Below are 47,956 nucleotides of genomic sequence, written 5' to 3'. Positions count from 1 at the left end.
CCCAGGACAACCGGGGCGGGGTGGCGTTGCAACAGGGCGACTATAGGGTCATCGCTCAAATGGGCATGGGCATGATGGCCCAGCTGTACGCGGAAATAACATAGACAAAAACCAATGATCTTCCAGATTGAAATTTGTTTCGTTTACTAGGCGGCTAACACCTTTTTTAAACTTTGGGAAATTAGGCGGTGCTACGCCTTACCAAGACTGAAAGGATAATCTGATTATTGATTAGTTCATTGAAATGTCAAGGGGGTGGGTCAACCTACCATATAGCGCAAGACGCTGCCCTGAAATATTTCCGGGCCCACATTCTTTTAATGACCGTAACATGGCGGGATGTTTATAGTATCGATAGGCCATATAAAGTGCGTTTATTCTAGTTCCCGTAAAGCAGTGAGATTTCGTGGGGTTGTTTATAACGTATATATAAGCCTGTAATAGGGATCCTGAGCCATCTGTTTCCACATGGTCATAAAGTGAACTGTCCCCAAGGCGATTTAAAAATTCTGCATGTGCCGTTAGGTGTTCGATATGGGTCATGGTATAATGGGTGCCGCTACCGTCTGAAGGTAGATAGTCACCGTCTATTGAATCTTTCCCGCGGCGAATCTCTTCGGGAATCGCTCCATTGGGTAAAATTCCCCATAGACTTACTTTTGCATCCATTTTCCAGTCTGCCGATGTTTTCAGTCGTCCGATTTGGTAACGGTTATGCGATTCAAAGGCTTCTTTTGGAGATAGTTTTTTTGGGAAAGGACTTACTTCCTCCAACCGCCAGTCGGGATGGTCCATTACATAAAAAGAAAGGAGTGCCGCGGCAAATGAACCCGCCACGCCCCAATTATTTTTTCTGGTTCTACTGGCCCATGCTACTTTAGGATACATAATATCGCGCAACCAAATTTGGTATTTCAGCTTGTTTTTGGCAGTCCAGCCCTCCCAACCTTCCAGAAGATCGGCAGCATATATATAGGGTGTTCCTCCTCGTGCCAGATTAAGAATGCCTTGTGCTCCCCATTGAAAATCTTTATGTTCCTCATTGCGGTATCCATAGGTTTCGGTAAGGTTCAAGATGAGTTCCTTGGCCTTGACGGCATATTTGTCGTCACCTGTCAGATGCCAGGCGATAGCTGTACCATAGGCCAATTTGCCTCCTGTTGAGCTCAGTTGAACCGGGTCTTGTGAACTACGCCCAGTAATAATGACTTCTCTAGATAGTTGGGGCCAGGCCAATGAGGCCTGCATCAGACTATCAATAAAGCCAAGGAAAAGGGTAACGTTGGTATGGTAAGGCTCAATGCCCTCGTGGGCTTTGTGCCCAATATCGGATAATTCTTTGACAGAGACTAGAAATCCTTTTGGAACGGTGCTTTTTTCCTTTTTCAGATTTATCCCAGAATCATCAAAGGAGAAAAGAAGGTTAGGAACGAATAGTATTAACAGAAGATATTTCATGCCATGTTTCCAATTAGCTAGGTGGGTAGCATAGCAATATTTTAGTGGCAACATCAGATTTAAAAGTAACCTCATTAATGGCGGCGGATAAGAAAATCTCATCTCCTTGCTTATAATCAAATGTCTTCCCGTTACAGACGATAACACCTTTGCCAGAATATATGACCGCAACATAGAAACTTCCATTTGCATTGATGGTATATTCCCCGTTTAAATCAAGCTCCTTAAGTCCGAAACAATCGGTATGAGTTTCATTAAAAATCGATTTTAAGGTATAGGAAGCCGAACTATCGATAAGCTGCGGTTCAACTTTCCAACGTTTTAAGGCCTCTTCGTATGAGCAACAATCATAGTGAAAGCAGTCCAACATTTTTTCTTCCCCAACCCCTTGATGAATCAATTCATCTGAGATTGATAATCCTTTAGGGGTAACTTTTTCAACTCTCATGGTGTAATCTGTTGGCTCTTGTACTTCCATTAAAAAACAACCACTACCAATGGCATGCGGTACTCCACCATAAACCATAAAGGCATCGCCTGGCTTTACTTCTATTTTATGTAGACAACCCAGCATGCCTTCGATATCTTGACTTTTAAAATGTTTGCTCCAAATTTCTGGAGTAACACCCGGTCTAAAACCCATGTAGACCACACTCTTTTTGCCATTGATTTCTCGATTGTTCAATACATACCAAGATTCCGTTTTACCAAAATTCGAATTGAGTATGGTACTTGCATATTCCTTATCGGGGTGTACCTGTATGGTCAAGCGTTCGTTCGAATCTAGCATTTTAATTAAAACCCCGGTCGTTCCGAATTTATCAGCTAATTTTTTTCCTAAATAAAGTTCTTTATTGGAGTCAACCAATTCCTTCAAAGATTTCACCCCATCGGGAGTATCCAATAATGAGAGTCCTTCGTTTTTTGGCCGACCTTTTCCTCTGGCCGTAACAGTAGACATGATCCATTCTTCCGGCATATTGCCATCAAGCCCAGGCGCATGCATTTTCCATTGATCAATTAAAGCACCCCCACCGTAAGTACGCCAGACTCTGTTTGAACGCTGCTTTAATGGTATATAGGCATACTTGTCGAAGTCCTTGCTCATTATTCTAGCGTATTAGTTTAAAAACACCACGATTTTTTAAAAGAAAGTAAAGATAGAAAACAAAAGTTCTATTGGACCGTATTTTAAAAAGTCCATCTACTTTTAGCCCATTCCATATCATCTGAATAAAGAAACACCAATGAACATTTGCACTGCCAATACATGAAAACGAAATATATTGGTCATCTATTAATTTTTCGATACCTATTAATATTCGGGATAAACTAAATTTTTAAAATGAAAGAAAAATAGGGGTGGTCATCATATACATTTACTTGTTTTTGATTCTGCTGAAATTCTTCCCCGAATGGTTTTAATAATCTAAGGAAACAAAATGGCCGAAACCAATTTTTGAACTGAAGAAATTATCGCAAGTACTGGGGAGATGAAGCTGTCTTTTGTTCAACCTGTTGGGATAGCATTTGCCACCTAGTAGTGGCCCACGGAATGTTGTACCTTTTGGTACCAATAAATATTGAAGGAAGAAATAGGTTTTTATACATCTAACAATGAACTGATTTTGAAAAATAGGGATTTCAGGAATTATTCGATGTAATAGAGAGATAATTTTAGCTTAGATACTGTTAAAAAAAAATATACTATTTTTAAACGGCCCATATCGAATATAATGTAATACTAAATCTACCGAGGCGATTTAACAATGAAAAAAATTAGTGATTTTGAACGACTACAATGGGAAATAGGTACTTGATAGTTTTTTCATTTTTTTTGATATTTAACACTACCATTAGTTTTGCTTATGACCTAAAGGATAAATTAATAGATGTTGGGGTCGCCCGAATCGATATAACTCCAGAAAAACCGGTGCGCTTGGCAGGGTATTCCGGGAGGGACATTCCTTTCGAAAAAGTTCATCACAAATTATGGGCCAAGGCTATGGCCTTCGGTAGCGAAAAAGAAGGGTTTTCAATATTGCTTACGGTTGATTTATTAGGCATACCCGGTGAAATTACTGAAAAGGTGAGATTTGAATTAGGGAATGCAATAACACTTGATCCTGAAAATTTGACCATTTGCGCTTCCCACACCCATAGTGGACCTCAAATTGGGAATATTGTTTCCCATTTCAACAAGCCCCTTGGCCCAGACGAACTAGCAGAAATAGCGGTATATGCCATTGATTTAACGGATAAGTTGAAGAAAGTTGCATTGATGGCCATTCAACATATTAAACCAGCCTATGTTTCATGGGGGCAAGGAACGGTGGGCTTTGCTGTAAACCGTAGAACTTCAATAAACCCTAAAGGCGTTGTAGACCATTCTCTTCCCATTTTAAAAATAAGTGATCCCAATGGAGCCGTACGCGCCGTACTCTTTAATTACGCCTGCCATGCGGTTACCCTAGGTCCAAAAAATAATGTGGTTCATGGTGATTGGGCCGGTGAGGCCCAGCTTCAGATTGAAGGGAATTTTCCTGGGGCAATTGCCATGGTTTCCATTGGTTGTGGTGCAGATCAAAATTCTGATCCACGTATGAACTCGAAGAATCCTAAAATGGATTTGGAAAATGCCAAAAACCAAGGAAAAGAAATTGCTGATGAAGTAAATAGACTAATAGCCGGCAAATTACTGAAGCCATTAAGTAAGGCCCCAAAGGTGAAAATGAGGTCTGTCGATTTGACTTTTGCAGATATTCCGGATCCGAAGAAATTGGCAGAAGATGCAAAAGAGATTGGTAGAACAAGCAATTATTCACTGTTGTTGCTCAGTCGGATGGCACGAAGCGAGGCCATTCCTATGGGAATTTCCTATCCAATACAGGTATGGAACTTCGGCAAAGATCTGGCAATGATTTTTCTTGCGGGAGAGGTAGTCGTTGATTATTCCTTACGGCTTAAAAAAGAGCTGGGAGTTGACCGAATTTGGATGAATAGCTATGCGAATGATATGCCTTGTTATATTCCTTCCCTAAGAGTTTTGAACGAGGGCGGCTACGAAGCGGACGGGGCTATGATAGGATACGAAAAACCTGCTCGTTTAACAGAAGATGTAGAAGAAATAATCATGGAGGGAATCTATAGTATTTTACCTAAAGCGTATAAGTAGCTTCAAATTTGTATGGCGGTCAAAAAATTATTTGTTGTTTCTTTTCTTTTCTTTATTGCCAAGGTCGGTTTTACCCAACAACCTCGTGCTTCGTCGTCGTTGGAGGATAAAAGCCTATCTGCCATTTTTTTGGCCTCCGTGTCCAAAGTGAATATTACCCCGGAAAGTCCTCAATGGTTACTAGGATATGGCCCGCGAAAATCATCGGGAATTCATGATAGCATTTACCATCGTATTGTCGCTATGGATGATGGTATAAATAAGTTTGTTTTAGTGTCATCGGATATATGCGTTCTTTCGCCTGCCGAGTATGATCGAATCGCAACCAAAATTGAAAATAAATATGGAGTTGGACCGCTTAATTTTTGGTGGACAGTTACCCATACACATTCTGCTCCAGAAGTGGGTCCTCCTGGTCTTCCAGCTGTTTTTATGGGTGACCGCTATCAACATGAGGCTAATTCTGCATATACAACACAGGTAGCGGAAAAGCTTTTAAAAGGAATTTCACAGGCACTCGAAAACTTGGAACCTGCACGTTTAGGTGTAGGCTGGGGTTTTTCACGGGCTAATATCAATCGTCGGGCTATTAATGTTGACGGTAAAGCTTCTCTTGGTATGAACCCCGATGGAGCTGTTGATCGTCGTATTGGTCTGCTACGTCTTGATAGGGAAGATGGCGGTACGTTAGCGCTGATTTCGAACTATGCTATTCACGGAACTGTTTTAGGAGGGGAAAACTTGAAGATTAGTGGTGATGCCCCGGGAATTGTCTCAGAATATGTCGAAAAAAAAATTGGGGCACCGGTGTTGTTTATTAACGGTGCCGCAGGCAATATAGCACCCATATACAGCACCTATCCAACTCCTGAATCGGGTCATTTAAAACAATTTCGAGTACTCTTGGGTGATAAAATTCTGGAAGCGAACCAAAACATTTTGTCTACAACCAATGTGGTGAGGTTAAATTCTGGGGCTACAGTCGTTGAAACCCCAAGGAAAATTGGTCTTGGATGGCCATCGGATTTAGTGAACTATACCCGAACTACCACTAATGGAAAGAAAATGGTACGGCTTCCAGTTCGTTTTTTAAAAATCAACGATGATGTGGCTATATGGAGTGCCCCGCTGGAACTATTCAATGAAATTTCAACCGAAATACGCAATCGTTCCCCTTTTCCGTTTACGTTTTATTTTGGGTACACCAACGGTTGGCTTGGCTATTTACCAACAGCCTCCGCTTGGGAGCATGGAGGCTACGAAGTTGAAACTGTTTGTCCCTTTACACCTATTGCCGCCAAGAATCTTACGGAGGCAGTTTTAGGGTATTTGGAAGGAGAAGCGGGAAAAGGCTATTAATTGATTTTACATGCGAATAGTCGTCTATTAAAAATGTTCTCAAGATTGCTAAAGCCTTTTTAGGGTTGGTTAAGTATAGAGAAACGCTGAAATTAAATTAAAATAAAAAATAAATATGAGTTTACGAGGTGCACGTATGTATTGTTTTCGTGTTTTGTTATATACTTTACCGGCAATCGTAGCAAGCTGCTATAATGGTCCTAATTTACCCTATAGTGAATCGGCCGAGAAGGCACTCTCAACATTAGAGCTGGTGCCAGGTTTTGAGATTGAATTGGTCGTGTCGGAACCGTTGATTTCAGATCCTGTAGATATGATTATAGATGAAAACGGGCTGATGTATGTGGTAGAAATGCATGGTTACCCATTGGACAAGGGTGGTACAGGTAAGATCAAGCTATTGACTGACGAGAATGGTGATGGAAAAATCGATAATAGCACTGTCTTTGTTGATGGGCTGATGCTTCCCACTGGTATCATGCGTTGGAAAAAAGGGGTCCTCGTAACCGATGCGCCAAATGTACTTTACCTAGAAGACACCAACGATGACGGCAAAGCTGATATCAGAGATACTCTACTGACCGGTTTTGCTTTGTCAAATCCGCAACACAACCTCAATAATCCGTTATATGGGCTCGATAATTGGATTTACTTGGCCCATGAAGCCTCTGTTGCTACGCAATCCTACAAAGAGGAGTTCGGTGATGAAGGGGAAGATATTTTCTACCCTGAACAATCGAAAGGTTCGCGTCTACCCAAAAATGCCAACGGACGAAACGTACGTTTTAGACCTGATGCACGAGCATTGGAAATGACTGCTGCCGCCACGCAATTCGGTCATACGTTTGACGCCTGGGGCCATCATCTTTTGCTAAACAATTCGAATCACATCTATCAAGAATTGATAGCCGCACGGTACTTGAACCGTAACCCTGATCTTCTTGTGACCAAAGTTACCAAAACCCTTTCCGATCACGGTCAACCTGCCGATGTATTTCCTATTACCAAAAATCCACAACATCAATTGCTGACTTCCGTTGGAGTTTTTACTTCTGCTACGGGTCTTGAAATATACCAAGGTGAGCTGTTTCCAACAGCGTTCAACAACGCGACATTTGTCGCTGAGCCGGTAAGCAATCTTGTTCATGTCGATAAGTTGTCTGAAGATGGGGTTAGCTATACTGCATCTCGAATTTATCAACAAAAGGAATTTTTAGCCTCCACCGATTCTTGGTTCCGCCCTGTCAACATCTATACCGGTCCAGATGGCGCACTTTATGTGCTTGATTATTACAGGAAATTCATTGAGCATCCTGAATGGATGGCAGAAGCGGTGGTGCAATCGGGAGAGCTTTATGACGGAATTGAAAAGGGTCGTATTTATCGCATTACTCCCACGGGGGCAAAACCAGTTGATCAACCTGAAAATTTACTTTTGGGAAATGCTTCTATCGAGCAACTTGTAGATGCATTGGCTAGTCCGAATAGTTGGAGGCGTCGAAATGCACAGCGTCTTTTAGTAGACCGAAAAGACAAAGATGCTTTTCCCTTATTAAAGCAAATGGCCATAAATATGGAACGTCCTTTAGGTCGTCTGCATGCTTTATGGACTTTACAGGGGCTAGGGCAACTTTCAATTGAAATGATAAAACAGGCGCTAACGGATGAAGTTCCTGGAATTCGGGAAAATGCTATTCGGTTGGCCGAATTGCATCTTGATGATGCTTCGCTGACCGATGCTTTATTAGGTTTAGAGAACGATGAGAATATCAAAGTGAGGTATCAATTGTTGCTTACATTGGGGTTTGTTGATACTCCATCGGTTGCAGCGGCGAGAGAAAAAATGTTATTTAAGGATGTTCGAGATGAGTGGGTTCAACTTGCCGCACTTTCTGCGACTTCCCTGCGGGAGAATAATTTGTTGGAAGCAGTTCTCGATCAATTTCAAGAAGATATCCCGGCATATGCTTCGCTTGTGCAACGTTTGAGTGCTATGATAGGTAAGAACGGACAGGCTTCGGAGGTAAAGCAACTCTTGAAAAGAGCTACCAACATTGGTTCAAAAGAAGCATATGCTTGGCAGACCCCGTTATTAAAAGGTCTTGTTGAGGGAATGAAAAGCAGGGAAATGTCGACTACCGAGTATATATCGGAACAAAATGCATTGTTGAAGGCCTTTTTTCAACACCCATCGACAGCCATTAGAAATGCCTCGCTACAGCTGTTACAGGAAATTGGCTTGCCAGAGGGGAGAGAAACTAAAACGGCCATGGTGCGGGCAAAAAAAATAGCGCAAAACCATAAATTAAAAGCAGAACGTAGGGGCGAGGCCCTAAAATTTCTTGCACTTGGAAATCCTGGGGAAGATATAAAATTGTTGAAAGAATTAATTGTTCCAGATGAACCATTGTCTGTTCAACTTGCGGCATTACAAACACTAAGCGCCATACCCGACCAAACCGTTAGCCACTATGTCTTGGAACATTGGCAGGTAATGACGCCCGATGTTCGTAGCACCGCCCTACGCACATTCTTGAACGACTCAAATAGAATTGGATTGCTCTTAGACGCTATCCAAACAGGACAAATACAGAAAACTAATATTGATCGGGCACTGGCCGTAAGTCTTATGACGAGCCGAGATCAAGCACATAAAGACCTTGCGCGGCGCCTGTTTTCCGAGGACGGAGACAATCAGAGGCAGAAAATCGTAAAGCAGTATGCGGCATCCCTAGAGTTTACTGGATCGGTCGAAGAAGGAAAGCAGGTCTTTCAGCAGAATTGTGCTATCTGCCATCAAATTGGAGGTGCACTAGGAACCAATTATGGCCCTGACCTTGCCACCATAAGAAATCGGCTACCGGCATCCATACTTAATGATATTTTAGATCCGGGCCAATCGATTGCTGATGGGTTTGATTTATGGACGGTGACGCTCAATGACGCTGAATCGATACAGGGAATTGTTTCGGCTGAAACTCCTACCGCTATTACACTTCGCAAAACCGGTGGGCAAGAAACAACGATTTCCCGTGAAGACATTGCCTCCTTGCAATCGCTAGGCATGTCGGCCATGCCGATCGGATTGGAAAATAGTATTGATCAAGAACAAATGGCAAATCTTTTGGCCTACATTAAACAAGTAAAATAAATAGTACATCGGCATAAAGTAATTGTAGAGCTCTAAAAATAGTATATTGAAGATTATGAATTTCATTAAAATCAAAATCATGAAAGTAGAAACTGGTCTGAACAATTCTTTAAAAAAGCCCAAAAATTCCTGTTGCTTTAGTGTTTTGCTGACCGCTTTTTTTCTGTTGATTTCTTTCCAGGCTATGAGTGTCAACTTTGATCAAAATGATTTGCTGGTCCGGCCCGAATCTGATGGTTCACTCCGGCTGAGTGCAGAAAAAGGAAGGGCTATAGGACCAGATATTAAATATATGCCCGAATGGAAAGCTTTTGGTTGGTTTACAGCTAAAGATCGAGTAGAATGGGATGTGCTTATAAAAGAAAGTGGGGAATACGATGTTTTTTTGGAATGGTCTGTTTCAAACAAAGAGGCCGGGAAGCCTTTCGTTCTGGTAACACGTGATAAGCAGCTGAAAAATAAGGTAGGTAAAACCGGTTCATGGGAAACCTTTAAGAGTGCAAAAATTGGAAGCATCCGTTTATCTAAAGGTAAGCAGATGATGACTTTTAAATCAGATTCTGCGTTTTCGGAAGGAGCATTGTTAGATTTAAGGGAAGTGAAATTAGTACCCTCTGCGACCAAAGCTTTACCGATAAAGTAATCAACAGATACACAATACCTTTTGGGCTATGGAGAGCGAAAATCTAAAGGTGTTTACGCTAGTATTTTCCACCGAATCGTGACGATGGATGACAGTGCAAAACTATACTTTGTCATTCCGAGGGATGTTTGTTTGTTTCCTTCATGGAATGATAACAGGGTTACATGTATACCTCCTAAAAAGTTTAGGATTGGGCCACTTGATGGGCGGTGGAGTATGGCTTATAGTTTTAAGGCGTCTCAACTTGGTGAGTTGGGCATGTGTAGGCCAATCGATGTAGTATGAAATAGATTCGAAATTTACTGCGAGGGTAGTTATGAAATTGAGCAAGGTTCTTTCTGTATATCATCGGCGGCAATTGAGTTTAAACAGGTAGTTTGGAGATGTCTTGACTTGCTTGTTTGGGGCATGGTTGGGTTTTTGTCTCTTTGACGATTATTGTGACCCTTTTCTATACCGGACAAACCTTTGGTATTTGGATTATTATTATTATGCTCTGGGTGTATATGGCCTGTCTTGCCTTCTCGATCAATGCGGAAATTTGGGTGCTTATTGGCGAAATATTCCCGACAAGTATTCGTATGTCAGTGAAATTGGGATGTCCGCCGGGCTTTATACCTTCGCCGGTATGTGTTTACTGGCAACGCTGTTCTTTTATGAATATTTGCCAGAGACTAAAGGGAAGAGTCTTGAGGAAATCGAGAAGTGTTGGAAAAACAATGGGATGACAGGATCTCGAAAGTTATAATCTTGACCGTTCAACAAATTCAAGTGTCTATTCATGCTTTAGTAGTAGGGCCATAGGTATGGAGTCTATAAAAACGCTAAATTCAGTTAGAAAGCGTAAAATCTGTAGGAGAAAAAAGGTTATCCCTTTGGGTTTTAAATGCACTAAATTCCATCTAAATCTTAGGCCGGTGTTGGAATTTAACTGTTGTCAATCAACTAAAATACTTTTATTCATCCAATCAAATAGTGGGCGCATCCATTGGTCGGTAGGTAAGCTCAAAACAAAACCATGATTACCTTTTGGGTAAAGATGCATTTCTGCAGATACGTTGTTTCGAACCAATTCTTGATAAAAACGTATACTATTTTCAACAGATACTACATTATCATCACCTGTATGGGTCAACCATGTCGGTGGTGTATTTGGTTTAACATGCAGTTCATTGGAAAATAGCTTAATTTGTTCTTCTACGGCAGACTTGCCCAATAACTTTTCACGTGACCCGTTGTGGGTCAATGCATCGGTCATACTAATAACAGGATATACTAAAATCATAAAGTTTGGTTTCAAACTTGTGTTTTCGTCATTTGAAATGTATGATTTTTCAAAATGTGTTCCAGCTGTCGACGCCAAATGGCCTCCAGCCGAAAATCCTATAATGCCTATTTTATCAGCATCCAATTGCCATTCTTTTGCCCGTTCACGTACGGTTTTGATTGCTTGCTGTGCATCTTGTAAAGGTCCGATTGTTTTATCGTTCATTATTAGATCATTGGGCAAGCGATACTTTAATATAAAAGCTGCGACCCCTTTGCGTACAAATGCTTCGGCAATAACAATGCCTTCAAGTTCATAGCTTTCTCCTGAATACCCTCCTCCTGGACAAATGATTACAGCTGCTCCTGTAGCTGCTTCTGCATTGGGTAGAAATATAGTTAATGTTGGTTTTGAAACATTTTCGATCCAAGTAACACGGCCATTTTTTAAAGTTGGTTTTTCTTTCAGGGAAGAAGGCTTGCTGTTCGGAATGGAGGTCGTATAAAGGTCTATGGTCTGTTGTGCTCCCAACTGCATAGTAAGGGTTAAAAGTAATAAAAAAGTTATTTGTTTCATCGAGGTTGATTTCATTAGTTAGTATTTCATCCAGATTATGTGCAATGGCTTCTTTATCGGGCTAGAATTTACATAATTGCTTATCGTTGGCTATCTTTTTTATTATTGGCTTTCCCAAGGAACAAAAAAAATCTAAATTTACTAATGCCCAAGAAAACATAGGTCTACAAAGGGATAATGATATAGCATCTGACCGAATTTATACAAATTGAATTTTATAATTTTAGTTTAGACTAATATGAAGTTATAATTATTTTTTGAATATGATTTTTATGACCCGGTATGCCCGCTTAATATGTATTAGCGCCCTAGTCGTTGTTCTTATTGTTTTTACATGTGCTTGCCATAGAACAGAATCCAACGACAAATCTTCGACGCTGGGTGGTAGGGTGTCGGCAATGGTTCCTGATACGGTTGATTTCAATATTCACATTAAGCCTGTTCTCTCCGACCGTTGTTTTTCTTGTCATGGACCTGACCAAAATTCACTAAAGGCAGATTTGAGACTCGATTTGAAAGCAGGTGCCCTAAAGAAAACATTGAAATCTGGAGGCCACGCATTTGTTTCGGGAAATATTGGGAAGAGTAAAGCTTTTTCTCGAATTACTTCCACTGATGAAGAACAGAAAATGCCACCACCGCAGTCAGGCTTGGTTCTTACTGATCTAGAGGTGGCCATGATTGCCAAATGGATCGAACAAGGGGCGGAATATAAACCACATTGGGCATTTATTTCCCCTAAGGAGCCGCCACTGCCCAAAGTTGAAAATAGCGAATGGGTTCAAAATCCTATTGATAAATTTACCCTTCAAAAGCTGGAAAATTTGGGTTTAGAGCCGAACCTTCCAGCCTCAAAAGAAACTTTGCTACGGAGAGTTACGCTAGATTTGACAGGTCTACCGCCGACTATCGCTGAAATTGATGCATTTATAGCCGACAAAACGCCCAATGCATTTGAAAAAGTGGTTGATCGGTTATTAAGCTCCCCTCACTATGGTGAGCGAATGGCCCTAGAATGGTTGGATGTAGCCCGTTATGCGGACTCCAATGGGTATTCCCAAGACGGACTGCGCACCATGTGGCCCTGGCGCGATTGGTTGATCAGTGCCTTCAACACCAATATGCCTTATGATCAATTCATAACTTGGCAAGTAGCCGGAGACAAGCTGCCTAACGCTACATCGGAACAAAGATTGGCAACAGGCTTTCTGAGAAATAACAGACTCAACGGTGAAGGAGGTATTGTGGATGAAGAATACAGGGTAGAATATGCTATGGATAGGACAGAAACAGTAGCAACTTCTTTGATGGGTATGACAATGCAATGTGCTCGGTGCCACGACCATAAATATGACCCTATTTCGCAAGAAGAGTATTTCGAGATGTTCGCATTCTTCAATAGTGCCAACGAATCAGGTATTGCACAGAACGATGGTAATTCGGGGCCACAACTACTTGTTGGGCCACCAGCGGTGGAAAAGGAAATTGAACATATTGAAAACCGTATTGCCTCTCTTGAAGACACCTTGAATATCTTGTTGGAGAAACCTTTTACCGCTGAAAAATGGTCCAATAAAATCAATCTGGCTCCAGTCATCGATATTGATTTTGATGCCGATACATCACATTTTGTCAATAGGGCGAATACAAAAATCGATATAAACTCCGATAAGGATGTTACGACAGAAGTCCGTAATCGAGGTAATGCGGTCAAGTTTACTGGTTTTGATGGCGTACATATTCAGAGCAAATCTATTGATTTTGACAGGGCCGATCGGTTTTCATTTTCGTTCTGGTTCAAATCAGGTCACGAAGGGAAGCATACGACGGTACTCAATCATTTGAGCGGCGGTGGAACAAGTTTCAAAGGGTATGATATATCCGTTATTGACGATTTGCTCACGTTTCGGTTGGTGAGGTCTTGGCCTGCCCACCTTATTTCCGTGAGGGCGCCAAAACCGATAATACGAAACGAATGGATACATTATGTATTCACCTATGATGGATCAAGCAGAGCAAAGGGAGTGCAAGTTTATGTCAACGGAAAGCTTGAAGAAAAAAATATCGGACTGGATCGCTTGAACCAAAATATCAGCAATGGTCAAAAGCGACTAAGCATTGGCGGCAGACCCGGTTACTTAACCGAGGTGAATGGTGGGGGAAGTGTTGATGACCTAAAAGTGTTTGCCAAAGAACTGAGTGCGGCCGAGGTAAATGTTCTTTACAGTGAGGCATCCTCGAAACCGCTAGCTGTATCTGATAAAGCTTTGAAGACCCATTACTTGTTGAATAATGACAGGGATGTAATGGCCGTACAGGAGAAGATGAATCAATTAGGCAAGCTAAGGAATGCAATGCAAGATACACTTATGGGGGTAATGGTGATGGAAGACTTGCCCGAACCCAGGTCGACATATATTCTTGAAAGAGGGGGATATGAAGATATAGGAAAGCGGGTGTATCCGAATACGCCCAAGGCCCTTATGAATTTTGCAGACAGCCTTCCCAAAAATAGGCTGGGACTTACACAGTGGCTAGTGGATAAAAAAAATCCTTTAACGGCAAGAGTAATCGTAAATAGGTTTTGGAAAATGTATTTTGGTCAAGGCATCGTAAAGACCGTTGAAGATTTTGGAAATCAGGGATCATTACCATCGCATCCCGAACTTTTGGATTGGCTGGCATTGGAATTCATGAACTCTGGTTGGGATATCAAGGCATTTCAGAAATTGATTGTTATGTCGGCAACCTATAGGCAATCATCACGTGTTTCTGAAGAGACAAGAAAAAATGATCCTTCAAATACGCTGTTGGGGCGGGGTCCAAGTACTAGGCTAGAAGCTGAGTTTATACGAGATTGCGCCCTTTCCGCTAGTGGGCTGCTGAATTTCGACATAGGCGGAGCTAGTGTTAAGCCCTATCAACCTGCGGGGCTTTGGTCTGAAAAGGGTGAGTTTAGTGTCTTAAAAAATTATGACCAAGACCATGGGGAAAAACTATATAGAAGAGGACTTTACACTTTCTGGAGGCGAACTTCCCCTCTGCCTTCGATGTCATTGTTCGATGCTCCCAACAGAGATAATTGTACGGTAATACGTCAACAGACCAATACACCTTTGCAGGCCCTGGTACTGATGAACGATCCTCAATATGTAGAAGCCGCTAGGGTATTGTCGGAACGTGTAATACGGGAAAATAGCACCAAAAGAAATCAAATTGTCCATGCCCACCGATTGCTTACAGGTACGAAGCCGAACGATGAGGTATTGGATCTTTTGGTTCAACTAGAACAAGAAACCCGAGAAAAATTCGCAACTAATGGTGATTTTGTGAAGGATTTGCTATCCGTAGGGGAATACCCATTAGATTCATCATTACCTTCTCTAGAAGTTGCTGCAATGACCGTGGTGAACAATACCCTGCTCAGTTTAGATGAGACCATTATGAAGCGCTAGTAGGTAGTTTTTTTAAATATATAAACGATAATTTGGTAAAAATGAATTTTTCCGATCTCGATAAAATACACGCCCACCCCTTGGTGAACCATAAGTTACAGATGAACAGACGTAATTTTCTATCCAAGGCGGGAATCGGGATAGGTGGGTTGGCCCTGGCCTCGATGACCGAGCCATTACATGCTTTTGCAGGTTTGGGTAGGGAAGCTTCTCAGCAGTCAATTCCTGAAAGTATAAGGCACTTTGCACCCAAGGCGAAAAGAGTTATTTATTTATTTCAAAGTGGCGGGCCCTCTCAGCATGATTTGTTCGATCACAAGCCATTACTTCAGAAAATGGATGGTAGTGAATTGCCTGACTCGATAAGGAAGGGACAGCGGGTAACAGGTATGACGGCCGGACAAAAATCCTTTCCACTTGCAGGAGCCCAATTTGATTTTAAGCAATACGGGAAATCAGGAATTTGGGTCAGTGAGCTCCTCCCGCACACAGCGGCTATCGCAGATGAGATTTGCGTTATCAAATCAATGCATACCGAGGCTATAAATCATGATCCCGCCTTAACTTTTTTTCAGACGGGTTCCCAGCAACATGGTAGACCCTGCATAGGCTCATGGTTGAGTTATGGGTTGGGAAGTGAAAACAAGAATTTACCGGAGTTTTGCGTCTTACTGTCCAATGGAACCGGGAAAACAAATGCACAACCCTTATCTGCTCGATTATGGGGAAGCGGGTTTTTACCTTCGCTTCATCAAGGGGTTCAGTTTCGTTCAGGTAAGGATCCGGTACTCTACCTTTCCAATGCCCCGGGAATAGATGCACAGACGAGAAGAAAAATGTTGGATTATTTTGGTAAAATTGAAGCCCGCCAGTTCGAGGTTGAACAAGATCCAGAAATTCAAACCCGTATTGCCCAATATGAAATGGCCTATCGCATGCAGTCATCCGTTCCTGAAATGATGGATGTTACAGGGGAAACGAAGTCCACATACGACCTTTACGGTCCGGAATCAAAGGTTCCGGGCACTTATGCCGCCAACTGCCTGTTGGCAAGACGACTGATTGAAAGAGATGTAAATTTTGTTCAGCTATACCACAGAGGGTGGGATCAACATTATAATCTGCCCAGAAACCTTACCAACCAGTGCCGAGATACGGATCGAGCATCGGCAGCCTTGGTACTAGATTTAAAACAGCGCGGTTTGCTCGAAGACACCTTGGTCATTTGGGGTGGGGAATTTGGTAGAACAAACTACTCGCAGGGCGTTTTAGAGAAAGGAAATTATGGTAGAGACCACCATCCACGCTGCTTTACAATGTGGATGGCTGGTGCGGGAGTAAAAAAAGGTTTTAGTTATGGAAAAACGGATGAGTTTGGGTACAATATAATAGAGGCACCCGTTCACGTTCATGATTTTCAAGCCACATTGTTACATTTGTTAGGCCTTGATCATAAAAAACTGACATACAAACATCAAGGTCGACGCTTTAGACTTACCGATGTGCACGGCGAAGTGGTAAAGGATATATTGAGCTGATATAAAAAAATGGTAAGGCTCTAACATCATTACAAGGAATACCACGGGGCTTAGTTCCTTGGATTTCAAGTTTTGAAAAAGCTCGAATTTTAATACTTTTTCACATAAATTTCATAGCATGAAGGTGGTAGCGTTTACCCTTAAAAAATGAAGGGCCTTTGACATTTGATTTTCGACCGTTTTTATCGATATTCCCATGTCCAAGGCGATTTCTTTATACTTCTTTTTTTCTAATTTATTTTGAACAAATATTTGCTTGCAGCGAGGGGGTAATTGATTGATTAGGGTATTTAACTTTTCCATTCTAAAGTCATAGAGATCATCTTCTAAAGTAGCTTCTGAGATAACGTCCCATCTTATGTTATCTAAAGTATCAAATTGAATTTTTTCGCTTCGAATATGCTGTAAAAATTGATTATGGCAAGTCTTGAAAAGATAATTTTTAAGTGATGAGGTAATAATTATGGCATTCCTTTTTTCCCACAGACGAATAATGGCATCTTGTACAATATCTTCTGCTAATGAGCGATCTCTACATAGATTGAAAATGTAATTACAAAGCCAATCGTAGTATTCCGAGAATACATATTGATAGGCTTTCGGGTTGCCTTTTCGGAGCCTTCCGATCAATTTTTTGTCGTTCATATTGAATCGATTATTGGCCAAATCTAATAAAAAATAAAAAAACATAGGGGTTTTTTGTGATTGTCGCATCTATAAGATAAAGGAAATGCCAAATGCATAAATGCCATTTGCTGATAGATAAATTTATTAGTTGCACGATTTCACCTGAAGAAAGAAAAACTTTGGAGCAATGGGTGTTAGAAAGTGAGGCTAATATGTCTTTTTTTAAAAACCGCGTCAAAGAATCAAGTGGAAAAACATCGACCGATTTTGACGCTGAACTAGGGTTCCTAAGATTTTCAGAAACTCTAAAGTCAAAAAAGAAAGCACCGAATCGGTTTCACAAAGTGCTTAGGTATGCGGCAGTCCTGGCAATATTACTGAGTATCGGTGTTTTAACAAAACAACAACTTTTTCCTGCTCCCAAAACCCAAATAAAGGTTGTTGAAAATGAAGAAAAAATACTTATTGGTGATGATGTGGTAATCAAGTTGGCCGATGGAACTACCAAGATTTTAAATTCGGAGAGTAATGAAACGGTAACCGATGCCTATGGAAATATCGTTGCAAATAAAGAGAAAAATTCTATCGCTTTCGACACTGAGATGGAATCTACGAACAGCAGCCCGATATACAATGAGATTTTTATTCCACATGGTGAAATTTTCAAATTAAGGCTTTCAGATGGTTCGCTGGTATGGCTCAATGCGGGATCAAAACTTCGTTTTCCGCAAAGCTTTGAAAATACTGATAAAAAGCGAACCGTTTATTTGGAAGGAGAAGCTTTTTTTGATGTTGCCAAAAACAAAGATAAACCGTTCATCGTGAATACGCAGGAAATCGATGTAAAAGTGCTTGGCACGAAATTTAATATAACGTCTTACGAGAATGATGACTATATAGCTACAACTTTAGTCGAGGGGGCTGTCAATGTCTATGAAACGAGAACACCCGATAACAGCATGCGATTGATACCAAGTTTTCAGGCCAATTACAACAAGTTCGGGAACAACTTCAAAAAGGCTAAAGTAGATATTGAGGCTCATACGGCTTGGATGCAAAACCGTTTGATCATCGATAACCTAAAGTTTTCGGAAATATTAGTAAAACTTGAACGCAGATACGCTGTAAAATTTGTTGATAATACTGAAAACTTACATGATGAATTCTACAAAGGAGAATTTGTTGACGAGGATATTGCATCAGTTCTTAAGACAATTGCCATGAGCACTCCTTTTACCTATAAAATCAACCAAAACATAATTACAATAATGAATTAAAAAGAAAAGCAAGTGTCGAAAACCGCTTTCCTACTTAATTGACCACTTAAAGCAATAATTACTAACTACTCAAAGAAAATTATGAAAAAAAATGATGAAGACGATGCCTTCAAAATGATGAATGGCAAAAAATTTAAAAGTAAAGTTAAATATTGTTTTCTTGTTGCCTTCTTGGTAATGTTTCAGTTATCGGCCAATACGGTAATGTCACAAAAGAAAATAGAGCTTAACTATACCAATGTTCCGCTAAAACGTATTCTAAACGAAATCAAGTCACAAACGGGCTATCGATTCTTTTATAATGTTAAGGAAATAGACGATAATCAAAAAATCTCCGTGAATGTAGATGAAGAAAACGTAAGGGAGGTTTTAAGCAAATTGGCGTTAAAGGCAAATTTTGATTTTAAAATAAATGATAATCAAATTGTACTGACCCTCAAGAAAACCAGTTCCTATATACCGGTACAGATGGAAGTTCAGGGTACGGTTACTGACGAAAATGGTACGCCCTTATCAGGTGCAAATATTGTAGAAAAAGGCACAACCAACGGGGTGACTGCCGATTTTGACGGAAATTTTTCCATAGCCTTGGAAAATGACAATGCTATTTTAGAGGTCTCTTACCTCGGGTTTACCACCTTGGATGTCTCTACTGATGGACAGGATCAATTGCAAATTGTGCTACAGGAAGATTCTGCTAAATTGGATGAAGTTGTTGTTGTGGGGTATGGTACCGCCAGGAGGAAGGATATTTCTGGAGCTGTCAGTACAGTTAGGCTAGAAGATTCTCCGATTGCACTTTCACCAAATACAAACGCCCTTCAGGCCTTAAGGGGAAACGTTTCAGGTGTTAATGTTGGGGTGCAAAATTCACCAGGAACAACACCCAGTATTATGGTGCGTGGGCGGAATTCAATCAATGGATCAAACGATCCGTTAATTGTTTTAGATGGTGTTATTTATCTGGGAAGCATGACCGATATCAATACGGATGATATTTCAACGATTGATGTTTTAAAGGATGCTTCTGCAGCAGCCGTATATGGTTCGCGAGCTGCGAACGGGGTAGTGGTCATTACGACCAAAAGGGGAAAATCGGATAAACCGCTAATCACCTATACTACCTCGGTTGGCGTAAATACCTGGCAAAATAAGTTTGACATGATGGATCGAGAGCGATGGACACAGAAATATATAGCACAAACCGTATCTATTGATTCCCCGGAAGAAATTATCTTTGATGCGGCCTATGCGACCACGTTATGGGAGCAGAAGGAGGTGGATACTAGATGGATGGACCTTATTTCACGACATGGTTTGAATCAAAATCATCAGATTGCCGTTTCAGGAAGATCAAATCGAATAAACTACTATTTTTCAGGAGGCTACACCAGTAATGAGGGTGTTGTTGTCGGTGATGATTTTCAGCGGGTTTCCATACGAACAAAGTTAGATGCCGATATTACCGATTGGTTAACGGTAGGAATTGACGGAACGTACAATAACAATGATTATTCAGGGGTTAGGGCAGCTTTGGGTAATAACGCTTATATGCAGCAACCATGGGGATATCCTTACCGCTATGAAGGTATGCCGGTTAATCCGGGAGCAAACACGAGCACATTGTTGGAAAGATACCCCACCGGACAATCGATACCGAATCCTTTATGGGGAACTGATGGCACAATCGAAGATATTGATCAACGGAATTTTTATAGACTGAGTACCTATGCGTTTATTAAGATTCCGAAAATAGATGGCTTGACGTATCGATTTAATTTTTCCATCAATGGCAATCATAATGAAAACGATCGATTTGTATATGAGGATTATTATGTTCAAGAAGCAACTTCCACACCGTATATAAACCGCTATTCCGAAGGGGTATTGTCAAATTTGTTATCACAGGCAAATGGGTATAACAATCGAACGACCAGTTATGCCTATGTCATGGATAATATTATAAACTATAAGAAGTTATTTGGCGACCACTATCTAGATGCGACTTTGGTGGCGACACGTGACTATTCTTATGAGAAACTGGTAAGTACGACTGGCAGTGACTATTCCTCAAACGGAAATACCTTGCTCGGTGTTGACGGAATTCATAAAGCTGCAGTTCAAAGATCGAATCTAAATGTAATTGAAAGAGCAAATGTTGGTTATGTGGGCCGCCTTGGTTATACCTATAAAGACAAATACCATTTAACGGGAACCATGCGTAGAGACGGAGCTTCCGTTTTTGGAGAAGATCAGAAGTGGGGTGATTTCCAATCGGTCGGGCTTGCATGGACCGCGTCTGAAGAGAGTTTTATAAGCGGCTTCGAAAAAATGAACTATCTGAAACTAAAAGCTTCCTATGGTAAAAACGGAAATCAGGGGCTCGAGCCATATCAAACATTGGCAAGGGTAGCCAGTGGAAGCGACGGAGGCATTCGTTATGAGTTTGGTGATGCCCCGTCAACAATATTGTACGGGGTTGACCAGACCAGTTTAGGAAGTCCTAGTCTCGGTTGGGAAACAACTACCGCATTCAACGGTGGATTTCAATCCATATGGTTCGATAACCGAGTGTTTCTCGACCTAGATTTCTATTTCTCAAAAACGTCCGACCAAATTTTTTCGCGTCAGATACCTATCATGACAGGTTTTAGTTCGATATTTTCAAGTTTGGGCCAAGTAGACAACAAGGGTATAGAAATAAGTTTGAACACGGTCAATATTTCTAACGAAAACCTAAAGTGGTCATCTGGACTTTCGTATTGGCAAAACCGAAATAAAATTGTCAGCCTATATGGTGATGATATCGATGGTGACGGGAAGGAAGATGACGATATTTCCAACAGCCTTTTTATCGGTGAACCAATAGAAACCATCTACGGATATGACTATATAGGTGTGGTTCAAGAAGATGACACGGAATATATTGCCAATGTAGGCGCCGAACCCGGTGACGCCATGTTTCGGGATATAAGTGGTCCCGATGGTGTGCCCGATGGTATCATCTCAGCCGATTATGACCGAACCATCCTCGGTAGCCGAAACGAGAATTTCAGAATGAGCCTTTCCAATACGGTGGAGTATAAGAACTTTAGCCTATATGTATTGGTGTCCGGAATTTTTGGTGGTGGAAAAGACAATTTTTACCTGAAAGAAAACCCCTTACATAATTCGTTCCAAGACCGATATGCCACTAATGAAATAGACCACGACTGGTGGACACCTGAAAACCAAAGCGAAGAATATTTGCGGGCCAATGCATACAGCAACCGCTACTTAGGGTTACAGTCTAGAGGATTTGTAAGGATACAAGACATTAATTTGTCCTATAAATTCCCAGAGGAAACTTTAAGCCGAATCGGATTAAATTCATTGGAGCTTTATACCAGCATAAATAACCAATTTACATTTACCAATTGGTTTGGCGGTGGTGATCCCGAGGCTGGAATTAGACCAAATGACAATGCACAACCCGTTCCAACGACATATACAATGGGATTAAAAGTAAGTTTCTAATACCTAAAAATTGATCAAATGAAAATCAAAAAAATAAAAATACAGGTTTTCACTCTGTTGATGTTATTATTAACTTCTGTGGGGTGCAATGATGAAGACTTTTTGAGTGAAACACCAAAAACCTTTTATACGACGAATAATATCTTTTCATCGGATACCCAGATTGACCAGGTAATTTTGACCTTGTATTCTAGATTGCGCAATTTCAAACTTACGAATGATCAAATGCATGGTATCGGTACCGATGTTTTGGATGCACCAGAGTTTAGGATTTCAAATTCCTTTAGCGATTATAGTAGAATCAATGCTGAAAGTTCAAATTTTAGTACTGTTTATAATTTCTATTATAACATGATTGCAACCGCCAATACGGCCCTTTCTGCAGCAGATTCGGATGATATCTCTTTTGAATCGGAAGCCAAAAAGGATTATATTCTTGCACAGGCCCGTTTTTTCAGGGCTTACGCCCATGGAATGCTCGCCGAACTTTTTGGGGGTGTGCCAATTGTAACCGAAGTGGCGACAGAACCACGGTATGATTATGTAAGAAGTACCCGCGAAGAAACGTATCAGTTTGCCATTGATGAATTAGAGGCCATTGTAGACGATCTGCCTGAAACAACAGAACAAGCAGGTAGATTGGTAAAAGGTGCGGCTCAAAATTACTTAGCTGAATTTTATCTCGCTTTGGGGATAGAATCTTCAAGTGACGCTGCTTATGATCAGGCCATAAAGTATGCCTCGGATGTCATTGACGGAGGTACTTACGCCTTGATGACAGAACGTTTTGGTACCCGAATGGATGAGGAAAACACGGTAACCGGTGGTGCCGATGTATGGTGGGATCTTTTCAGAAAAGGAAATATAAATTATTCCGATGGAAATAGGGAAAGTATATGGACTTTTCAAGTCGATTTTGATGCCTATCTTCAAGAAGATGGTCAATCGGTCTTAAATTATCCAAGATATTTTGCCCCGGTTTATAGGGCCATTGAAGGATTCGGTGGTGATGGAGACCCAGGAGGCGGTGTTGGTGAAGATGCTGGTGGGAGGGGTGTAGCGTTTTATGCGCCGACTCCTTTGACAGAGTTTGCAATTTGGGACGAAAGTATATCGACAGGTGATCAACGCAATGCAGAACATAACATTAGTCGTAAAATATTTTATAACCAACCTGCAGATCCACTTTTTGGAACCCAGGTTCCCCAAGATGTGATAGACGCTACTAACGAAGGTCAGGGATGGATTTTCCCTATTTTCTATAAATTGAATACCGATAAGTTCGATGGCTTGGATCAGGGGGAAAATCGAAGTAATATTTTCCGTGACGAATATGCAATTCGTTTACCGGAGACTATTCTTCTGAGAGCTGAAGCTTATCACCGAAAAGGAGAAAATCAAAAGGCCGCTGATGATATAAATCTCATCAGATCTCGTGCACAATGTGAGGTATTGGCTACTGCTGGCGATATAGATATCGATTATATTCTAGATGAAAGGGCAAGGGAATTATATGTTGAGGAAAGTAGATGGAATACCCTTTTAAGAATGGGAGGGTCAGTGGCTACCGATCGTATCAAAGAATATGCCTTACACCCGCATGTAGCTTTAACACTTACCTTCGATTACAATCTTTGGCCCATACCACAAAGTACAATCGATAGAAATAAAGATGTGATTATGGAACAGAATCCTGGTTGGAATAGGTAATCAGAAATAATGGTGATAAAAATATCCGCTCTTTAAATTCAATTATCTAGAATTTTTAGGGCGGATATTTCATTTTGGATATGAAAATCAAGTTTTCCAAATGCCGAACAATCCTATGAACAATGAAATTTATCCAATAAGCTGCTATAGTGACGGACTTTTTTCATCAGTAGACAATTTCTCAAAGAACAATAGGCTAAATAAACTGAATGAATATGATAAGTGAATAAATGCAAAATTGGCAGTAGTTCTTGGTATATTTTCCACATTTTAAATAAATCTAATTTTTATGAAAAAAGTTACATCGTTGACTATCTTATTGATAATTACGACAGGGTCGATAATTGCACAGATTGCGAATAATTCGAATACCTTAAACACTTCCTCATTATCATTTAAGAAACTGCCGATGCCCACAAAGGGAGGTAAAATGTATGCACCTGTTGTTGACATTATGCCACAACTAAGAGGTTTTCATGATAATAACAAAGTGCGTGAAGAAATGGTCTTTTTAAAAAAGTTAGGTTTTGACAGGGTTTATTTTGTATTGTGTCAACCCGGATATCCTTCTTTCTCCGACCCAACGCTTTCCGTTATGCCTACTGATAAGGGTACGGGAATTCAAACACTGGAATCTATATTGGCACTTGGAGATCCGAATTACGTGTATCTATATGAAGCGCAAAGATTGGGTATGGAAGCCTGGGCAATTATAAAGCCCTATGAATCGGGAACGGGGTTTACAATTCCACACGGCACCAATGCGCCACTTAGCAGAAAACAGATCGAGACTATTGGAGGACAACATATTCATTTTGATAATTTAATATCCGATAATCCGAACTTAAGAGTAAAAAGAAAGCCTTACCACGATTCTATTCTAAATAGGTTAGATGAACCGATAAAATCTTTGGAAGTTGCCTTTAGCCTTGATTCCATAAGACAAAGAGTTTCGTCAAATAAATATTTAGAATTTGACGGATTAAAGGATTCGGAAATTCAGATTCCTGATATTGCCCTATGGTACAGTGAAACGAATGGGAGGTATGTCAAATATAATGGAAATATCAAAGTCGAATCAAAATTTGAATATCGTCAGGTAGAAGATGCGAACGGTTTTTCATTAGCTAAAGAGCCAAAGCGCTTTTTAGTTTTAACGATTAAAAATTTCAGTCTGCCTGAAAACTATAGTTATTTGGCGATAACCTTGGATCAAAATAAAAATTTGTACACTATCCCCTATTCCATGATAAAAGCGTATACTCGTTCTGGGGAGATTCCCATTACCACGGGGATACATTCCAGAAGCCCGATGAGCCAAGAGGAAGCAAGCAAATCGCCTGAGGTAAGGGAATGGGGGTTGGAAAAACGCCCGGTTAAAGGGGAAGAGGCAGCCAAATCGTTTATGGATTGGGGTTTCGAATTTGAATTTCAAGGAACAGGACATTGGGGAGATGGTTGGGTCAGTAGTCCACTGTACGGCATCGCAAAGGGTAAGCGCAAATATATGGCAGGAACCCCATGTGAGGCCTATGCAGAAGTACGGGAGTATTGGTTGGATCAGGTTCAACGTGTTGTGAAAATGGGTTTTGACGGAATTGATTTTCGTCTTCAGAACCACTCGGGAATGGTATCCGATTACGTAAATTATGGATACAATGAACCTATTGTAAAACGCTACAAAGAAAAATATGGTGTTGACATGCTCACGGCAGATGTGGATCCATTAAAAATAATGGAAATAAGAGGAGAATTTTTCCTATTGTTCCTTGAAAAAGCAACGGATATTATTCATGATTCCGGTAAAAAGGTGCAGGTGCATTTGCGTCACGCCCATGAGGAACGGGTATTGTCCGATGAATTTAATGAATTGGGGTTCTGGGCCATGCCCAAAATAGTGCTCGATTGGAAAAAAGTAGTTGATTTGGTCGATGAGGTAACCATTAAAGATTATTATCATGGAGATTACCGGCCAAAAAGGGCGAATAGTATTAAAACATATGCTAATGATAAGGGCAAGCGCGTGTGGGTCCATAATTATTTCACTCAGGGAGATGGGGTAAACTTTGATTTTCTAAATGCGATAGAGCAAGACAAAAGAATAGATGGTGTTCTATTGTATGAGGTCGATGGAGGTATATTACATACAGGTTTTCCCGATAAAAAGAGTAAACCTAATGACGAGAATATTAATAAATTGCAAAATGTTCTACAAAAATTAAAAAAGAACTAGTTTAGGTTTCTAGATATTAAAGGTGTAGTATAGCCTATAGTTCAACTTTATCATGGGTCTTCATATCGCACTCTTTGAGATGTCGGTATTGAGATACTACGTTTTGAAAGATGAGGAGCGGGAATAGTATTTTAGAGGTTCTATTATGAATTAATTTTATTTGAAAATGAGAAAACTTGAAAGAAGGTCCGTTCTTAAAGCATTAGGTCTTGCTTCGGTCGGAGCAATGACGCCGGCGATGTTAAATGCAGAAACGCTAAAGAAGCCCTATAAGGTGGTTGAGAAATCAATGGAAACTGATATACTGGTAATAGGCGGGGGTACGGCGGGGACCATTGCCGCTATTCAAGCTGGAAGAGCAGGGGCAAAAACGATGTTGATAGAAAGTGGTAGCCAACTAGGAGGAACAACGACCACTGGTGGTGTAACCTTTCCGGGTATTTTCCACGCATGGGGCAAACAGATTATTGGAGGAATAGGCTGGGAACTTGTGACGGACTGTGTAAAACTAAATGGGGATGAATTACCTGATTTTTCAATCCCTCCGGCCCGACATTGGAAGCATCAAGTTTCGGTAAATGGGTTTTTGTACACACTTCTTGCCGAAGAGAAATGTATCGAAGCAGGTGTTGACATTCGCTATTATGAAACTCCAACCAGTGTGGAGTTCAAGCAGGGAAATTGGGCGGTTCAAACCACGGGCAAGGGAATTACGACGCAAATAACCTGCAATCAAATAATTGATTGTACGGGCAATGCATTAATAGCTTCGATGGCCGGATTTGATGTACTAAGGGAGACGGAAACACAGCCTGGTTCGTTGATATTCCAAATAGGGGGGTATGACTATGATGCGCTCGATTTGACAAAAATTCCCAAGGAATATCATCATGTTCTGAGACAGAATATGATTAAAAATCAGACCAGCTCAAGTGCTGAAAATACATTTGTACCCTATGGATATGTGTATGTTCCCGGGGCAGATTCTACAACTTCAGAATCCCATACAAAAGCCAATAACGATGGTCGGTCAACCTTATTGAATTTAATACGCAAGTTAAGGGGGTTTCCGGGATGTGAAAATTTAAAAATCCTCGATTTGAAAACAGAAACTGCCGTACGGGAAACGTATAGAATTGATGGTATCTACAAAGTGACCCAAAACGATTATCTTGAAGGAAAGGTATTTGAAGACGCTATTTCCAATTCTTTTTATCCAATTGATCTTCATGTCGAAGGGAAAGGAATTCATCAGGTGTTCTTAGAGCCAGATGTGGTGGCAAGCATTCCATTGCGAGCGCTTATACCTAAAAAAAGTAAAAACTTTTTGGTGGCAGGGCGCTGTGTAAGCAGTGATCGAATGGCCAATTCTGCACTACGGGTTCAAGCATCGGCCATGGGTATGGCACAGGCAGCCGCAGCGGCTGCAGTTTTGGCAAATAAGCTAGGAGTGTCACCTCATGAAGTTCCTATTGAAGAAGTAAAGAAATTAATAAGAAACCATGGTGGAATTTTACCCTTAACGACCTAAAGCATATGTTTCGTTGGGTAAAAATAAGATCAACGGCCATATTCAATTGGTTTACACGTACTACGGTCTATGTAAAGATTGCTACAGTATTGGCCGCTCTTTCTTTTGCAAATGCCGAAAGCATAAAATATTTTCAGCCACAGACTATTTTGTTGCAACCGCACAGTACACAGGCGTATCAGGTTGATATGAACGACGCTATTTCTGAAAGTAATTCCTTATTCAAGGTTTCAGCAAAAGATGCAACCCCGATTTATTTTTATAGGGAAGTATTTACTCCTGTTTGTTTTGATAATAAATGCCGGCCGTTGACCATTAATTTATTTTGGAATATAACGGGCCGCTATCTGGGTTTCGAGCTGCCGGAAGGGGAGTTTTTGAGTAAGACCGACCATGACCCATTTTCAGTTGATGAGTATGAGAAACTAAATCAAATTTTGGCCACGGAGCGTACTCCGCTGGCCGATATAAATTATAATCAACTAACCGTTGAATCGAATAGTCATGGTTTGGGAGACATTGATGCAATTAGTGCTGCGACTCCGCAGAATTTGGCTCCCTATGTAATTGATGGGGCGGCCTATACCACTTTTAAACTATGGCATTTGATACACGGCACTACAAGAAATCAAGTTCAAAAACTTACGATACAGGACATCTCGCCCGAGTTGATACTAAAAATATTGGAAAGCCCCGTTCAAGCGGATAAGATTTGGGCATTGGAACATATTGACGGTCATGTGGGCTTTACGTCCGACCTTAAAGAAAAAGTATTCGATTTAATAAAGGGCGAGAACTATCTCATCGTGGAGAAGGCGTTAAGTGCTATACATAAAACTGAACTTGATTCTCTTAATGTTCAGCAGTTGTTGATGAAAGCTTTAATACAAGAAAATTATAATGTTCAAATTCGTGTTATTGACAAAATTGGGGAATGTAATGCTTTAAAGGAGTCCGTTAAAATGCACTTGGTTGAAAATTTAGGAAGTTTGAACGGGCAGGTATTTAAAAAAGCATTGACAGTGCTGGCGGAACAAGAATTAACCGCTGAAATGTATTTTAAAATAGCGGTTTTTCTAAAATCTGAAAATGCATTCATTTCAAATAGTATTGCTGCTTTTTTAAAAAGTGAACATATTACCGACCCACAAATTCTTGCTTTATTAAAGAAAAATGGGAATGAATAATTTGAGTTTTAAGTCGAATATTCAAAAGTAAATTTTAAGAAAAGGTGAAGAAGCTTTTAATCATAATCGTTTGCTGTTTTTTTTATTTTAATGTAAATGCCCAAGAAACTAAGCCATTTGTTTTATGGGATGAAAATGTTCCATTTCCATCAAAAGAGGAGATTCCGGTATTAGAAAATGTTGAGTTTTCAGTAATTAAGCCTTATGAGTTTTATAAAGACGGTTATCGTTTTTTGCATGGTGTGGCCATTATGTGGTATGAAGACAAAATTTATGCATCGTTTGGCCATAACAAGAATGGAGAAAATACGGTCACCGAAGAAGCAAACTATAGGGTAAGTGAAGACGGGGGAAAAACATGGGGCGCTGTAAAAAGAATAGGGGGCGGAAGCAAAGTTGCTGTTAGCCATGGAGAGTTTCTTAAAACTAAAGGCAAGTTGTGGGCTTTTCATGGCGAATACGATGGCACGATGAAGAATCTTAGAATGCGGGCTTTTTTGTTTAAAAAAAGAAAGGACAAATGGATAGACAAGGGCATAGTTTGTCGTAATAATTTTTGGCCACTGGAAGAACCTGTAAAGATGGATGATGGCAATTGGATAATGGCAGGAATTCAGGTCAATTCAACGGGGGCGGGCAAAAATCCTCCAGCAGTAGCCATTAGCAATGGTGATAATTTCATGGAATGGAATGTGGTAGTTATTCCAATGAAACAAACCGACGTGTGGGGAGAAAGTACTTTGATGATCGATGGTAGATCTATAATTAATATTTCGCGTTGGGGCGGGAAATACAAAGCCCTTGCGTCAAAAAGTGAAGATTACGGAAGAACTTGGGCAGAACTTAAAGAAAGCAATTTGCCCATGGTTTCATCAAAAGTATACTCAGGGCAATTAAGTACAGGGGAATATTATGCAATTGGTACAATGTATAAGGGTGTTGAAAGAGGACGAAATCCGTTGACTATCGCAGTGAGCGAGCCAAATAAAATGCTTTTTTCAAAACTATACATCATTAGAAACGCTGTATTTGAAGATGGTCCGGGAGAATCGCATCCAAAAGCGGCATTGTCTTATCCACATGCATACGAACTTAAAGGTAAACTATATGTCGGCTATTCAAATGATGGGGGGAAAGTAGGTAGGGATGCCGGAAAAACACGGAGAGAAAGTTGGAACAACAATAGCGGTGAACTAGCGATTATTCCAATAGAAGAATTAAGAAAGTAACATGTAATTTCACTCCGGAGTGTAAGGCTTGTTAAACCATTAGATTCTGGTATTAATGAGTAGTATTTGTTTTTGGAAGTTTCACAAAAACATCCTGTATATTTTATCATTTTTTTAAGTTTTGAGTAGAATCCATTTACTGTTATAATAAGTACATTTGTTTTTATGGGAAAGTATCATTTTCAATGATTAAAATACCGCTACAAAATCTAACTAGTTGCGTAATCAATAGAAAACTACTTATAATTTCTTTTTTATTACTATCGGGGCATATGTTTGCTCACGGAGATTTAACGCTGCGAATCATAAAAAAAACGCAGGAAATATCACAAAATCCAGATAACTTTGAGTTATACTTCCAAAGAGGATTCTTATATCAACAGCATATTGAATACAATAAAGCCCTTGAAGATTATTTGAAATCCAAATCTTTGGGAAATACGAATAAAGAGTTGCAATATAGAATTGCCGAGGTTAACTATTTAGCAGAAGACTACTCCAATGCCTCAACAAGTATCCTAACTTATTTAGAATTAGATAGCGTTGACGTAAGGGCTAAGAAACTGGAGGCCCAGATATTGTTCAAATTAGAAGCATATCAAAAGTCTTTAGAAGCATACAGCTATGTCATGAATAACATGATCGATGTTCGGCCGGAAGATGTATTGGAGTATGCTGAAATTATACTTGCCGAGAACAATGAAAACTATAGGGGAGCCTTAAATGCGATTGAGGCTGGTTTAAACCAAGTTGGTCCAAATACCTTATCGCTTCAACTTAAGAAATTAGACTATTTAAAAGAGTCTAATCAAATTGAAAAAGCATTGGAACAATACAATTATTTTATTCTTGAATATAAAAGAAAAGAGTTTTGGTATTATAAGAAAGCAGCGTATTTGGCAAAAGTAAATAGACCTGAAGAAGCCAACATATCACTAAAATTGGCTACAAGCGCTCTTGAGCAATTAGACAGTAGGTTTAAAAATATGAACTCGATAATAAAATTAAAAGATCGAATAACAAGATTAGAAAGCTTAAACAACCAGAAATTATGATTAGAAGAAGTACCCAAATGTTAATAATGCTGTTTGCGGCATATTCATTTTCGCAATCCTCAGTTCTAGGGGGTTCCAATATCAATGCTATTGCCGAATCTAACAGTATTGGTCTTAAGCAGAACTCACCTTCTGTAGTTGTAGAAAGAGGCCCTTATTTACAAAGTGGTACGCCAACTAGTGTTGTTGTAAGATGGAGAACAGATACTGCGACCGAATCTGTTGTTCATTATGGTACCCAGATTGGCGCATTGACTAAGAAAGAAACAAATAATAGTTTAACAACGGAACACGAAGTTGCTTTATCTGGGTTGAAACCAAACACAAAATATTATTTTAATATTGGTAATAAAGCCGAGGTACTATCTGAAAGTACTTCTGGTGATATGTATGTAATTACGGCACCGACCGCAGGTACTAAACAATTTGTTCGTGCTTGGATCTTAGGTGATGCCGGTACGGCAAATGATAATCAAAGAGATGTACGGGATGCATATTACGATTATGTAGACAAAGCTCCAATAAACCCTGACAAAACAGATATGATGCTGTTTTTGGGGGATAATGCCTATAGTACTGGAACAGATATAGAGTATCAAAATGCTTTTTTTGATATTTACGACGAGATGTTTAAAAAATCTGTTGCCTGGTCTTGTATAGGAAACCATGACGGTAAGACCGCCGATTCCGCTAGACAATCTGGCCCGTATTATGATATATTTACTTTTCCGACCGATGGTCAAGCCGGTGGAACTGCATCGGGAACCGAAGCCTATTATTCTTTTGATTATGCCAACATTCACTTTATAATATTAGATTCTCATCATTCAGGTCGTGAAGTTGGAGGCGCTATGTACAACTGGACACAAACCGATATTCAAAACACCACACAAGATTGGATTGTGACCTTATTTCATCATCCGGTTTACACCAAAGGTTCCCATGACTCTGATACTGAGGATCGACTTATTGAAATGAGAAAAAACTTTATGCCTATGATGGAAGCTAACGGTGTCGACGTTATTTTAAACGGCCATAGCCATTCTTATGAGCGTTCTTATTTCTTAAACGGACATTACGGATTTGCCAATACTTTTAACGCGGATGAAATTACCAAGGGAGGGCATACCGTTGGGGCAACAGGAAATGGCGATGGTAAAGCAGATAAAGATGGCGCATACAAAAAAACTGATGTAGCTACAGAAGGGGCCGTATACATAACTACAGGGTCTGCCGGTAAAATATCTGGTGGAGACCTAAACCACCAAGCCATGTCTGTGTCTTTGAACAAGCTGGGGTCTTGCGTTATGGAGGTTGGAGATGATGGAATGGGAGGGCAAAACCTGACGGTAAAGTTTATAAGGGAAAATGATAAGATTGATGATTATTTTACCATCAACAAAGCAGGTATAGCAGCCCCAAAGGCCTATGCAGATAAATCCATTCAAAAAAGTGGAGCGCTTTTGTATGTTTCCGATAGTGACTTGCTTAAAATTAAAGTTAATGATAATGAAAGGCTCAAGAAAGTCAAGATATACAACAACATTGGCAAATCGGTGAAAAAAAGCAGAAAGGAAACTATCGACGTGAGCAAAATGCCAAAAGGGACCTATGTTGTTGAAATCACTACGAATAAAAGAAAGTATACCGAACCCGTTATGATAGAATAATTTGACTAATTAGATGTACGGTGAGGGTTAGGTGCTATCCTGTTTAAAGAAGTTCTTCGAACAAGGTAAATCCAGAGCGATAATATAACCCCGGAAATGATAAAGAGCTCTAGTTGCAAATGAAAAAGACAAGCATTTTAATAGGGTCAATTTTTATTTGTTTTTTTATGTTGTCCGGTAAAAAGACAACCATACGGTATTCATCCGATACTATTCCGGAAAAAGTGGCCGCATTATATGTAACCGATTTTTATAACTTCCAGAATGAAGTTGATTTATTAGCGGCCCTTGCCAATAGGTCAACTTTTTCCAACGAACTGGAGTTGAAAAAACAGGTGGAGAAAACTAGATTGGTTTATAAGAAAATCGAGTTTATTTTTGATTATTACCAAACAACTTATAATGGGGCATATATCAATGGTGCCCCTTTGCCTAAAGTGAGTGAGTATTTTGAAGCGGGCAATATTATTGAACCTTGTGGCTTACAAGCATTAGACGAAGCTGTTTTTGAAACGGCATCCGAAGAAAATTTACAGTACATAAAAGTATTGGCGGATGGATTGAAAAAACGTGTTGATTTTGTAGCAAAAATACATTTGCCAATACATTTGAAGACGAGCCAGATTATTGAGTGTATTCGATCGGGCATAGTCAGAGTTTTTACGTTGGGTGTCACAGGTTTTGATACACCGGGCTCTGTAAATGCTTTGAAAGAAAGTTACGTGAGTCTTCAGAGTATGGAAACTACGTTTTTATATTTTAAAAAAGGTATTTCTCCTGAAGCCAAAACTAAATTCGAGTCCATTTTAGCACTCTTTAAAAAGGGTAAAAGATTATTAAAAGCCCGTACCGATTTCAATGATTTTGATAGACTGGTGTTTTTAAAAGAAGTAGTCAACCCCTTGTATAAAGAATTGTTGGAGTTTCAGAATTTAAACGGCATCAAGCTTGAACCCTATAAAAAACATGCGCAAAACTATCAGGCAAAAAATATTTTCGATAGTAATTTTCTGAATTCCGATTTTTATTCGGAGTTAGTTTACCTACCCTTAGATAACCCAAAAACAATTCAATTGGGTAAGTTGTTATTTGAAGATCCACAACTTTCAAATGACAATGAGATGTCTTGTTTAAGCTGCCATAATCCGAGCATGGGTTTTGCCGATGGCTTACCTAAAAGCATATCGAATCGAGAGGGTTTTTTTACGGCAAGAAATTCACCATCCATAATAAATGCAGGCTATTCCACGCGCTACTTCTGGGACATGCGAGAGTTTAATCTTGAAAAACAAGTTACACACGTTATTGATGATGATTTAGAATTTAATACCAATTTTGATATTATTATAAATAAACTCAATAAGAACCCTACTTATTTAAAGTTGTTTAAGGAAGCTTATGGGGGTATTGTTGAAGAGGATATCAATGAGCGTTCTATAGGTAACGCCATTGCAGCGTATGTAAACTCATTAAAGTCTTTCAATAGCCCGTTTGATAAATATGTGCGAAACGAGACCAATGAGTACCCTGAGAATGCCAAACGGGGTTTCAACTTGTTTATGGGGAAGGGAGCCTGTGGTAGTTGTCATTTTGCGCCAATATTCAATGGGACCATTCCTCCTTTTTATATGGATTCAGAATCGGAGGTTTTAGGCATTACACAGGGGTTTGATTCGATTAATCCAAAGCTAGATACAGATGTGGGGCGTATGGGTAATGGTCTGAGCATTGATAATCATCCTTATTTTAAAAATTCCTTCAAAACAGTTTCGGTTAGAAATATAGCATTAACAGCGCCCTATATGCATAACGGCTTATTCGATACTTTAGAAGATGTTTTAATGTTTTATAATTTAGGTGGTGGTGCAGGTATGGGGTTGGAGGTTGAAAATCAAACCCTGCCCGATTCACCATTGGATTTGTCTAAACAAGAAATTCAAGATATTGTTGCTTTTATGGAGACACTGACCGATACTTCAGAATTTACGGCTTATAATAAGAATTAACTGATAGGTCTATTTTCTTGTTCAACCTTGCCATGTAGATTCCGATAGAGAAGTGGTAAAGTTCGGTATCGTTGTATCGTACTTAAATTTGCATTAAAACTAAGTGTAAAATAACAATGGTTAAAACGGTATGTTGGTCAACTTTTTGGCTCCTTTGAATTGATCTTGTTCCATATTTTGGCGACGATTATCAACAGAAAAGGTGTGTTCTTTAACGAAATTCATACAAACACAATGAGGGGTTTGATGCTTTTAAAACCGCTCTTTTCACTGCGAAAACAGTGTTCTTTCTAGTTTTTAATATTGCTTAAATAAGATTTAATTATGGGTGTTTTTATGTTCGAAATATAAATTATATCTCTCATATTTGTTGGATATGAAAGCTATTTTAATATCTTTGATATAGATAACATCATTATTCAATGAAACGGGAATATACGAAAATGGACGTAGGGCTGTTGCACCTTGCCAATAAAAAGGTTGTTTTAAGGCTTATAAAAGATCATGATGAGATTACTCGTTCTTCGTTGGCTAAAAAATCGGGTCTCACCCCACCGTCGATTACTAGAATAGTAGATGAATTAATATCTAAAGATCAATTGGTTGAAAGTCTTGGGGTGGGAGATTCGAGCGGAGGGAGGCCTCCGGTCATTGTGAAATTCAAGAATCACAATAATTTGATTATCGGAATTGATTTAGGGGCGACCTATATTAGGGGGTGCTTGGTCGATTTAAACGCAAATTTTGTGTCGGAGATACAGGTTCCAACGGAACTTGAAAAGGGTTTCTTTAGTATAATCGAAAAGGTGGTCAAGGTCATTGATAAACTTCGTAACCGAAAAGAACCGGATGCGAAAATATGGGGTGTGGGAATAGGTGTTGCCGGTTTGGTGAATAGTGAAACGGGAATTATTGAGTCTTCGCCTGATTTTCGTTGGTCAGATATTGATTTAAGAAAAGAACTCGCCAAGCATCTTGATTTGCCTTTCTTTTATGACAACTCTACCCGTTTAATGGCTTTGGGCGAGTTGAAGATGGGGGTTAAGGAAAATCAGAAAAACTTCGCAGTTATAAATATAGGGTACGGAATTGCTTCAGGTTTAGTGGTAGAGGGTAATCTTCTAAAGGGCTTTTCAGGTTTCGCTGGTGAATTCGGACATATTTCTGTTGATACAGATAGTGCGGTTCAATGTAAATGTGGCATGTATGGTTGCTTAGAAGCTTTGGCATCGGGTCATAGAATTGCTTCCTTGGGTAAACAGGCATTCTCAAGCAATAGTTCAGAACTCTTGGAAGAACTTTGTAGGGGCAATGAAGAGCTGATAACCGCAGAATTGGTTGCGAAAGCGGCTAAAAAGGGGGATGAGGCCTCGATCAAAATTTACGATGAGGTAGCTGAGTATTTGTGCAAGGGTATCGGCACGATTGCGAATTTATTGAATCCGGAAACTGTGTATGTTGGTGGAGGTATTTCATTAAGCGGAGACCTGTTGTTCGATCTTATAGAGAAGAAAAAAAGCAAGTATTTGTTGCCGGCAAGTGCTGAAGTGAAAATAATGCCTTCTACGCATGGCGATCAGGCAACTTCGATAGGTGCGGTTTCATTGATATTGGAGAAAATTCTAAACCTAGAATTGACATTGAGCTAAAATACTATACGCGTTTAGTGTAGTATATGCCTCCATGCTTGGGGGCTTTTTATTTTATAAACCATAAGATCATATGATTGGAATGATACAGAAGAACTTCAAATGCTTCCTAATGCCACTTTTAATAGCTGTCCTCTCTTTTAGTTGTAAAGAGAATGTAAACCCTAGAAGTACGGTTGCAGCCACCGAGAAGCCCAATGTAATTCTTATTATGACAGATGATCAAGGCTACGGAGATTTAGCGTGCCATGGAAGCCCGTACGTTAAAACGCCAGCGTTGGATTCTTTGTATGCAGAAAGCGTTCGTTTTACAGATTTTCATGTAGACCCTTCTTGCTCGCCAACAAGGGCTGCTTTATTAACGGGAAACTATTCCTCACGTGCAGGGGTTTGGCATACCATTGGTGGTCGGTCTTTGTTAAAAGAGGGAATGGTTACCATGCCCGAAGTATTTACTTCTAACGGATATGAAACTGCCGTATTCGGAAAATGGCATTTGGGAGAAAACTACCCTTTTAGGCCTCAAGATAGAGGCTTTAAAGAATCCATTGTACACGGCGGTGGCGGTATTGGCCAGGGGCCGGATTACTGGGGTAATGACTATTACGATGATACTTATAAACATAATGGGAAGTTTGAAAAGTATGAAGGTTATTGCAATGAGGTGTGGTTTGATGAGGCTATTAAGTATATCGACGAAAATAAGGATACGCCATTTTTTTGCTATCTATCAACAAATTTACCCCATGCGCCATTGTTGGTCGATGAGCAATATGTCGCGCCTTATAGGGGTAAAGTTTCCGAACGTTTGGCGCGCTATTATGGCATGGTTGACAATATTGATAAAAATGTTAAAAAACTGTTAAACAAAATTGAGGATGTAGGGTTGAGAGACAACACGATCGTCGTTTTTATGACAGACAATGGGCCGTGCCCTTGGTTTGGAGGTGTTGTTATGGATTTTGATACAGGCTTGGTTGAAGAGGGGTATAGTGCAGGCATGAAAGGTGGAAAGATTTGGGGGTATGAAAATGCCCATCGCGTACCATTTTTTATTCGTTGGCCAAAGGGAGGTATCGAGGGAGGTAAAGATATTGATGCCCTAACCGGGCACATAGATGTATTGCCGACGTTAATGGAGTTGTGTGGTCTCGAGAGTCCTGATAAACTGCAGTTGGATGGGCGTAGTTTTGCTCCCTTTTTAAAAGAAAAGCTCATAGAGTGGCCTGATGACAGAACCCTCATTGTACAGAATCAACGAGTAGAGTATCCGGTAAAGGATAAAGAGTATCAGGTGCTTACAGATGCGTGGAGACTTGTTAAAAGGGATACTGACGAACTATATGATATCAAAAGGGATCCTGAAGAGCTGCGAAATGTGGCAAATCAATACCCGGCCATTGTTAAAGAACTTTATGGTAGATATGAAGATTGGTGGCATGATGTATCAGTTGACTTTAATGAATATGCTAAAATACATGTAGGAACGCCCCATGAGAATCCGGTAAAGATGTATGCGCACGATGCCCATACCCGGAACGGGAAAAAAATATGGGTCGTCAATGTTTCCAGAGCTGGAAAATATGAGATTCGTTTAAATCGTTGGCCAGAGGAGTCGGGTAAAAGAATCGTGGAGAATAAGGCGGGAAACAAAGACTTGAAAGTTGAAAATGCCTGGTTAAAAGTGGGGAATATAGAAAAGATCGCAAAGGTCGATAAAAATATGACCACCGTGAGTTTCGAGGTAGCTTTAAAAGCAGGGACAACTTGTTTTGAAACAGCATTTAATCTCGCTGAAAAAGGAAAAACATTGCGCACAGAATGTATTTATGTTAGCTATTTGGGTGAAACTGATGAGGAAAACCTTAGTAAATATATAGCCTCGGTACCCGACCAACTTTTAAAAGAAGGGTACGTTCAAAAGGTGATACCCTACGATTGATATGATGCGCTATCATTGTGGGCTTTAAAATTTAGATATGCGAAAATTAGGAGTTACCGTATTTGTTCTTGCAGTGTTTGCGGTGTTGGTAGGATGTGAAGAGAAAACCAAGAATAAAATAGATCTGAAAAAGCCCAATATTATTTTTATTCTCACCGATGATCAAAGGTGGGACGCGCTAGGGTATGCCGGAAATTCCATAATTAAGACTCCGAATATGGATGAGTTGGCCAGTTCGGGACTTTATTTTAAAAATGCTTTCGTGACAACCCCTATTTGTGCCGCAAGCCGGGCCACGATACTTACTGGCTTATATGAAAGAACCCATGATTTCAATTTTGGAAAGCCAAAATTGAAAGATGAGTATATGTTAGACAGTTATCCGTATTTACTTAAGAAATCAGGGTATAAAACGGGTTTGATAGGTAAGTTTGGCGTAAAGGTAAATGAGGGGGTTGAAGATTCATTGTTCGATGTAAGTATTAAAACATTTTGGCCTTACTTGAGAGATGTTGATGGAAAGCAGACCCACCTTGCCGACATCAACGGTAATCATGCCATTGACTTTATCAAGTCGAGTAAAGGGCAACCCTTTTGCCTATCGCTTTCTTTTTGGTCTCCACATGCCGATGATGGGGCGGAAGAACAATACTTCTGGCCGAATTATGTAGATAGCCTATATCAACAAAATGAGATTCCTGTTCCTCAGACTGCCGCTCCAGAATTCTTTGAAGGCTTACCAGAGTTCATGAAACATTCCATGAATAGAAAAAGGTGGTACTGGCGATATGATACGCCCGAGAAATTCCAGAAAATGGTGAAAGGGTATTATCGAATGATAAGTACGGTAGATAGCACTATTGGCAGAATACGGGAAACCCTTAAGGAGGAAGGCTTGGCAGATAATACGATAATCGTTTTTATGGGTGACAATGGCTATTATTTGGGAGAACGCGGATTTGCGGGAAAATGGCTCATGCACGAACAATCACTTCGCGTGCCTTTGATAATTTATGATCCTAGACAAGCCGATACGAAACGAAGCGGGTCCTACGAGAATATGGTGCTTAATCTTGATATAGCACCGACACTTTTAGATTTGGCGGGTGTTGAGATTCCCGAAAGTTACCAAGGACAGAGTTTGACCGCATTTTTTGATGATAATTTGGATGAATGGCGAACATCGGCATTTTTTGAGCATCAGCGGGAAGGAGATACGTTATTGCCAAAAACAGAAAGTTTCAGAGACCAAACCTATAAATTCATTAGGTATGAGGCAAATCCGGAATTTGTGGAACTCTATAATTTAAAGGAAGATGTTGTCGAGGTTGATAATTTGGCCTTGGATTCGCAGAATGCAAACTTGCTCGAATATTATGCGAGAAAGTGTGATTCGGTAATTGATAAACTTATGGCTGATCGTGTCACACAGTAAGGTGTGTAGATTTTGACAATCGATCGATTGCCTCTCCATTTGTACGTTGGTCTTAGTTTTTTTATGTCAAGTGGTATTTAGACATATCCGATAATCAGAGGTGGTAGGTTTTAGTAAAATCCAAATAAATATAGGTCAATATAATACACTATGTCGATAATTTCGATGTCAGTAATTCTAATTTCATCACTTAAATTTAGCCCTTCTTTAACTTATGATAATAAGAAATAAAAGCAGTAGACCGCGTATGAAAATCTTGTCGACTATTCTTTTTTCAATATTGGTGTTGATACCGCTGTTAATGTTCCCACAGAAGGATAAAAGTGGTCACGAAGAATGGAGTGAAAGTGAGGTTGATGCGCTCATTGCAAAATCTGAATTAATACCTATTCAGATCACGGGTGACAAAGACAATAGAATTAATGTGGTCATCATGAACCAATGGACTTCTAAGGATAGTGAGCCTTATAATTCTCCAGAATTAAGAGGTGAGTTTGTAAAAGACATCGAGGAATCTATGGTGGCTGCCCTAACCTATGGCGATAGCAGGGCCCAAACGGCTTATGCGAACTATAAGGAATTTTTTAATGTCTATGGCCTATGGGTGCCTGATGTACCAGAATGGGGAAAAGGAATCGGTCGAGAAACAGTAGATGCGATTCGCGACAAGTTGTTTTTACCATGGAAAAATGAGCATAGGGGATGGGTAACCTTTTTGATAATGCCAAATAGGGATAAAGGTGGTGGAGGTGCTGCAAGAAATTTGGAAAAGAGGGTAGGTACGGCTGTGATTGCGGGTAACGGAATTGGAAAAATGTTACACGAAATCTCGCACACCTGTATGAGCTTAGGCGACGAATATACGACTGCAGCAACAGGTACGAACGCTTTTCCGACTTATGCGGCCGATCTTGAATATGAACGGGACAAAATCAAGTGGAGAAAATGGATAGACTCCACAACACCCTTACCAACCCCGTATGAAGAAGAATATATCGATAAGGTCGGCGCTTTCGAAGGCAATCAATATCATCTTGTAGATTATTATCGATCAACCGCACAAGGATGTATCATGGGAGCTGGCGTCTTTGATAATACGGAAGAGATGTGTCCGGTATGCAATCAAAGGGTTGCAATGCGGGTTTACGATTTAGTCGATCCGATTACAAGTTTTAGTCCACAAGAAACAACCATTGAAATAGATGGAAGCAAGCGCATACGGTTCTCGGTATCCCACATCAAACCTGAGCCGAATACCCAAGTGGTACGATGGTTTTTGAACGGGAAAATGATAGCATCCGGTGTTGATGAATTAGAGGTTGAATTTGGTGCAATTTCTGAATACGAATTGATATGCTCCATAACCGATGAAACGGATTATATACGGCCCGACCCACCCTTTGCCCGATTTCCTCGAGTAGCGGTAGAATGGAAGATTACCAATACTTCAGCTCTGAAGAAGGCAAAGCCACTTTCGGTGTCGTTTGATAAGAAGCTTACCGATAAGAAGAACGGCTTGTACATGGTCGAGGCCGATGCTAATGGAGGTGTTTCACCCTATACCTACCAATGGTCTAACGGCGAAACGGGCAAGACATTGAAAGATGTAGGTGCGGGTATTTTTGAATTGACGGTGATAGATAGCGAGTATCGAAGTACGAAGACCAGTTATGATAGCTATGCGAGTACGGTTAAAAACGGCACAAAATCCAAATCTAAAAAAAGAAATGGGAAAGCTGAGGTAAAGGTAGACATTGCTATTCAGGCATCCGATATTAGTAAAAATAATGGAACGATTGCCCTTCATCCTTCCGGAGGAAGCGCACCTTATACGGTACTATGGAAAAATGCGGGGCACAAATACGGTCCGGCAATAGTATATGAGCCTGGCAATGCTATTATTAAAGCTGTCGATCATAGCTTTAAACATCTATTTAGCGCTAGCAACAATACCTATGTTGACTTTAAGGGAAACGAGGGGTCCATTTCATGGGAAGTGAAGGTAGCCCGTAGTGGGTTTTATCCGGTAGATATTGTCTATGGCGGAATTGATATGAAAGGCTCATCGGCAGAACTTTCCATCAATGGCAAGGATTTTAAAGAAACGGTTCGTTTTAATCAAACCCGACCGCTTTACACGGGTTGGGACGTGGCTACTACTGAGGTGTTTTTAAACGAAGGGGGCAATATCATCACGCTTGCTTCCAACGGTCAATCCATACCTAACATCAATTACCTAAGGGTGCCTAGTGTGGTTGAAACCATTTCGGTCTCGAAAAATGAACGCGTGGGACTCAAGCCCGACACCTACCATTATGTGGTGATGGATAGTGGGAATAACACGGTAGTCGGTGAAGTTGAGGTTCCGGAAGCCTATCCTTTTAAAATAAGCAATATCAACCTCAAGAACGGAGGTGTAAATGGTGTGGAAATAGAAAATCCGGTGAACGGTTATGCCTATAAGTGGTATGAAAAAGATGCGCCCAAGGCTCGATTAGAGCATTTTGAAGCTCCTTTGGCTGTTGGTACTTCATTTTGGCCACCACATGAGGGTACCTATTACGTGGCCGCCCAGAACAAGAGTACCCATGCAGAGAGCAGCAACAGAATCGGTTTTGCGGTCGATGATATGGCCCATAAACGGCAAGTTGAAATTTCCCCGGCCGAGCTCGATGACGCTTCTGTCAAATTGTGGTTTGATGCCACTGATATTGATGGAAATGGTAAACCTGACGAGACGTATCCCGATCGAGGTCCTGTAAAGGCATGGAAGGATAAGTCAAGGCGACGCAGCCCCAATGAACTGTTCATAAAATATGAACCCAATATACTGAATGGAAAAGGCGTAGCGGCTTTCGATCATGTTTGGGTAAGCATCATGAAAGAGGAGGTAAAAGATTACCAAACCCTTATTTTGGTGTACAGGGAGAATAGCATGTCTTTTCCCGGAACCGCTTTGTTTAAAGGGTTGAACGATTTGATCGGCACAAGCAAGGATACTGGGAAAGCGATTTTCGATGTCGAAACCATTGATTCAAAAACGAAGAAGGGCGAAATTTATCTAAATGGTGAGAAAGTTGATCCTTTCAATACCCCCAACCCTATGGCTTTTAGTACGCTGGTTGTTCAGTTGCAATCTCCATCCGATGCGGCTATCGCGCGAACCGAGGGGTTGTGGGAAGGAGAGATAGCCGAAATGATCCTCATTGATAGAAAGTTGTTGGATTGGGAAAGAAAGGGTATTGAAGAATACCTTCGGCGCAAGTGGTTTTCAACTGTTGACGTAAAGTTTTAACAGTTTCAAGCTAATGATTTGATTGTATAATTATTAAATATTTTAAATGTCAAAAACGAGAGTTTTCTTTAGGGTACTAAGTATTTTTCTTTTGTTGGTTTTTGGTCTTTCTGCATGTAAAGAAGCAAAGCAAACCACAGAAGTCGAACAAGTGGATCGTCCTAATATCATTTATATTATGACCGATGATCATGGGTATCAGGCCATCAGTGCCTACGGGGGACAGCTAAATGATACCCCGAATATCGATAGAATTGCCGATGAAGGTATATTGTTTACACGAAGTTTTGTAACCAATTCCATATGCTCGCCCAGTAGGGCGGTAATGCTTACCGGTAAATTTTCCCATATGAACGGCCAGCAAATCAATAGTCAGAAATTTGACGGTAGTCAGGTGACATTTCCAAAATTATTACAAAAAGAGGGGTATCAAACCGCAATGATAGGAAAATGGCATTTGGGCAGTGATCCAACCGGGTTCGATTATTGGAATATTTTACCAGGACAGGGTGATTACTATAATCCCGATTTTATTGAAATGGGCTCCAAATCAAGGGTAGAAGGGTATGTCACCAATCTTATTACCGATTTTAGTTTGGATTGGTTGAAAAACAGGGACAAAGAAAAACCTTTTGCCATGTTGATGCACCATAAGGCTCCGCATAGGTGTTGGATGCCCGATACAAAATACCTTGAGAAATATAATGATGTGAAATTTCCGTTACCCGATAATTTCTACGATGATTATGAAAATCGGACAGCCGCTGCCCAACAGAAAATGCATATCAAAGATTTTTGTCCGGTGAACGATTTGAAAATGTACGATAAAGAGGGTGAAATTGAGGGGAAACTAAGGAAGTATTTTGAAAAACAGATCAATCGAATGAATGCTGCCCAACGTGCTGCTTGGGACAAAGCCTATGACAAGGAAATCAAATATTACAAAGAAGCCAACCTTAGTGGAAAGGAATTGATGGAATGGCGTTATCAGCGTTATCTTGAAGATTATCTGAGGTGCATTGCTTCAGTAGACGATAGCGTGGGGGAAATATTGGATTACCTCGAAGAAAATGGTCTAGCGGAAAACACTTTGGTGGTCTATACCTCGGATCAGGGCTTTTATTTGGGAGAACACGGTTGGTTCGACAAACGTTTTATGTACGAAGAGTCGTTCCGTACGCCTTTGGTGATGAAATTGCCTTCTCGATTCAAAAAAGGAACGGTTGATCAATTGGTTCAGAATATTGATTATGCACCGACTTTTCTTGAACTGGCTGGGGTGAATCCTCCAGAGGAAATGCAGGGAGAATCGTTACTTCCCTTGGTGGAAAAAGAAGGTAACGAAAAATGGCGCGATGCCCTGTATTATCATTATTATGAATATCCCGGTCCGCATTCGGTAAAAAGGCACTATGGGGTAAGAACGGATCGGTATAAACTCATTCATTTTTATAACGATATAGATCAATGGGAGTTGTATGACTTACAAGAAGATCCGACTGAGATGGATAATCTTTTTGGAGATAAAGCATATGCTAACATAGAAGCCGAATTACAAGACAAACTTGTCGAAATGAGAAAGCAGTATAAAGACACTATGGCTTTAGAGCTTAAGAAATAGATGGTACTAAACTAAATGGAAATCAAAAAATACTTACTCGTATTTGTTTTGTCTCTTGTTGGTTTTAACGGGCTATGCCAAGAGAGCCGATCGCTATCGGTGAAGGTTTTTATACTAGGTGGGCAGTCCAATATGGATGGGACCGGCCGTTCGGAAGATTTGCCCATAGGATACCAGACCCACCCGGATCGTATAATGACCTGGGACAATAAAAAGGAAAAATGGGTACCCTTGGGAACGGATTCCTTTGCGGAACGCCGAAAATTCAAATTCGGACCTGAGGTTGCTTTTTCACATCTTATGGCCGAGAAGTTCCCAAAGCACCGCATCGCCATCGTTAAAACTTCAGCCGGAGGCACCAAACTATGGAAGCATTGGCTTCCCGGACAGCCTATGTACGTTAGATTCCTTAAAAATATGGAGCGCGCGCTACAAGACTTAAAAAATAACGGCACGAAGCATGAAATATGCGGTATGCTTTGGATGCAGGGCGAATCGGATGCCGAAACCTTAGCATGGGCCAATGCCTATGAAGATAACTTAAAGATGCTTTTTAAAGATGTCAGGGTGCAAACCGGAAAGAGCGAACTACCCATTGTGATGGGCCGTATTTCCATCGGACTTTTACGAAAGACCCCATGGAATTTCGACTTTACCAAAGTGGTACAGAATGCACAAGAGAAGGTGGCTTCCGAAGATGGTAATGTTTACATTATCGATACCGATAAGTTACCGACACGAAAAGATAATACCCATTTTAATTCGGAGGCCAATATTTGGTTGGGAAATGAAATGGGAAAACGTATGCTTGGGGCAATTGAATAATTTATATCGAAATGTACGGTTTAACTGAGCACCATTCTATAAAGTTCTCTCGCTGTCGAATACGACAGAACTAGTACTTTCTGCGTTTTCTTTTCCTCATTTTATTGGCTTCCTTGTCTCCGATGAATTTTTCCTTTTCGGGATTCCAATCCAGGGGCCTGCCCAATTCATAGGCGATGTTGCAGATGTTGCCTATGGATGCTGAGCGATGCCCGATTTCAACATCACATATAAGCTCGGCTTTCCCTTTTATGGCATCGAGCCAGTTTTGCTGATGATTTCCTATAGAATCATTTAGCACGGTATTACTGTCTTTTAGCTTGGCGGTCAAAATACTTTTAGGGTTAGTGTCCAAATAACCCCGTGCCACATCTAAACTTCCTTTGGTTCCTATAAAACGAACCCCAAAATCTCTACCGAAATCTTCATGTACCATTTCAATCCCATTCTCATAAATCATACGCATTCCCCTAACGGCATTTCTGTTTTTTGGGGGTTCAAAACGTACGGGGCCTGATCGATCCATACCTAAGCCCCATTGGGCGATATCAAACATATGTGCGCCCCAATCCGTTAAAATTCCGCCTCCTGTTTCCTTGAATTTTCTCCAATCGGGAAAAAATGCCTCAGATTCGGGTGGTGATAGTCGATTATTATAGGGGAGTAGTGGTGCAGGCCCGCACCAGCGATTCCAGTCCACCTCTTTTGGGGTCTCTTCGGCATCAAGATTAAAAGGAATGGCAGGGTCACCCACATTGACCAATACTTTGCTTATGTCTCCAAGGTACCCCTCTTGAACAAGTGCTACCGCCACTTGAAATTTTTGCCAAGAACGTTGCATACTCCCTACTTGAAGCACTGCTCCCGTATTTTTGGTGGTCTTCACCATATCCATCCCTTCCATAATGGTCAAGGTCATTGGCTTTTCACAATATACATCTTTACCAGCGTTCATGGCATCTATCGACTGAATAGCGTGCCAATGATCGGGGGTGGCAACAACTACCGCGTCTATATCGGGTCTGGCCAAAAGGGCTTGATAATCCCTAGTTATTGATACACCTTTGTAACCGGACTGTTTTCTGATATCGGCATATACTTTTTCGATTTCTTTTTTGAATCCGGCGTTTTTGGTGGTCCACACATCACAACCAGCCACTATCTGCGCATTGGTATTGCGGATAAAATCACGTGAAAGCCGAACACCCTTTATGCCTAACCCTATAAACCCTAGATTAATTTTATCACTGGGCGCAACAAAACCTTTACCCAAAACAAAACGGGGTACTATGCTTATACCGCCGGTTGTTAGTGCTATTCTTTTAACGAATTTTCTTCGTGATAAACCTTTGCTATCTTTCATATTTTCGAGTTTAATTTAGGTCCCTGAGGTTTGGCATCTTCCGAATAATCTATATGTCCCGATTTTGTCAGTTGATAGCCCCATTTGTCAATGTAGTATTGTCTTGCATGGAAATCGTCACCGATTTTTTTCAATTCCTGTTGAAGTACAATTTCCATTTCTTTCTGTATGTCTTCGTATTCCGGTTTACCGATCAAATTATTCATCTGCAGCGGGTCCGCTTTTTGATCGAACATAAACCAAGGACCATCTAGGGTCTTTGCGTACGAATATCGGCTAGTGTATACGCCACGGTATTCATCTGCTTTTCCGGCGAAGGGAGAGACATTCATAACGAGTGCCGCTTTATCTTTTTTTACCTCCGGATTACCAATTGCTTCAGACATATTCTCTCCCTCGATGAATTCCGGCACCGGTATATCGGCCAGTGCCAACAGCGTCGGTAAAATATCAGGAGCGTTAATGGGGGCTTCCACTTCTATCTTATTGTTTTTAAACCGGGCAGGATACTGAAGCAAAAAGGGGACATTCACCGATTCTACCCAAGGCACTTGTTTCTGCCTGGGGCGAACACCTTGTGAACCCATCATTTCACCATGGTCGGAGGTGAAGACTAAAATCGTGTTTTCAGATATTCCCGCTTCATCCATCGCTTTTTGCAGTTCTCCCATGCACTTGTCAAGGGCCATAATATGGGCATAATACCCTAAAGCTTCTTTTTTTGCCTTTTCTTTCATGTCATCGCTAACGTTCTCACGAAGTATGATATCTTCTTCAACAAACTGCTCTTGAAATTCTTTGGGAGCAGTGGCATGGGGAAAGTGTGGAGCTCCCCAGGCAAGTACCATAAGAAAGGGCTGGTCGCTCCCTGCATTTTGTTGAATATAGGTGATGGCGTCATGGGTTTCTGCGTAGGGGCCATACCGGTCCCATTGCTTTTTTGTACTATCTTCTCCTTCGTAATAAATTAAACTGTTGTAATCATGGGAGCATTCGAGCGCTTTCCAGTAATCAAATCCTTGTCTCCGTTCCGGGGGGGTATAGTCGTGACGCCCCATACCATCAAGATGCCATTTGCCGATATAGCCTGTCTTGTACCCTGATTTTTTAAAGATTTCTGCCATGGTCACGGACTCTTCTGGCAAATGAAGGTCGTTGAAGAT

At 40.5% G+C, this 47,956-nt stretch carries 28 protein-coding genes (1 of these 28 only partly in view); 22 read left to right on the top strand and 6 right to left on the bottom strand.

What is annotated here, in order from left to right; all coding sequences use genetic code 11:
- Positions 1-231 precede the first annotated feature (231 nt).
- Positions 232-1,458 carry an alginate lyase family protein gene (locus tag AACZ88_RS12405; protein WP_339710650.1) on the bottom strand — a complete coding sequence of 409 codons (1,227 nt, stop codon included), beginning with the start codon at positions 1,456-1,458 and terminating at the stop codon, positions 232-234.
- Positions 1,459-1,471: 13 nt separating this feature from the next.
- Entirely contained in the window at positions 1,472-2,566 is a 1,095-nt protein-coding gene (locus AACZ88_RS12400; RefSeq protein WP_339710647.1) for a type I phosphomannose isomerase catalytic subunit, read from the bottom strand.
- A 693-nt stretch (positions 2,567-3,259) separates the two neighbouring features.
- Here AACZ88_RS12400 and AACZ88_RS12395 point away from each other — a divergent pair.
- From AACZ88_RS12395 to AACZ88_RS12380, 4 genes are all read left to right on the top strand, one after another.
- Positions 3,260-4,633, top strand: a complete 1,374-nt coding sequence (locus AACZ88_RS12395) for a neutral/alkaline non-lysosomal ceramidase N-terminal domain-containing protein (RefSeq protein WP_339710644.1) — start codon at positions 3,260-3,262, stop codon at positions 4,631-4,633.
- A gap of 12 nt (positions 4,634-4,645) precedes the next feature.
- On the top strand, positions 4,646-5,992 hold the full coding sequence (locus AACZ88_RS12390) for a neutral/alkaline non-lysosomal ceramidase N-terminal domain-containing protein (protein ID WP_339710642.1): 1,347 nt from the start codon (positions 4,646-4,648) through the stop codon (positions 5,990-5,992).
- Positions 5,993-6,107: 115 nt separating this feature from the next.
- On the top strand, positions 6,108-9,143 hold the full coding sequence (locus tag AACZ88_RS12385; RefSeq protein WP_339710639.1) for a PVC-type heme-binding CxxCH protein: 3,036 nt from the start codon (positions 6,108-6,110) through the stop codon (positions 9,141-9,143).
- A gap of 79 nt (positions 9,144-9,222) precedes the next feature.
- A complete protein-coding gene (locus AACZ88_RS12380) occupies positions 9,223-9,786 on the top strand; it encodes a hypothetical protein (protein WP_339710636.1) in 564 nt (187 codons plus the stop codon).
- 937 nt (positions 9,787-10,723) lie between these two features.
- Here AACZ88_RS12380 and AACZ88_RS12375 read toward each other — a convergent pair.
- Positions 10,724-11,629 (bottom strand): alpha/beta hydrolase, encoded by a 906-nt coding sequence (locus AACZ88_RS12375; RefSeq protein WP_339710633.1) that lies wholly within the window; start codon positions 11,627-11,629, stop codon positions 10,724-10,726.
- A gap of 272 nt (positions 11,630-11,901) precedes the next feature.
- Between AACZ88_RS12375 and AACZ88_RS12370 the strand changes: the two genes are divergently transcribed.
- Both AACZ88_RS12370 and AACZ88_RS12365 read left to right on the top strand, forming a co-directional pair.
- Positions 11,902-15,084, top strand: a complete 3,183-nt coding sequence (locus AACZ88_RS12370; protein WP_339710630.1) for a DUF1553 domain-containing protein — start codon at positions 11,902-11,904, stop codon at positions 15,082-15,084.
- A 41-nt stretch (positions 15,085-15,125) separates the two neighbouring features.
- Positions 15,126-16,622 carry a DUF1501 domain-containing protein gene (locus tag AACZ88_RS12365; RefSeq protein WP_339710627.1) on the top strand — a complete coding sequence of 499 codons (1,497 nt, stop codon included), beginning with the start codon at positions 15,126-15,128 and terminating at the stop codon, positions 16,620-16,622.
- 111 nt (positions 16,623-16,733) lie between these two features.
- Here the strand turns inward: AACZ88_RS12365 and AACZ88_RS12360 are convergent, their stop codons facing one another.
- Positions 16,734-17,267, bottom strand: coding sequence for an RNA polymerase sigma-70 factor (locus AACZ88_RS12360; protein WP_339710625.1), 534 nt, complete (start codon positions 17,265-17,267; stop codon positions 16,734-16,736).
- Positions 17,268-17,374: 107 nt separating this feature from the next.
- Between AACZ88_RS12360 and AACZ88_RS12355 the strand changes: the two genes are divergently transcribed.
- The 16 genes from AACZ88_RS12355 (at position 17,375) to AACZ88_RS12280 (ending at position 45,430) form a co-directional block, all read left to right on the top strand.
- Entirely contained in the window at positions 17,375-18,526 is a 1,152-nt protein-coding gene (locus AACZ88_RS12355) for a FecR family protein (protein ID WP_339710624.1), read from the top strand.
- 81 nt (positions 18,527-18,607) lie between these two features.
- Entirely contained in the window at positions 18,608-22,042 is a 3,435-nt protein-coding gene (locus tag AACZ88_RS12350) for a TonB-dependent receptor (protein ID WP_339710621.1), read from the top strand.
- Between the two features lie 18 nt (positions 22,043-22,060).
- Positions 22,061-23,752, top strand: a complete 1,692-nt coding sequence (locus tag AACZ88_RS12345; RefSeq protein WP_339710618.1) for a RagB/SusD family nutrient uptake outer membrane protein — start codon at positions 22,061-22,063, stop codon at positions 23,750-23,752.
- A gap of 289 nt (positions 23,753-24,041) precedes the next feature.
- The gene (locus tag AACZ88_RS12340) at positions 24,042-25,985 is read left to right on the top strand and encodes a hypothetical protein (RefSeq protein WP_339710616.1); all 1,944 of its coding nucleotides are present in this window, start codon (positions 24,042-24,044) and stop codon (positions 25,983-25,985) included.
- A 166-nt stretch (positions 25,986-26,151) separates the two neighbouring features.
- Positions 26,152-27,516 carry an FAD-dependent oxidoreductase gene (locus tag AACZ88_RS12335; protein WP_339710613.1) on the top strand — a complete coding sequence of 455 codons (1,365 nt, stop codon included), beginning with the start codon at positions 26,152-26,154 and terminating at the stop codon, positions 27,514-27,516.
- A 5-nt stretch (positions 27,517-27,521) separates the two neighbouring features.
- Positions 27,522-28,703 carry a hypothetical protein gene (locus AACZ88_RS12330; RefSeq protein WP_339710610.1) on the top strand — a complete coding sequence of 394 codons (1,182 nt, stop codon included), beginning with the start codon at positions 27,522-27,524 and terminating at the stop codon, positions 28,701-28,703.
- Between the two features lie 44 nt (positions 28,704-28,747).
- On the top strand, positions 28,748-29,932 hold the full coding sequence (locus AACZ88_RS12325; RefSeq protein WP_339710607.1) for an exo-alpha-sialidase: 1,185 nt from the start codon (positions 28,748-28,750) through the stop codon (positions 29,930-29,932).
- A gap of 185 nt (positions 29,933-30,117) precedes the next feature.
- Positions 30,118-30,987 (top strand): hypothetical protein, encoded by an 870-nt coding sequence (locus tag AACZ88_RS12320; RefSeq protein ID WP_339710604.1) that lies wholly within the window; start codon positions 30,118-30,120, stop codon positions 30,985-30,987.
- Complete coding sequence (locus AACZ88_RS12315; protein ID WP_339710602.1) at positions 30,984-32,657, top strand: metallophosphoesterase; 1,674 nt, start codon at positions 30,984-30,986, stop codon at positions 32,655-32,657. Before AACZ88_RS12320 ends, AACZ88_RS12315 begins: the two co-directional genes overlap by 4 nt.
- A gap of 119 nt (positions 32,658-32,776) precedes the next feature.
- Positions 32,777-34,663: a cytochrome c peroxidase gene (locus tag AACZ88_RS12310; protein ID WP_339710599.1), complete on the top strand. Its 1,887-nt coding sequence runs from the start codon at positions 32,777-32,779 to the stop codon at positions 34,661-34,663.
- Between the two features lie 422 nt (positions 34,664-35,085).
- Positions 35,086-36,312, top strand: coding sequence for an ROK family transcriptional regulator (locus tag AACZ88_RS12305; protein WP_339710596.1), 1,227 nt, complete (start codon positions 35,086-35,088; stop codon positions 36,310-36,312).
- 112 nt (positions 36,313-36,424) lie between these two features.
- On the top strand, positions 36,425-38,254 hold the full coding sequence (locus tag AACZ88_RS12300) for an arylsulfatase (RefSeq protein WP_339710593.1): 1,830 nt from the start codon (positions 36,425-36,427) through the stop codon (positions 38,252-38,254).
- A gap of 37 nt (positions 38,255-38,291) precedes the next feature.
- Positions 38,292-39,689, top strand: coding sequence for a sulfatase (locus AACZ88_RS12295; protein ID WP_339710590.1), 1,398 nt, complete (start codon positions 38,292-38,294; stop codon positions 39,687-39,689).
- 247 nt (positions 39,690-39,936) lie between these two features.
- A complete protein-coding gene (locus AACZ88_RS12290) occupies positions 39,937-42,984 on the top strand; it encodes a M64 family metallopeptidase (protein WP_339710588.1) in 3,048 nt (1,015 codons plus the stop codon).
- Between the two features lie 46 nt (positions 42,985-43,030).
- A complete protein-coding gene (locus tag AACZ88_RS12285) occupies positions 43,031-44,605 on the top strand; it encodes a sulfatase (protein WP_339710585.1) in 1,575 nt (524 codons plus the stop codon).
- Positions 44,606-44,620: 15 nt separating this feature from the next.
- Positions 44,621-45,430 (top strand): sialate O-acetylesterase, encoded by an 810-nt coding sequence (locus tag AACZ88_RS12280; protein ID WP_339710583.1) that lies wholly within the window; start codon positions 44,621-44,623, stop codon positions 45,428-45,430.
- Positions 45,431-45,500: 70 nt separating this feature from the next.
- Here the strand turns inward: AACZ88_RS12280 and AACZ88_RS12275 are convergent, their stop codons facing one another.
- The gene (locus AACZ88_RS12275) at positions 45,501-46,793 is read right to left on the bottom strand and encodes a Gfo/Idh/MocA family oxidoreductase (RefSeq protein WP_339710580.1); all 1,293 of its coding nucleotides are present in this window, start codon (positions 46,791-46,793) and stop codon (positions 45,501-45,503) included.
- Positions 46,790-47,956, bottom strand: the 3' portion of a protein-coding gene (locus AACZ88_RS12270; protein ID WP_339710577.1) for a sulfatase. 315 nt of this gene lie beyond the right edge of the window; only the last 1,167 of its 1,482 coding nucleotides appear in the window; its start codon lies off the right edge, out of view — the gene reads right to left on this strand; the stop codon is at positions 46,790-46,792. The genes AACZ88_RS12275 and AACZ88_RS12270 overlap by 4 nt, the downstream gene beginning before the upstream one ends.

The sequence above is a fragment of the uncultured Kriegella sp. genome (genome assembly GCF_963975415.1).
Lineage (GTDB): Bacteria > Bacteroidota > Bacteroidia > Flavobacteriales > Flavobacteriaceae > Kriegella.
This window is presented reverse-complemented; position numbering and strand designations above follow the sequence as displayed.

Excerpts from the sequence above, each read along its gene's own strand:
- AACZ88_RS12405 (WP_339710650.1), bottom strand. The coding sequence starts at position 1,458 with ATGAAATATCTTCTGTTAATACTATTCGTTCCTAACCTTCTTTTCTCC.
- AACZ88_RS12400 (WP_339710647.1), bottom strand. The coding sequence starts at position 2,566 with ATGAGCAAGGACTTCGACAAGTATGCCTATATACCATTAAAGCAGCGT.
- AACZ88_RS12395 (WP_339710644.1), top strand. The coding sequence starts at position 3,260 with ATGGGAAATAGGTACTTGATAGTTTTTTCATTTTTTTTGATATTTAAC.
- AACZ88_RS12390 (WP_339710642.1), top strand. The coding sequence starts at position 4,646 with ATGGCGGTCAAAAAATTATTTGTTGTTTCTTTTCTTTTCTTTATTGCC.
- AACZ88_RS12385 (WP_339710639.1), top strand. The coding sequence starts at position 6,108 with ATGAGTTTACGAGGTGCACGTATGTATTGTTTTCGTGTTTTGTTATAT.
- AACZ88_RS12380 (WP_339710636.1), top strand. The coding sequence starts at position 9,223 with ATGAAAGTAGAAACTGGTCTGAACAATTCTTTAAAAAAGCCCAAAAAT.
- AACZ88_RS12375 (WP_339710633.1), bottom strand. The coding sequence starts at position 11,629 with ATGAAACAAATAACTTTTTTATTACTTTTAACCCTTACTATGCAGTTG.
- AACZ88_RS12370 (WP_339710630.1), top strand. The coding sequence starts at position 11,902 with ATGACCCGGTATGCCCGCTTAATATGTATTAGCGCCCTAGTCGTTGTT.
- AACZ88_RS12365 (WP_339710627.1), top strand. The coding sequence starts at position 15,126 with ATGAATTTTTCCGATCTCGATAAAATACACGCCCACCCCTTGGTGAAC.
- AACZ88_RS12360 (WP_339710625.1), bottom strand. The coding sequence starts at position 17,267 with ATGAACGACAAAAAATTGATCGGAAGGCTCCGAAAAGGCAACCCGAAA.
- AACZ88_RS12350 (WP_339710621.1), top strand. The coding sequence starts at position 18,608 with ATGAAAAAAAATGATGAAGACGATGCCTTCAAAATGATGAATGGCAAA.
- AACZ88_RS12345 (WP_339710618.1), top strand. The coding sequence starts at position 22,061 with ATGAAAATCAAAAAAATAAAAATACAGGTTTTCACTCTGTTGATGTTA.
- AACZ88_RS12340 (WP_339710616.1), top strand. The coding sequence starts at position 24,042 with ATGAAAAAAGTTACATCGTTGACTATCTTATTGATAATTACGACAGGG.
- AACZ88_RS12335 (WP_339710613.1), top strand. The coding sequence starts at position 26,152 with ATGAGAAAACTTGAAAGAAGGTCCGTTCTTAAAGCATTAGGTCTTGCT.
- AACZ88_RS12330 (WP_339710610.1), top strand. The coding sequence starts at position 27,522 with ATGTTTCGTTGGGTAAAAATAAGATCAACGGCCATATTCAATTGGTTT.
- AACZ88_RS12320 (WP_339710604.1), top strand. The coding sequence starts at position 30,118 with ATGATTAAAATACCGCTACAAAATCTAACTAGTTGCGTAATCAATAGA.
- AACZ88_RS12315 (WP_339710602.1), top strand. The coding sequence starts at position 30,984 with ATGATTAGAAGAAGTACCCAAATGTTAATAATGCTGTTTGCGGCATAT.
- AACZ88_RS12310 (WP_339710599.1), top strand. The coding sequence starts at position 32,777 with ATGAAAAAGACAAGCATTTTAATAGGGTCAATTTTTATTTGTTTTTTT.
- AACZ88_RS12305 (WP_339710596.1), top strand. The coding sequence starts at position 35,086 with ATGAAACGGGAATATACGAAAATGGACGTAGGGCTGTTGCACCTTGCC.
- AACZ88_RS12300 (WP_339710593.1), top strand. The coding sequence starts at position 36,425 with ATGCCACTTTTAATAGCTGTCCTCTCTTTTAGTTGTAAAGAGAATGTA.
- AACZ88_RS12295 (WP_339710590.1), top strand. The coding sequence starts at position 38,292 with ATGCGAAAATTAGGAGTTACCGTATTTGTTCTTGCAGTGTTTGCGGTG.
- AACZ88_RS12290 (WP_339710588.1), top strand. The coding sequence starts at position 39,937 with ATGAAAATCTTGTCGACTATTCTTTTTTCAATATTGGTGTTGATACCG.
- AACZ88_RS12285 (WP_339710585.1), top strand. The coding sequence starts at position 43,031 with ATGTCAAAAACGAGAGTTTTCTTTAGGGTACTAAGTATTTTTCTTTTG.
- AACZ88_RS12280 (WP_339710583.1), top strand. The coding sequence starts at position 44,621 with ATGGAAATCAAAAAATACTTACTCGTATTTGTTTTGTCTCTTGTTGGT.
- AACZ88_RS12275 (WP_339710580.1), bottom strand. The coding sequence starts at position 46,793 with ATGAAAGATAGCAAAGGTTTATCACGAAGAAAATTCGTTAAAAGAATA.